Source organism: Thermomonas sp. (assembly GCF_023953935.1).
Taxonomy (GTDB): Bacteria; Pseudomonadota; Gammaproteobacteria; order Xanthomonadales; family Xanthomonadaceae; genus Thermomonas.
The window spans coordinates 1-57671 of sequence record NZ_JAMLIW010000009.1; the positions used below are offsets into that span (position 1 = coordinate 1).

The window sequence follows — 57671 nt, forward strand, 5'->3', positions numbered from 1 at the left end:
ACTGGCCGAATTGCGCACGGTGTTCGGCGAAGACCTGCATCTGGAGCTGACCCGTACCGGCCGCGATGGCGAGGAGGCCTTCAACCACTTCGCACTGCACGCGTCCGGCCGGCTCGCCCTGCCGCTGCTCGCCAGCAATGACGTGCGTTTCCTCGACGCCGCCGGCTTCGGTGCGCACGAGGCGCGGGTGTGCATCGCCAGCGGTCGGGTGCTGAACGATCCGCGCCGCCCGCGTGAATACAGCGCCCAGCAATTCCTGCGCTCGAGCGAGGACATGGTCGAGTTGTTCGCCGACGTGCCTGACGCGCTCGACAACACGGTCGCGCTGGCGCAGCGTTGCAACCTCGAGCTCCAATTCGGCACCTACCATCTGCCGGCCTATCCGGTGCCGTCCGATGAGACGCTGGAAAGCTGGATCCGCAGCCAGGCGCGCGCCGGGCTGTCCGCGCGGCTGGAGAAAAATCCGCTGGCCCCGGGCAAGACCCGCGAAGACTACGACGCGCGTCTGGAATTCGAGCTGGACACCATCATCAAGATGGGCTTCCCCGGCTACTTCCTGATCGTGGCCGACTTCATCCAGTGGGGCAAGAATCAAGGCATCCCGATCGGCCCCGGTCGCGGTTCCGGCGCCGGCTCGCTGGTGGCGTGGGCGCTGCAGATCACCGACCTCGACCCGCTGCCCTACAACCTGCTGTTCGAGCGCTTCCTGAATCCCGAACGCGTGTCGATGCCCGACTTCGACATTGATTTCTGCATGGACCGGCGCGACGAAGTCATCGACTACGTGGCGCGCAAGTACGGCCGCGATCGCGTCTCCCAGATCATCACCTACGGCACCATGGCCGCCAAGGCAGTGCTGCGCGATGTCGGCCGCATACAGAGCCTGGGCTATGGCTTCGTCAACGACCTGGCGAAACTGATCCCGCTGCAACCGGCAGACCCATTGACGCTGGACGACGTCATCGGCCGCAGCAAACGCGCGCAGGATGATGAAAAACGCTGCGTCAGCGAGATCAAGGAGCGCTACGAAACCGACGATGTGGTCCGCGACCTGATCGATCTTGCGCTGCAGCTGGAAGGCCTGGCCCGCAGCGCCGGCAAACACGCCGGCGGCGTGGTGATCGCGCCGACCCCGCTGTCGGATTTTTGCCCGCTGTACGCCGAGCACGACCACGACAACCTCGGCAAGAACCCCGTCACCCAGTTCGACAAGGACGACGTGGAAGCGGTGGGCCTGGTGAAATTCGACTTCCTCGGCCTGCGCACGCTGACGATCATCGACTGGGCGGTGAAGGCGGTGAACGGAAACCGTGATTCGTCATTGGTGATTGGTGATTCGAAAAAGCAAAGCTCCGGCACTTCCGAATCACCAATCACCAATCACCAATCACGCGCTCCCATCGACATCACCGCCATCCCGCTGGATGACGCCAGCGTCTATCGCGACATCTTCGCCAAGGGCAACACCGGCTCGGTATTCCAGTTCGAATCCTCCGGCATGCGCCGCTGGCTGAAGAAGGCCAAGCCAAGCCGGTTCGAGGATCTGATCGCGCTGAACGCACTCTATCGCCCGGGGCCGATGGACATGATTCCCTCGTTCGTGGAGCGCAAGCACCACCGGGAACGCTTCGACTATCCCGACCCGCGTACTGCGGCCATGCTTCGCGAGACCTACGGCATCATGGTCTACCAGGAGCAGGTGATGCAGATGGCGCAGATCGTCGGCGGCTATTCGCTGGGCGGCGCCGACCTGCTGCGGCGGGCGATGGGCAAGAAGGTGCCGGCCGAGATGGCCAAACATCGCGAGATTTTCCGCGAAGGCGCGGCCAAGGGCGGCGTGGAGGCTGCCAAGGCCGATGAAATCTTCGACCTGATGGAGAAGTTCGCCGGCTACGGCTTCAACAAATCGCATGCCGCCGCCTATTCGCTGGTCGCCTACCAGACCGCGTGGCTGAAGCAGTACTACCCGGCTGAGTTCATGGCGGCGACGCTGTCTTCGGACATGGACAAGACCGACAAGGTGGTCGGCTTCCTCGAAGAAGCGCAGGCCCTCGGCCTGACCATCCTGCCACCTGACGTGAACGTCTCCGGCTACATGTTCGAGGCCACCGCGCCCGACACGATCCGCTATGGCCTGGGCGCCGTGAAGGGCGTCGGCTACGGCGTCTGCGCGGCAATCGCCGATGCCCGCGCCGACGCCGGGCCGTTCAAGGACCTGCTGGATTTCTGCCAGCGGGTATCCGCCAGCGGGATGAATAAACGCACGCTCGAAGCCTTGATCCTCGCCGGCGCCATGGACGGTCTGGCGCAAAACCGCGCCACGCTGATGCTGCAGCTTCCGGAAGCGATGAAAGCCACCGAACAGATGACGAAGAATCGCGAGGCCGGCATGTTCGACATGTTCGGCGGTGGCGGGAACAGCGCCGAGATTCGGATCGAGCTTCCGGAGTCCGCGCCGTGGCCGCTCGCGCAGCGGCTGCAGGGAGAACGCGCCACGCTGGGGCTGTACCTCAGCGGCCACCCCATGGACCCCTGGCGAGAGGACGCCCGGGCCCTGGTCGGACATGACCTGTCGGCTGCGTCCGAATTGCTCGAACGCGCGGCGGCGGGCGGCTCGACGCAAGACGGGCGCAACTGGCGTCCAGTGGTCCAGGCGGTGTTCGCCGGCTGGGTCGTCGGCGTGCGCCCGAACGGGGATTCACAAATCGTCGTCCAGCTGGAAGATGGCGGCGGTCGGCTCGAATGCGGTTTTTTCGACGAACAGAAGACGACGTTCTCGCAGCTGCTCACCCGTGACCGCATCCTCGTGATCGAAGGGGCCCTGCGCGAGGATTTCAACGGCGAAAACATCACCCTCAGGGTGTCCCGTTGCTGGGATTTCGCCCAGCTGTGCAGCCAGCAGGTGCGCGGCGTGGCGATTCGCGTTGACCTGCGCGAACCAACCAACGCGGCGCAGCTGGAGCAGACGCTTTCCGAGCACGCCGGGGACACGCCGGTACTGATCGAGGCCATGACCGCCGCCGGCATCGGCCGCCTGCGCCTGAACGGCGGGCGCGGCCTGCGCATGGATGAACGCCTCGCCAGCTTGCTGCGCAGCCTGCCCGGCGTCAGCAAGGTCAATCTGCGGTTCGACCGACCCTGGGCACCATCCCATTGATCCGGGCCGGAAAGCGGCCCGCGACTGGTAAAATCCGCGGATGAACCCGAATTACCTCGACTTCGAGAAGCCCATCGCCGACCTGGAAGACAAGATCCAGGCACTGCGGCAGGCCGGCAACGGCACCGAGGTAAACGTCGATGCCGAAGTCCATGCCCTGCAGGAAAAGCTGCGCAAGCGTACCGCGGCGATCTTCCGCGACCTCACCCCGTGGCAGATTTCGCAGCTTTCGCGCCACCCGGCACGCCCCTACACGCTGGATTACTTGCGGGTGATCTGCGATGAGTTCCAGGAGCTGGCCGGGGATCGCGCCTTTGCCGACGACAATGCGATCGTCGGCGGCCTCGCCCGCATCGATGGCCGCCCGGTGATGGTGATCGGCCATGAAAAAGGCCGCGACACCAAGACCAAGGTCCGCCGCAACTTCGGCATGCCCAAGCCCGAGGGCTACCGCAAGGCGCTGCGGCTGATGCAGATGGCCGAACGCTTCGGCCTGCCGATCCTGACCTTCATCGATACTGCCGGCGCCTGGCCGGGCATCGACGCCGAGGAGCGCGGCCAGTCCGAGGCGATCGCGCGCAACCTGCTGGAGATGGCCGAACTGCGGGTGCCGATCCTGTGCACGGTGATCGGTGAGGGCGGCAGCGGCGGAGCGCTGGCGATCGGCGTCGGCGACCGCACGCTCATGTTGCAATACAGCACCTATTCGGTGATCACGCCGGAAGGCTGCGCCTCGATCCTCTGGCGCGACGCCGGCAAGGCCAAGGATGCAGCCGAACAGCTGGGCATGACCGCCCAGCGCTTGCTGGGCCTGGGCCTGATCGACAAGGTCGTGCGCGAGCCCACCGGCGGCGCCCACCGCAACCCCAGGCAGATGGCCCGGCGGCTGAAAGCCGTGCTGCTGAACGAACTGGACGCGCTCGAACACGTTCCGGTCGAGGTGCTGCTTGAACAGCGTTATCGCCGCCTGCGCGGCTACGGCGCTTACGACACCGCCTGAACCTGCGGCATTTCGGCCCGTTTCCGTCCGCATCAGGCGGCTGCGCGCTGGCCCCGTTCCCGCCCGGTGCGCGCGGCCCGATGGCATGGCATCGCTTTGGTTATGCTGGCGCCGCCGCGACAGGTCGGCATCGGGGAGGTCAACATGATCATCAAGCGCATCGGCGTCATTTCCGCCGCCAAGATCGGTGGCATCATTGGCGCCGCCTTTGGCCTGATCATCGGCGTGATCTTCTTTCTGGTCTACAGCGTCATCGGGGTCGCGGCATCCAGCTTCGGTCCCGATCACGGCAGCGGCGCAGGCGCATTGCTCGGCGGGCTCGGGGTGATCAGCATCATCGCGTTCCCGGTCATGTACGGCATCGCCGGCTTCATCGGCGGGCTGCTTCAGGCCTTCATCTACAACCTCGCCGCCGGCTTTGTCGGCGGCCTGCAAGTCGAGACGGAATGAGCCCACACGGCCGCATCCGGCTGCCAGCCATTCCGGCTCCACGGCGCGGACTGCTGGTCGGGTTCAGCGGCGGGCTGGATTCCACCGTGCTGCTGCATCTGCTCCGGCCTCAACACGACGACCTGCGCGCGATTCACGTCCACCACGGCCTGCACGCCGATGCCGACGCCTGGGCGGCGCATTGCGAACGCGAATGCGCGGCGCTGGGCGTGCCGCTGCGGGTCGTCCGCGTCACGGTGGAACGCGCTTCCGGGCTCGGCCTCGAAGGCGCGGCGCGCGCGGCGCGGCACGCCGCCTTCGCCGCCGCGCTGGGCGAAGGGGAACTCCTCGTGCTTGCCCACCACCTGGACGATCAGGCGGAAACCTTCCTGCTGCGCGCACTGCGCGGCTCGGGAACCGATGGCCTGGCGGCGATGCGGCCTTGGCGCCCTTTCCATCGCGGCCAGCTCTGGCGACCCTTGCTGGAATTCCCGCGCTCGGCGCTGCTGGCACACGCCAGCCGCCACGGGCTGCGCTGGATCGAGGACCCCAACAATGCGGAAGATCGCCACGATCGCAATCTTCTGCGCAATCGGGTGTTCCCGCTGCTGCGCGAACGCTGGCCGCACGCCGCCGCCGCGCTGGCGCAAAGCGCCCGCCACTGCGCACAGGCCAGCGACCTGCTGCGCGAACAGGATCGCCGCCTGCTGGCACAGGTGCGGCTGGACGCACCTTCGATCCTGGCCTGCGAAAAATTGCACGCGTTGGAGCCGGAGCAGCAGGCTCGCGTGCTGCGCCTGTGGGTACGCGAGCTCGGGCTGCCGCCGCTGCCGGAGTCCGGCATCCGCCACGTGCTCGCCGAGGTCGTTCTGGGCGCGCCGGACCGGCAGCCGCAATACGCCTGGCACGGTGCCCGCCTGATCCGCTGGCGCGATCAACTGCATGCGCAGGCCGGGTCCGCGGTCACCGCCGGCGCCTGGCAGCTCGACTGGGACGGCGCCGCCCCCCTGCCGCTGCCGGATGGCAGCCAGCTCCGCCTGGAAGGCATGGAGAAATTCGACGCTCCGGTTCGGGTCCGCCCGCGCACCGGCGGCGAACGGATCCGCCTGCCGGGCCGAGCCCATTCCAGCAGTCTCAAGCACCTGCTGCAGGAACGCCAAATTCCACCGTGGACGCGCAGCCGCCTGCCGCTGCTGGTCGCTGCCGATGGTGCCCTGCTGGCGGCCGGCGACGCCATTGTTTCCGACCGGCTCCAGCGCCGATTCAAGGAAACGTCCGGCCGGCTGGTCTGGCGGCAACGATGATCCTTCCGCCGGCGTATTAGAATCACGGTCATGGCCAAGCACCCCGATACCGAACCCTCCGCCGTCGCCGACTTCGAAGCGTCGATGCAGGCACTGGAAGAACTGGTCGCGAAGATGGAGGCGGGCGGCATGTCGCTCGAAGATTCGCTCGCCGCCTACGAGCGCGGCGTCGGGCTGTACCGGCGCTGCCAGTCGGCGCTGGAACAGGCGGAGCTGCGCGTGCGTGCGCTGGACGACCCGGAGGCACCCGACAGCGGCCGGGATTTCGACCCGGACCGCGATGGCTGAGCCAAGCTTCAACCGTTGGCGTGACCGCGTGGAAGCGACGCTCGAACGCCTCCTGCCCGACCCGACCCGGTCCCCCACCCGCCTGCACGCCGCGATGCGCCACGCCAGCCTCGGTGGCGGCAAGCGCATCCGGCCGCTGCTGGTCTATGCCACCGGCACCGCGCTGGGCGCCGTCGAGGCCGATCTCGACGCCAGCGCCGCCGCGGTGGAGCTGATCCACTGCTATTCGCTGGTGCACGACGACTTGCCGGCGATGGACGATGACGCCCTGCGTCGCGGCCGACCGACCGTGCATGTCGCCTTCGATGAAGCCACTGCGATCCTTGCCGGCGACGCCCTGCAATCCCTGGCCTTCGAAACCCTCGCCGCCGCGCCCCAGCCACCTGAACTGCGGCTGGCAATGCTCACGGAATTGGCGCAAGCCGCGGGCACCGCCGGCATGTGCGGCGGCCAGGCGCTGGATATCGACGCCACCGGTGCCACGGCCGGGCCCGGCGCACTCGCCGCCCTGGAGCACATGCACGCGCTGAAGACCGGTGCCCTGCTGCGCAGCGCCGTGCGCCTGGGCGCGCTCGCCGCGGGTGCGAACGCGGCCACGCGCGCAGCGCTGGATCGTTACGCCAACGCCCTGGGGCTGGCGTTCCAGATCCGCGATGACCTGCTGGACGTCGAGCAAACCTCGGTCGCGCTTGGCAAGACCGCCGGCAAGGATGCCATTCAGCACAAAGCCACCTTTCCCGCCCTGCTTGGCGTGGCCGCCAGCCATGACCGGTTGACGGCCCTTTTTGCGCTGATGCAGGAAGCTATCGCCCAGCCGGAGCTCCACGGCGATACCCTGTCCACGCTCGCCCGCAGGGTCGTCGAGCGCGACCACTGACCCATCCGACCATGGCCCGGAAGAAGTTCATTCGACGCCTGCTGGACCATTTCGACGCCGCCATGGCGTCGCTGGCGGTCTGGTTCATGGACACCTGGTCGCTGGTCGAGCGCGGCTACCGGCGCCCGTTGACGCGGCTCGCGCTGCGTTTGAAGTTCCTGTTTTATCCCCTGCTCGCCGTCGCCGCGCTCGGCTGGTTGGGCTGGGACTACAGCCACGGCAACAGCCTGAGCGCGGCCGAAGACAGCGTCTTCGACACCATCGTCCGCTGGCGGCCGGCCGAACCCAAACCCTCCGGCAAGACCGTGGTGGTGGAGATCGATGACTGCTCGCTGGAATGGACCCGGGCGCAGGGCGTCGGCGGCTGGCCCTGGCCACGTTCCATCCATGCCGACCTGCTCGACGCGCTGGATCGCGCCGGCGTGAAAGCGGTCGGCTACGACGTCCAGTTCATCGACCGCAACCCCAACGACCCCGACGGTGACGGCATGCTCGACGCCCTGGCCGGCGGCGGCCAGGGCCGGTTCCTGTTCGCTTCCGCGCGCCAAGCAGCGGGATACGACGCCGCTTCACCGCTGCACGCCGCCCAGGTGCCGGGCGCATTTCCGCTGGGCCCGCAGGCCGAGTCCCCGGGCCCGAAAATCGCCGTACTGCTGCCCTACGGCGACGCCATGGCCCGCTACTCCGCCCTGACCAACGTCAGCCGCGGTGAGGACGGGATCCTGCGCGACGTGCCGCTGCGCGAGGACAGCGGCGATTGGGGCCTGCCCACCCTGCCGCTGCGGATCGCCTCGCGGCTGCAACACCGCGCCCCGGCCTCCTACCCTGTCTCGGTGCGGGTGAACTGGCGCGAGCACACGCGCATGCCCTACATCAGCGCCGCCGACCTGCTTTCCGGCGAGCGCGTCTGCGGCGACAAAACGGCGACCCCGCCCGCCCTGCGCGGCGCCGTGGTGCTGGTGGGCTACACCGCCTCCGGGATCAGCGACAGCAAGCCGACGCCGCTGAATTCAGCCATGCCCGGGGTCGAGGTCTGGGCCGAAGCCACCGACGCCCTGCTTCACAACGGCGCGATCTGGATGCCACCGACGGAGTTCAAATACCTGCTGGCCGCACTGCTGGTCATGCTGACCGCCTACGCGTTCTGGCGCGGCGAACCGCACGAGGACATGGATGCGATCTTCGTCGCGGTGAACGGGCTGATCCTGCTGATCGCCTTCATCGGCCTGACCTATTTCGGCATCTTCCTCGACATCTTCGTCACCATCGGCTTCGTCAGCATGTGCTTCGGCCTGTGCCGCACCTATGCTGCGCTGCAACGCGGGCGCGCGATCGGCAACAACGACTACCGCGAGGAATACGATCCGGACAAATACCCGTGCATGGCCATGGCACGCCTGCGCTTTGTCGGCAATCCGGAGCTGGACGCTTTCGCGTCCGTGCGCGGTCGCCGCGAATATCGCAGGCTGCTGCGGCGCCAGCTCTACGGCGGCGGCGAGGCGGTGATGATCGAGGGCATCGTCGAGCGCAAGAGCTGGCTGCACGAGATCCTCGACGACCTGATGGTACTGGTCTGGACCGGCACCGACCACGCCAACGTGATGGCCACGGCCAAGCGCGAGCTGGACCTTCTCTACCGGAACCTGAATGAGGGTGACCTGCGGCTGGAAGATTATGGCCGGGTCATGGTATGCATTTCCGTTGCAGAAATAGATGACAACGATGACAGCACCAACCGCGGGGAGCGGCTGCGCCTGCGCGAACTGCTCGGGCAGGACCTGAACAACAACGACGAATCCCCCCTGGTCGCCAGCAACGCTTTCATCATTGCCTCGGCCCACACGCTGGATTTCAGCGACGAACCTTCCGACAACGAGGAAGAGCCATGAAACTCTCCATGCCACGCATCCTTCTCGCCACGCTCATTTTGACCTTTTCCGGTCTGGTGATGGCGGCCACCGGCGGCTCGCCGGCCACCGTCGCCAAGCCCAAGGTCGATGTCCATGCAGCGGCTTCGTTCGGCTCGCCTACCGTCACCACGCTCCGCAACAAGGCGGCCGTCAGCATCGTCGGCCAGGAGGGCTTGTGGTTCAAGATCGCCTTGGACGGCGGCCAGACCGGCTACGTCCGGGTCAACGAAGTGCGGGTCGCCTACGGCAAGAGCGACAGTGGCGGGATCGGCGCCGCGCTGTTCACCGGACGCGCCGGCCAGGGCCGGACCACCGAAACCGCGAGCGTGCGCGGCCTTGACGAAAGCACGCTGAAATCCGCCCATTTCGATGCGGCGCAGCTCGAACGCATGGAGTCCTACCGCGTCAGCGCGGCGGAAGCGCAGCGCGCCGCCGAGCGCAATCACTGGGTGGCGACGTCGGTGCCGTTCGCCAGTGAATTCAAGCCAAGCCAGGACTCGAACCAGAACGCCAGCAGCGGCAGCTCTTCACGCGCCAGCTCGCGCACCGGCCTGCGCGCGCTGGGCGGCGCACTCTCGTCCTTCCTGCCGGGCAGCAGCAGCGGTGTCGCCTCGGCGGCGGCCAATCACAGCGATGCCATCGTCGGCAAATCCGATGCGGAGGTGTTGCAGGAAGAACTTGAACTCGGGCCGATGCTCGCCGGGCGTATCCTCGGTGCGGCGCCGCTGGTCAATGACCCGGCCATCCAGCGCCGGGTCAACTTGATCGGCCGCTGGCTGGCCTCGCAAACCAGTCGGCCGGACCTGCCGTGGACCTTCGGCGTGATCGACGATGGTGAAGTCAACGCCTTCGCTGCCCCCGGTGGCTACATCCTGATCACCAAGGGCCTGTACGACCTGCTGACCAGCGACGCCGAGGTCGCCGCCGTGCTGGGCCACGAGCTCAGCCACGTGGTCCAGCGTGACCACTACGAGGTGATCCGCAAGCAGGAACTGCAGGCCGCCGGCCGCGAGGCGGTGATGAGCCAGGTCAATACCGGTGGCGGCTTGGCCGGCAGCTTGGCGCGCGAGTTCATCGAACGCAACGGCGCCGCCATCATGATGACCCAGCTCGACCGCAACGCCGAGTATCGCGCTGACCAGGCCGCCGGCATCTACCTCGCCCGCGGCGGCTTCAACCCGCTGGAGCTGTACGCCGTGCTGCAGAAGATGGCCTCACTGGGCTCGTCCTCGTCCCGCATGGCCAGCCTCTACAAGACCCACCCGCCGCTGGACAAGCGTCTGGACGCCCTGGACAAGCGCGGCTACGGCGACTTGCAGGCTTATCTGGATCGGTGAGGCTGCACGGCAAGGCAACGCTGGCGTGGCCAGCGTTGCCGCTTGACGCGAATCAACGGTTGTCCTCCGGAGTGTTGTCCGTGCCCTTTTGCATCTGGTCCGACAACTCTCGGCATGATGAACCAAGAAATTCGCCCAGTACGAGTCCTGAAAGCCCGCCCGCAATGAATCCGGAATCCCGTTCGTGGCGAACCAGAAGTCCCGCCCAAAATCCCGTTCGTGGTGAGCCTGTCGAACCATGAACGGGATTTGGCTGATTCCGTCCGTGGTGAGCCAGAAGTCCCGCACAAAAAATCCCGTTCGTGGTGAGCCTGTCGAACCATGAACGGGATTTGGCTGATTCCGTCCGTGGTTCGACAGGCTCACCACGAACGGAATGGCAATGGCAATGCCATCAACGCCGCTATCCCGAGGCCGGGAGCAGAAAAAAACTGCCGGCGATCTTGCGACCGCCGGCAGCCCTGTATTGCTGCGTCGGAATGCTTACTTGATCAAGCGCAGCGAGAACGGATAGCGATAGCTCTCGCCCTTGTTGACGGCAACGCCGGCGATGATGCAGAAGATCAGGTTGACCAGCCACACCACCGGCATCAGCAGTCCGCCGATGATGATGATCGCCAGGACCACACAGGCCACGTAGGCAATCGCGATCATGATCTGGAAGTTCAGCGCTTCCTTGGCCTGCTCGTTCAACCAGGCCTTGTCGGCCTTGTCCTTGTTCATCAGCCAGATGATCAGCGGCACGATGAAGCCCAGCAGGATGCCGGACAGGTGGGTCAGCATGGCGAGATTGCGGTCTTCGCTGGATGCGGTGACATCGTTCATGGTGTGGAATCCCCGAGTGAAGCGCAGGTGCGCGCCACAGCAGGATAACGCGAATTCCCGGAAAACACGGACATCAACCGCGAAGCAGCCCATTCATCGGCACCAGCGCAGCGCTGTCAGGGAACACGCGGCCTGACAGCGCTGCCAGATCCAGGCCCAGATGGTCGCGCAGCACGCCCTTGAACAGGGCGCGCATGTCGGTGGTGGCAAGCAGGTCGCGGCCTTCGTTGAGCTGGTTCTTCGCCAGGCCGGGCCAGTCACCGGCGATGCGCCCGCCCTTGACCGCACCGCCGGCCAGGAACGAGATCCCGCCGGTGCCGTGATCGGTGCCGCCGGTGCCGTTGATCGCCGCAGTGCGGCCGAACTCGGTGACGATCGCGATCACGGTATTGCCCCAAATGGGGGCCGCGCCGTCGTGGAAACCCTTGAGCCCGGCATCCAGTTCAGCCAGTTTGCGATCCAGCACGGCCAGTTCGCCGCCATGGGTATCCCAGCCGGTGTCTTCGACAAAACCAATCCGCGGCCCGGTCGACGCGGACATGAATTTCGCCGCCGCCGCCATCGCCTGCGGCAGGCGCATCCCGCCGCGCTCGGCTGTCCCCATCGACTCCATCCGCGTGTCAATGGCGGCAAACGTGGGTGCCAGCACGGCATCGGCGGCATACAGCTGCTGCAACTGCCGCCACAGGATCGGATCCACGCCATTGGTCAAGGGCGGTGACCAGGTCGAGACATCACCGCTGCCACGCATCGCCAGCGGCATCACCGCCGACAGCGCCAGGCCCTTGCTGCCCGGCAGCGCGGCCACGCAGCGATTGAGCCAGCCGGTGGTGCCACTGGTGCCGGTGGTACCATTTTCCACGCAGTCCTGCGCTTCGAAATGCGAGCGCTGCCGATACGGCGGCGCCACCGCCAGCACCGGCAGGAATTGCTTGCCGGCAAACAGCTCGGCGCAGAACTGCAATTTGCCGTGCAGGGCGAAATCGCTGTCCAGGCGCAGCGCCTGCGGCTGGCCCTGGGCTTGGGTGAAGGATCCGCGCAAACCGGCAAAGGCCGGATCGCCGATCGGCTGCAACGCGTGCAGGCCATCCAGCCCGCCGCGCAGCAGCACCAGCAGGAAGCGCGTATCCGCTGCCGAGGAAGCGGCCAGTGCGAATTTCGGCAAGGCAGCACAAACCAAAGCACCGGCACCGAAGCCGAGAAAACCGCGTCGATTCAGTTGCATGTCAGGTCCTCCATTGGAAGGCGGGGCTGCCCAGCAGCAGGGCGACGCCCTGCTGCACCGATTCGGCGCGCCGCAGCGCAGTGGCGGTCTGCATGTCCAGCGCCGGTCCCAGCGCCGCCTGCCCGAGCGCCAGTGGCGTCGCCTCCGGCCCGACCTGCATGCGATCCGCCAGACGCTGCGCCGCCTGCACGCGCTTGAACAGCGCATCCGGGCCACCCCAGTCGGCCGCCACGTCACCGAAGCCGGCGGGAGAGCGCGGCTGGAACACCGGCTGCCCCAACTGCCCCTGCATCTGCATGGCCATCGCCAGATCGGCCTTGTCATCCAGCCTGCAGGCACGCAGCGCGGACAGGCAGAAATCGTCCGGGTTCTTGAACTTGCGGCAGCCTTCGTCCCAAGCGAGCTCATCGCCGAGCATGGTGTTGCACACGCGCGCCAAGTCGCCGCCGGTATCGACCCAGGTGCGGGCCATCCGCTCGACCAGTGCCGGCGGTGGCTGGTCGGCGACGAAATGCCGGGCCAGCTTCAGCGAGACATGCTGCGCCGTGGCCGGATGCACCGCCAGCGCATGCAGAATGGCGATGCCTTGCTGTTCGCCCGCTTGCCGGTAGAAGTTGCCGAAGACGCGCCGATCCCCTGGCTCATGGGCCTGCGCGTGGAACACGAACCCGTTGCCGCCACCGGCCTCGTGCGGACGCGCCACGCTCCAACCGGTGATCGCTTTCGCGAACTCGATGACATCGGCCTGGGTGTAGCCGGCGTTCACGCCCAGCGTGTGCAGTTCCATGATCTCGCGGGCGAGGTTTTCATTCAGCCCGCGCCGGCGCGCATTCGGCCGGGCCTGCGTGCGCTGCGCCGCACGCTGCGCCTGCCGGGAACCGGCGCCCACCGACCGCGCATTGTCCAGGTACAGCAACATGCCCGGATGCCGCTCCACCGCCAGCAGCAGATCACCGAAACGCCCGGTCGCGTTGGGCCGGATCGCCTCGCGCTCCATCGGCGCGGCGAACAGCGAGGCGATGCGCTTATCCACCGAAATGGCGAAATGGTTCGACCAGAACCGCACCAGCCGCTCGCGGAAGCTGTCACTGCTGGCCACCGCCACGCCTTGCCGCAACACCAATTCGTTCAGCAGTGCCTTGCGCAGCTCGTTGCGCCCGCCGACCCGCTTCGGGCGGTCGTTGCTGGCGCCGGCGCCGCTCGCGCCACCTTCGGCCGCCATCCGTTCCCGCGCGGCGCGGCGCTGCTGCTGCACCTGGATGTACAGCGTCAGGTAGTCGCGACTGCCCGGCAGCCCGTCGAAGGCGGCGATGCGCGGCGGCGCGCCCAATTGCGCCTGCAGCCAGCCGCGTGGGTCTTGTCCAATCCTCGCCAGCTCACCCGCGCGTGCGCCCAAACCGAACCGATTGGCCGCCGCTGCCGCCTGCCCTGTCGCCATGGCCTTGACTCCGTGTGGGATATCCACGCAAACGCAACGGGCTGCCGGGTCGTTGACAGGAACAAGATGACAGTTCGGTCATCCACCGCCGGGGACGATGGCGGAACGGGCCGGTCGGCGGAAAGGCCTGCGCTTGCCCGGCACCGGATTGGCCGACTACAATGCGCGTCCCCCCGCCCGAATAGCTCAGCCGGTTAGAGCACTTGACTGTTAATCAGGGGGTCGTTGGTTCGAGTCCAACTTCGGGCGCCAGAATTACCAAGGGCTTTGCCGCAAGGCTAAGCCCTTCTCATGTCCGCGCTAGAATTCGGCTCTTGCGCCCAAGAAGCTGCGGACATGATCGAAGTTGATGCCCTGTGCAAGCGATATGGTGATTTCACCGCGGTGGAATCGCTTTCATTCAAGGTCGAGGCAGGCCAGATCATGGGGCTGGTCGGGCCCAATGGTGCCGGCAAGACCACCACCTTGCGCTGCCTCGCGGGGATCATTCCCGCCACCAGCGGGCAGGCGCGGATCGGCGGGGTCGACATCGCAGCCGATCCGGTGGCTGCCAAGCGCCAGTTGGCCTTCATCCCTGACGAGCCACGCCTGTTCGAGCATCTCACGGTGGAGCAGCACCTCAACTTCGTCGCCCGCCTCTACGGGGTCGCGGATTGGCAAGCGCGAGCGCAGCCGCTGCTTGACGATCTGGAGATGGGCGACAAGCGCAAGCTGTTGCCGTCGGAGCTGTCGCGCGGGATGAAGCAGAAGCTGGCGATCGCCTGCGGCCTGCTGCACGCACCGCGCGCGGTGATCCTGGACGAGCCGCTGACCGGGCTGGATCCTTACGGCATCCGCCGGATGAAGAACACGATGCGCAAGCTGGCGGCCGATGGCGTGGCGATCATCCTGAGCTCGCACTTGCTGGATCTGGTCGAGGAAGTCTGCACCCACCTGTTGATCCTGAAGGAAGGCCGCAAGCTGGCCGATGGTTCGGTGGCCGAGGTGCGCGAACGCTACATGGCCGATGGCGCGACCCGCCTCGAAGATGTGTTCTTCCGTGCCACCGGCGAGGCCGAGGACCTGCACGCTTGAGCGCACCGGCCAGCAATCGATTCACGGCGGTGGCGGGGGCCTTCGTCTATCTGCAGGTGACGTCGCTGGCCAACAACCTGCGCCGACGCCTGCAACGCCTGCGCCAGCCAAAATACCTGCTGGGCGCATTGGCGGGCGCGGCCTATCTGTACGCCTTCGTGATCCGGCACATGCTGCAGGGCGCGCAATCGCAATCGCAGGTGATGCAGCATGTGCCGGCGGTCTTGCTCTCCGATCTGCCGATCGTGGTGGCGCTGGTCTTGCTGCTGTTCCTGTGGCTGGAATGGCTGTTCGCCGGCGATGGCGTGGAATTGGGATTTTCCGAAACCGAGATCGCCTTCCTGTTCCCGGCGCCGCTGACCCGCACCGCGCTGATCCAGTACAACCTGCTGCGCTCGCAGTTGCTGATTTTCTTCTCCGCATTCCTGCTCGGCCTGGTGTTCCGGCGCGGGGGTTCCCTGAACGGCCATCCATTGCAATACGCGACAGGGCTGTGGCTGCTGCTGTCGATGGGTCGGCTGCACCTGATGGCCGCGTCCTTCACCCGCGAACGCCTGCTGCTGGCGGGTCTGGGCTTGTGGCCACGTCGCCTGCTGGTGTTGGCAGCCGGCCTGGCACTGGCGGTGGCCAGCCTGTGGCCGATCCGTGATGTGCTGGTTCCGCCGTCGCTGTCGGGATGGTCGGATATTGCCCGCCTGCATCCATGGATTCGGGGCATCGTCGGGCAGACTCCGCTGGCGTGGTTGCTGCTGCCGCTGCAATGGGCGGTGGCGCCGATCTTCGCGACTGATGCCGGCAGTTTCCTGCGGGCCTTGCCGGCGTCCCTCGGGCTGCTGGTGCTGCACTACCTGTGGGCCTTGCGAGCGCAAGTTTCGTTCGAGGAAGGCTCGATCGCACATGCCCGCAAACGGGCCTTGCGACACGCCGCACGACAGCAAGGGCAGTTGCGCGAACGCCCGCCAGGCAAACCGCGAAGCGCCCCCTTCACCTTGCATGCAACCGGCGCTCCGGTCATGGCTTTCCTGTGGAAAGGCCTGCTGGCGATGGGGCCGCTGTACCGCCTGCGCAACTGGCTTGCCGCCTGCTTGATTACCTATGCCGTCATCCAGTGGACAGCCTTGCAGGCGTGGGGACGGCCCGTACTGCTAGCCTTTGGCGGCGGCTTCCTGATGATCGCCGGTTGGGGCCTGCTGTTCGGGCCGATGTTCATGCAACGCAGCGTGCAGCGTTTGCTGCAAACGCTCGATATCCAGAAGGCCGCGCCACTGGGCGGGCGCCAGATCGCCCTGGGCGAGTTGGTGACACCAACCGTGGTCATGACCGCCGTCTTGCTGTGGCTGCTGTGGATCGCCACGCTGTGCTTCGTGCTGGCCGGCGGCAGCGCGGCCTTCCCGGCAACCCGAATGATCGTGGCCGCACTGGGCATGGCCTTGCTGATGCCGCCACTGTGCGCGCTGATGCTGTGCGTTCCGTTTGCCGGCAATCTGTATTTCCCGGCCTGGACCACGCCGAACAAGGGTGCAGGTCGTGGGGTCGAGGTGATGGGCCAGCGGATGATCTTCATGGCCGGCTACCTGCTGGCGCTGGTCGTGGCCCTGTTGCCGGCGGCACTGCTGGCGGGGCTGGTCTATTTGCTGGCCAACTGGATCGTCGGCCTGACCCCGGCACTGCTGCTGGCGGCACTTTGCGCCGCCGGCGTGCTGGTGGTGGAACTACGACTGGTGCTTGCGGTGCTGGGGCGCCGCATCGATGCGTTCGACCTGTCGCAGGAGCTGCGTTGAGCCGGCCTCTGCCGTTATCCCGGCAGACCGCGGCTGGCCTTCATTCGGCCAGCGGCTCCGCCCACACCGCGAATTCATTGCCACCGGGTTCGGTGAAGTGGAAGCGGCGGCCACCCGGGAAAGCAAAGATCGGCTTGATCACGCGCCCACCCGCCGCCTCGACCTTGGCCTGCGTGTCCTCCAGCCGCTCACTGAACAGCACGATCAGGGCACTGCCTTGCCTGGTGCTGGCCGCCAGGTCCGAACGAAAGAAACCACCATCCAGACCTTGGTCGGAGAAGGCCACGTAGTCCGGTCCATAGTCGACGAAGGCCCAACCGAATGCGTCGGTGAAGAAACGTTTGGTGGCCGCCAAGTCACGCGACGGGAATTCGACGTAATTGATTTTCTCGTGTGCCGGCATGAGGTTTTCCTCCAGCTTGCAAACCCTGGCGTGCGTGCGCACACCGGTTCTGAACAATACGCCGTTCAGAACAGTAGTCCCTTCAGAACAATCTGCCGCTCAGAACAACCCGCCGTGCGCCTGCCCCGCCGCCGCGCGGGCATCGGCCATGCGGGCGATGTGGGTGTGGTGTTCGATCAGGTCGGCGCATTCGACCACGAACACGCCCATCTGCCCGACCTTGAATTCCACCCAGGCCATCGGCAGCTCCGGCAGCAGCGCCACCAGTGCGCGTTCGGCCTCGCCCACTTCGCAGATCAGCAGGCCGTCTTCGCTCAGGTGCAGGGGCGCGTCGCGCAGGATCTTCAGCACGATGTCGAGGCCGTCGTCGCCGGCGCGCAGGCCAAGCTCCGGCTCATGCGCGTATTCGCGCGGCAGGGCGTCGGTTTCGGCATTGGTGACGTAGGGCGGGTTGCTGACGATCAGGTCATAGCGCTCGCCGGGCAGGTTGGAATACAGATCCGATTGCACGAAGCGGACGTTGCGCACCAGCAGGCGGGCTTCGTTCTCGTGGGCCAGCGCCAGCGCATCCTCACTGATGTCGGCGCCATCGACATGCCAATCCGGGTTGTAGTGGGCCATCGCAATCGCAATACAGCCGGAGCCGGTGCACAGGTCGAGCGCACGGCGCACCTCGCGATCGCCGAGCCAAGGCTGGAAGCCGGCTTCGATCATTTCCGCGATCGGCGAGCGCGGCACCAACGCGCGCGGGTCGGACTTGAAGCTGAGGCCGGCGAACCAGGCCTCGCCGGTCAGGTAGGCGGCCGGCACGCGCTCTTCGATGCGGCGCAAAAACAGGCCAAGCACGTCTTCCTTTTCCGCCTCGGTGATGCGCGCATTGCCGTACACCGGCGACAGGTCGTGCGGCAGGTGCAGGGCGTGCAGGGTGAGCTGGGTGGCCTCGTCCAGCGCGTTGTCGTAGCCGTGGCCGAAGGTCAGCCCGGCCGCGTTGAAGCGGCTGGCGCCGTAGCGGATCAGATCGATGATGGTCTGCAATTCCAGCGACATGGCGCATGCATCCGCGGTGGATTGCACAGTATAACGGCGGTTGCCGGGTATCATCGCAGGCCCGGTTTCCGCAGCTTCACATGACCAGACGCACTGCCATCATCTTGTTGATCGTGATTTGCGCCGGCGCGCTGGGTCTGGTTGCCGGCCGCTTCCTGCTGCGTGCACCCGCAGTGCCAACGCTGCCGGCGCCGCAGGCCATCACCCTGCTGCCTTCACCGCGCGCCCTGCCCGCATTCCAGCTGCAGCAGGCCGGCGGCGCGGTGCTCACGCCCGCAACGCTGCAGGGCCACTGGACCGTGGTCTTCCTCGGTTTCACCCACTGCCCCGATGTCTGTCCGACCACGCTGGCGCAGCTGTCCGCCGCGCAGAAGCAATGGGCGGCGCTGCCGGCGGCCACGCGGCCGCGGGTGCTGTTCGTGTCGGCCGATCCCGAACGCGATACGCCCGAGTTGGTCGCGCAGTACGCCCGCAGCTTCCACCCCGATTCGCTGGCCGCCACCGCGCCGGTGCCGGTGCTGGAAAAATTCGCGCGCGCGCTGTCTTTGGTGTTCATGAAAGTCCCCGGGCCCAGCGGCGCGGCCGACGATTACAGCATCGACCACTCGGCCGCGCTGGTGTTGCTGGACCCGCAGGCACGGATGGCCGGCGTGGTGACGCCGCCGTTCGACATCAAGGGTCTTGCCGACGATCTCACGACGTTGACCCCGGCCAGCCCATGAACGCATTGACCGCCCTCACCTACGTTCTTCCGCATCGCCTGCTGTCCTCGCTGGCGCGGCGATTGGCGTATTCACAAAACCGCGTGCTCAAGCAGTGGCTGATCGACACTGTAGCCCGCAAGTTCGGCGTCGATCTGTCGGAAGCCGCGCAGCCGGATCGCACGGCTTACCCGACCTTCAACGCCTTCTTCACCCGCGCACTGCGGCCCGACGCACGCACGCCCGACGCCGATCCGAATGCCCTGCTGATGCCGGCCGATGGCCGGATCAGCCAATGCGGGGCGATTGAGCATGGCCGCATTTTCCAGGCCAAGGGGCAGAGTTTTACCGCCGCCGAATTGCTGGGCAGTGTGGCCGATGCCGAACCGTTCCAGGAGGGCGTGTTTGCCACCGTCTACCTGTCGCCGCGTGATTACCACCGCGTGCACATGCCCTGGACCGGCACCCTGCGTGAAACCGTGCATGTGCCGGGGCGCTTGTTCTCGGTCGGCACCGATGCGGTGGCCAGCGTGCCGCGCCTGTTCGCCCGCAACGAACGGCTGGTCTGCCATTTCGATACCGATTTCGGGCCGATGGTGCAGGTGATGGTCGGCGCGCTGCTGGTCTCGGGCGTGGAAACCGTGTGGAGCGGGGTGGAAATCCCGGCCTATGGCGATGCCGTCAGCCGCAAGGACTGGCGCGACAAGGGCATCACTCTGGAGCGCTTCGCCGAAATGGCGCGCTTCAACTACGGCAGTACCGTCATCACCCTGCTGCCCAGGGGCGTGGCGGCACTCGACCCGGGCTTGGCGGCGGAAACCCCGGTGCGGCTGGGCCAGCGGCTGGCACTGCGGGGCTGAACCTCAGCCCTCGGGGTGGGCGAACGACTCCAGCCGGCCGCAGTCGCGGCAGCGCCAAGTGGTGACCGGCAGGGTGTCGGTGACGATGTTCTGGGCGGCGCCCCGATTCCACAGCCCGCTGGCGAAGGAATCGTCCGGCGCTCCGCTGACCCAGCGCGCCTGCCGGGTGCGGTTGCTGCCGTCGCGGTCGAGCAGGAAGCCCGTCTCCAGTTCACCGCCGCAGCGCAGGCAGCGCCCCGGCGTGGTTGCATCACTCATCCTTCGCAACCCTTCAGTAGCAGGGTCTGCCCGGGCCGAATCGTGTATCTGGGCGCCTTCAGCCGGTTGGCCCGCGCCAGGGCGGCGAGATTGCAGCGGAACTTGTTGGCGATGGCGTGCACGCTGTCACCGCGTTTGACTCTGTAGGTCTTCGGACGGGCGGGCGCGGCAGGGGCCGCCGCAGGCGAAGATGCCGCATCCGTGGCCTGACCGGAGACCGGCACCGGCGCCCCGACCTGCACGATGGCGGCATTGACGTCGCTGGCGACCAGCTCGCGCGCCAGTTCGACCCGGCGCCCGCTGCGGCAATGCAGTGCATACAGCCAATTGATGCGGGTGGTGGCGTTGAGCGTGGTCCCGGCGGGAAGCGTGGTCGCCGGCGCCCAGCGCGGGTTGAGATTGCGCAAGGCGCGCAGATAGCCATCGCGCGAACCGTAATTGCCCAGACAGATCGTCAATTCGTACAGCGAAGCCGGCCGCGAAAGTTGCACCGTCGCCGGACGCACGCTCACCCGCGGCCAGCGGATGCCGTAGTCCTTGGGGTGCAGGAACAGCCAGGCCGCGGCGATCACCATCGGCACGTAATCCTTGGTTTCGGCCGGGAACTGGTTGTAGACATCCGCATCCCAGAAGCTGCGTCCGCCGCTGGCCTGGAACACCCGCAGCGCGCGGCCCTCGCCGCCGTTGTAGCCCGCCAGCGACAGCTCGATGCTGTTGTTGAGCTGGGCCATGCGCTCGGATAGGTATTCGGCCGCGGCATCCGCCGACGCGCGCGGGTCGTAGCGCGTGTCGAACCCGGTGCCGTCATCACCCAACCCGAAGCGGCGGCCCGTGGCCGGCATGAACTGCAGCGGCCCGACCGCGCCAGCGCGCGAGCCGACGTGGACCTTGCCATTGGACTCCTTGGCCATGATCCCGAACAGCAGCGCCTCGGGCAGCCCGCGGCGCTTGAACGATGGCGACATCAGGTGCTGCATGTAGCGATAGTTCTCGTAGCTGTCCATCAGTGATGGCCGCATGTCGGTCAACCAGCGGCGGATGCCCGCCTGCACCGCCGGGTTGAACTGGACCATGCGCACGAACCGGCGCCCTTCCTCGCTGAGCAGCACGTTGGCGCTGGCTTGGTCGGGGACATCGGTGCCGGCCAGCTCGGAAGCATCGATCGGATCATCCTCGAATTCACCCTCGCCGGTGGCCTCTGCGTCGGCTTCGGCGTTGGCCTTGAGCAGGCGCTCGTAGGCTTCCAGCATCGCCGCCACATTGCAGGCTTTCAGCTTGGCGCAATCGGCCACCACGCCCTGCATCTCGGCCAACGCCTGCTGCGCGGCCTTGGCCCCAGCATCTTCGTCCTCCATCATCTTCGCATCGCGGTAGTGCTTTTCCGCCGCATCCATGCGTTGCTGCAATGCAGCGACCGCGACTTCGTCGCGACGCGAAAGCGCATGAGCCGTGGAGGGAACCAGCGCCGCCAGCAGCGGCAGTGAAAGCAACAGGGAAGCGCAGAAAATGCGTGGCGTCATCATCCTGAATCTGTTCGACGGGAAATGGCAGGGTATCTGCCCGCCGCGCGTCGGGGCAACCCGCCGCCGGCACGAGTCCCCATTCATCGATTGCGCACATCCAACTCGTGGCCGCCACCAGACCTTGGCCGGGGCACATCAGGGCAAGGCCGACCAAGTCAGCATAGAATCCGGAATCCCGCGCACGGAACACTCACTGGACATGGATCCCATCCTTGTTGGAAAAGCCGTCACCACCGACACCAGCGGCAGCGTCGTGCTGCTGCCCGCCTATGGCAACCGCCACGGCCTGGTCGCAGGCGCAACCGGCACCGGCAAGACCGTCACCCTGATGACGCTGGCGGAAGGGTTTTCCCGGATCGGCGTGCCGGTGTTCATGGCCGACGTCAAGGGCGACGTCGCCGGCCTCGCCATGCCCGGCACCAGCAGCGACAAGCTCAAGCAGCGGCTCGAACGCATCGGCGTCAGCGATTACAGGAACGAGGCCGCGCCGGTGGTGTTCTGGGACCTGTGGGGCAAGGCCGGGCATCCGGTGCGGACCACGGTCAGCGAAATCGGCCCGACCCTGCTGGCGCGCATCCTCGAACTGAACGACACCCAGTCCGGCGTGCTCGACATCCTGTTCAAGCTGGCCGACGATCGCGGCCTGCTGCTGCTCGACCTCGAGGACTTCCGCGCCCTGCTCGGCCTGATCGCCGACGAACGCAAGGATATTTCCACCTCCTACGGACTGGTCAGCGCGCAATCGATCGGCGCCATCCAGCGCGCCTTGCTGCAGCTGGAACAGCAGGGCGCCGACCAGTTCTTCGGCGAGCCCGCACTGGAACTGGCCGAACTGATGCGGACCACCTACGACGGTCGCGGCGTGGTCAACATCCTCGCCGCCGATCAGCTGATCCTGAAGCCGCGCCTGTATTCCAGCTTCCTGCTGTGGCTGCTGTCGGAGTTGTTCGAGACCCTGCCGGAAGTGGGCGATCTGGACAAACCCAAGCTCGTCTTCGTGTTCGACGAGGCGCACCTGCTGTTCGACGATGCGCCGGCGGCGCTGCAGCAGCGCATCGAACAAGTGGTGCGACTGATCCGATCCAAGGGCGTCGGCGTGTATTTCTGCTCACAGTTTCCAGACGACGTGCCCGACGCGATCCTCGGCCAGCTCGGCAACCGCGTCCAGCACGCCCTGCGCGCCTTCACGCCGCGCGACCAGAAGGCTGTCAAGACCGCCGCGGAAACCTTCGTCGCCAATCCGGCGCTGGACGTGGCCGCCACCATCAGCCAGCTCGGGGTCGGTGAAGCACTGGTCTCGACCTTGCAGGACAAGGGCATCCCGATGCCGGTGGAAAGGACCCTGATCGCCCCGCCGCGTTGCCGGATGGGCGCGATCACCGAGGCCGAACGCGCGCAGGTGCGCGCCGGCAGCCCGGTCGGCGCGAAATACGACACCCGCGTCGACCGCGATTCGGCGGCGGAAATGCTGGCGAAGAAGGCCGCCGACAAGGCCGAGCAGGCGCAGGCGCCGCCGGCCAAGACCCGCGCCGATGAGGCTGCCGGCTCGGAACACGGCTTCGGCGATGCGGTCAAGGACGCCATGTTCGGCACCAAGCGCCGCCAGGGCATGGTCGAGACCATGGCCAAGCAGACCGCACGCACGGTCGGCAGCCAGGTCGGCCGCCGGATCGTCCGCGGTATCCTTGGCAGCCTGTTCGGCGGCAGGCGCTGAACACCGAACCCGATTCTCAGGAGGAACACCCATGATGCGCAGGCTTTCCTTCATCGCAGCGCTTGGATTGACGGCACTGGCACTTGCGGGCTGCAAAAAACCGGCGAATTCGCAGGACACCCTGCTGCAGGAAGCGCGTGAGGCCGGCGACGATCTGAGCGCCCTCCAGGCACCGCCGACATCACAGCTGCGCGTCGATCCGAACGATGCCCCGACCAAGGAACCGCCGCCCTCCACCTTCGCCGGTCAATACCATGGTTCGATCCCCTGCGCCGGCTGCGACGGCGGCAATTCCACCCTGACGCTCTCCGCCGACGGCAACTACACCATCGAACGCCCGGCACCCAATCCCGGCAGCAACGGGCACTGGGTCTCCGAAGAAGGTGGCACCCGGCTCCGCCTCGACCCGGTGCGTCGCGACGACGGCAGCCTGGTCTGGGCTGTCGCCGCGAACAACACGCTCCAGCGTCTGGACGAAGACGGCACCCCGCTGGCCCGCGACGTCCAGCCGGACGTGCTGACCCGCGCACGCTGACCCCCCCCGGCGTCCACGCGGCCTGCGGCCAGGATCACCGAATCGGCTCGCCCGCCATGCCACGCGCGCCGCTTTCGATGCATTCGCCGCCGGTGCCTTTCTGGCAACGCTCCGGCGCGATCGCCAAGTATCCACTGCACCCCGCCGCACTGGCGACGCTGCTGCTGTTGACCATTCTGGGCATGCTGGGATGGCTGCCGAATTCCGGCTGGATCTTCTCCATCATCATCTACTTCGCTGGCTACAAATACGCTTTCGAGATCCTGCTGCGCACGGCCAACGGCGATCTCCAACCGCCCGAGGTATCGATCGAAGCGCAAAACGGTTCGGTCTGGCGCCTGCTGGGCGTCCTGCTGGCGCTGGCGCTTGCCGTCAAGCTGACTTTCGTTGCCGGCTACGTTGCCGTCGGCGTGCTGATGCTGGTGCTGTTCACCTGTATCCAGCCCGCGCTGTTGGCGCTGCTGGCCACCGGTGACGGGCTGCTCACCGCCCTCAATCCGGCCAACGCCCTGCGCATGGTCGGCCGCATCGGTGTGGTTTATTTCGTCGTCGCGGCTGCGCTGCTGCTGATCCAGATCGCCGTGCTGCTGGCCAGCCGTTCGCTGGCGGCCACCCTGCCCGGCTTCCTGGCATCGCTGGTGATCGACGCGGTGTTCTTCTGGGGCCTGTTCGTCAGCTTCCACCTGCTGGGACTGGCGATGTACCAGTACCACGATGCGTTGGGCTACACGCCGTCCCGGCACGCGGACGCGCTGCCCACTCCGCACGACCGCGATCAGGCGCTGCTGGATCGAGTGGAAGTCCGCATCGAAGAGGATGACCTGCCCGGCGCGATTGCCTTGCTGCGCGACGAACTGGGCGAACGCCCGGTCGCACCGGTCGTGCATGAACGCTATCGGCAACTGCTGCGCGAGGCCGGCGAGGCCGAGGCATTGGACGCGCACGCCGGCCGCTATATCGCGATGCTGGCGCAGAACGGGCAGGACCGATTGGCCTTGGGAGCGCTGCGGGATGCGCTGGACACCAATCCGCAGTTTTCCCGCCTCGATCCCGAGCATGGCACGGGCCTGGTACGCCGCGCGCTTGAACTCGGCCAGTTCCGGCTGGTGGTCGATGCCTTGCGCGCCCTCCTGCGCGCCGACCCGCGCCATCCGCAGGCTCCGAAGTGGGCCCTGCACGCCGCGCAGCTGTTGCAAGTCCGCTTCGGTGACACCACCGAGGCCCGCGCCGTGCTGCAGGCCACCCGCGAGACCTGCCGGAACGAAGCCGGCATCGTCGACCTCGATGCCGCGCTTCGGACGCTGCCCTCCGATGGTTCAAGCACGTGAGCCGCTGGCGGCCACCCGGCGAAACAAGCACGGCGCTGATCACCCGCGCCGGTCATGACCGACTGAAGGCCGAACTGGACGAGCTTTGGCGCCGACGCCGGCCCGAGGTGGTGAAGGCGCTGGCGGCGGCCGCCGCCGAAGGCGATCGATCCGAAAATGCCGAATACACCTACCGCAAGAAACAGCTGGGCGAGATCGACCGCCGCGTGCGCTATCTCGGCAAGCGGCTGGAAGTATTGAAAGTGGTGGACACCGCACCGTCCGATCCGCAAGCGGTGTACTTCGGCGCCGATGTCGAATTGGAAAATGCCGAGACCGGCGAATGCGTGCGTTACCGCATCGTCGGCCCGGACGAAACCGATGCGAAGCGGGGTTGGATCAGCATCGATGCACCCTTGGCGCGGGCGATGCTGAAAAAACGCATCGATGACGAGTTCGAAACGACGCTACCGAGCGGCAAGGCCAGCTTCGTGATCGTGGCAGTGCACTACCACGACTGACCGTCTCCCGTCTCCCGTCTCCCGTCTCCCGTCTCCCGTCTCCCGTCTCCCGTCTCCCGTCAGTCGTTGTACTCGACCTCGCCGTACAGGTCGTGCTCATCGCTGCCCATGATCCGCACCTGCACGAACTCGCCGGGGCGCAAACCGGCGTCGCGGCCGTCCTGGATCTGCACCAGCCCGTCGATCTCCGGCGCATCCGCCATCGAACGCGCAATCGCCAGCTCGCCGTCGATCGCATCCACCAGACAGGTCTGCACGCTGCCGACCTTGGCTTCCAGCTTGGCTGCTGAAATCTCCGCCTGCCGCTCCATGAAGCGTGCAAGCCGCTCTTGCTTCACCTCTTCAGGAACCGGATCAGGCAAGTCATTGGCTTTGGCGCCCGTCACCGGCGAATAGGCGAACGCGCCGACGCGATCGAGCTGGGCCTCGTCGAGGAAATCCAGCAGCTGCTCGAACTCGTCCTCGGTCTCGCCGGGGAAGCCGACGATGAAGGTGGAACGAATCGTCAGCTCAGGGCAGATGGCGCGCCAGCGGTGGATGCGCTCCAGAGTCTTGTCCACCGCACCCGGGCGCTTCATCAATTTCAGGATACGCGGGCTGGCGTGCTGGAACGGGATATCGAGGTAAGGAAGAATCTTCCCGTCCGCCATCAGCGGAATCACGTCATCGACGTGCGGATACGGATAGACGTAATGCAGCCGTGTCCATACGCCCAGTTCCGACAAACCTTCACACAGCGCTTTCATCCGGGTTTCGTACATCCCGGTGCGCCACAGCTTGGGCGCGTACTTCACGTCCACGCCATAGGCGCTGGTGTCCTGTGAGACCACCAGCAATTCCTTGACCCCGCCGCGCACCAGCTTCTCGGCTTCGCGCAGCACCTCATCCACCGGGCGCGACACCAGATCGCCGCGCATCGACGGGATGATGCAGAACGTGCAGCGGTGGTTGCAGCCTTCGGAAATCTTCAGATAGGCGTAGTGCTTCGGGGTCAGCTTCAGGCCGTAGTCGGGCAGCAGGTCGACGAACGGATCGTGCCGCGGCGGCAGCGCCTTGTGCACCGCGTCCATCACGCTCTGGTAGTCCTGCGGGCCGCTGATCGACAGCACATCCGGGTGCGCCTCGCGGATCAACTCGGCGCGCTTGCCGAGGCAGCCGGTAACGATGACCTTGCCGTTTTCCGCCAGCGCCTCGCCGATGGTGTCCAGTGATTCGGCCACCGCCGAGTCGATGAAACCGCAGGTGTTGACTACCACCACGTCGGCATCGTCGTAGGTCTGCACCAGGTCGTAGCCTTCAACCTTGAGCTGGGTGAGGATACGCTCGGAATCGACCAGCGCCTTGGGGCAGCCCAGACTCACGAATCCGACCTTGGGTTGCTGCAGGGACATGGCGCCGCATCCGGAAAAGGTGCGAAATTATAAGGCGCGGGGCCGGCAACGCTGCCACGCCCGCGACGACTCCACAGCGAGGTACCGCGATGGGCGACTGGCACACACTGTTCACTCCCTGCGGCGCCGTGCAGGCCTGGTTGGCCAAGCCCGAAGGCGAAGCGCGCGGTGCGGTGGTGGTGGCGCACGAAATCTACGGCCTGCTGCCGCATTACCAGCACCTGTGCGAGCGGTTGGCGCAGGTCGGCTTCATCGCCTTGGCTCCGGCTTATTTCGACCTGATCGAACCCGGCCTGGTCTTGGGCACCGATCGGGTTGGTTCCAACCGCGGCCGCGCCACGGTGGACCGGCTCGGGCTGGACTGCGCTGTGGACGTCACTGAAACCGCGGCCGAATTTCTGGCGGATCTCGGGCACAAGGTCGGCGTGGTCGGTTTCAGCTGGGGCGGCACCGTGGCCCTGCTGGCCAACACCCGGCTCGGCCTGCCCGCCGTCAGCTATTACGCCACCCGCAACCTGCCTTTTCTCAACGAACCCGCCGGTGCACCGCTGATGTTCCACTTCGGCGCACTCGATGTGGCCATTCCGCCCGAAGCGATCGAACAGCACCGACAAAAACAACCGCAGGCGCAGGTGTTCGTGTATCCCGGCGCCGATCACGCCTTCAATCGCGATCCCGATCCCCCCTGGCAACCCGAGGCGGCGGCGCTGGCCTGGCAGCGCAGCCTCGAATTTTTCACGGAGCACCTGTCATGAATACATGGCTACTCGATCTTCGGCTTGCCGACGACACGGTTCCCGTCGCCGACCTGCCACTGTGCGAAGTGCGCTTGATGGACGATGCCAACCATCCCTGGCTGGTGCTGGTGCCGAAAGTGATCGACGCGGTTGAGATCATCGACCTGACGCCCGCGCAGCGCACCCTGCTGGGTGCGGAAATCGCGATCGCCTCGCGCGCACTGAGGGCGCTGTTCAAACCGGACAAACTCAACGTCGCCGCACTCGGCAACCTGGTGCCGCAGCTGCACGTCCACGTCATCGCCCGCTTCCATGACGACATCGCCTGGCCGCGTCCGGTCTGGGGCGTCGCGGACGCGCGCCCGTACGAACCCGAGGCGCTGGTCGAGCGGGTCAACGCGCTGGCGCGCCAAATCCAGAGCTGATCCGCGCCGGTCGATCAAGCCAGCGCCAGGCCCACCACTGCCAGAAACGCCAGCGTCGACAACCCCATCACGCTGACGACCAACTGCCGTGCGTTCCGGCCGCGCGCCCACATCCAGATGCCAGACAGGCCGAGCAGGAGCATGCCCACCGCGAAACTGTCGGCCAGCAGTGTCCAGAACGCGCCACCGCCCACGGCCTTGTGCAGGCGGTTGAAAGCAGCAAGCGGTGAATGTTCGCGGCGTTTGAGGGTCGCCTGCGCGCTGCCCACCGCATATTCGACCGACCAGGAATTGCCGGCCGTTCCGCCGCTGAAGGTCCACTTCATCGGGCCCTCGCCGCCGCGATCGCCTTTGCGGATGAGCTGCGCGTCCAATTGCTGCGTTTCGCGCAGCCAGGTGGAAAGTTCCTCTGGCGTCGTCCGGGCCTGAAATAGTCTTCAACACGGCACCAGCCAACGACCTGCCGCAACCCGGATCGAACAGGATCTGCTCGACATCGGCGCCGGGATCAAGCGCTGACATCCCCGCAGCCATTCGCGGCATCATGTACCGATGCCAGTGGCGCCCAGACACTCCATCCTTGCCGTGATCGGTGGCGGCCCGGCCGGCCTGATGGCGGCGGAAACCGCGCGTGCGGCCGGGATTGACGTTCACCTGTTCGAAGCCAAGGGCTCGGTCGGACGCAAGTTCCTGATCGCCGGCAAGGGTGGGCTCAATCTCACCCATTCCGAGCCGCGGCCCGGCTTCGATGCGCGCTATCGGGAGCGAGCGCGCGAGGTTGGCGCATGGCTGGATGATTTCGATGCCGACGCATTGCGGCAATGGGCGCGCGGGTTTGGCATCGAATCTTATATTGGCAGTTCCGGGCGCGTGTTCCCGAACGATCGCAAGGCGGCGCCGCTGTTGCGCGGCTGGGTGCGGCGGCTGAAGGAATCCGGCGTGCAGATGCATGTCCAGCACCGCTGGCAAGGCTGGACGAATGATGGCGCGCTGTCTTTCGACACGCCCGATGGCCCGATGCCATTCAAGGCCGATGCGGTGGTGCTGGCGCTGGGTGGCGGCAGTTGGCCGCAGTTGGGTTCCGATGGCGCATGGATGCCGCTGCTGGCCGCACGCGGCATCGACCTCGCCCCGCTGGCGCCATCCAACTGCGGTTTCGATATCGGTTGGAGCCTGTACCTTGCCGAGAAATTCGCAGGTGCGCCGCTGAAGCCGGTGCTGGCGCATTGGCACGATTTCGAAGGTGTTGCGCACACCCTGCAAGGCGAATGCGTGTTGACCGAACACGGCATCGAGGGCAGTTTGATCTACGCGATCAGCGCCGACCTGCGCGAGGTGCTGGCACGCGATGGCCTTGCAACATTGCACCTGGATCTTGTCCCGGGCCGCGCGCTTGAACGGCTCTCCCGTGACCTCGCCAAACCGCGCAACGGCCGCAGCCTCGGCGAACACCTGCGCCGGCAGGCCGGGATCGAGGGCGCGAAGGCGGCGCTGTTGTTCGAAGTGCTGGACAAGGCCGCCTTGCAGGACATGCCACGCGTCGCCGCCACGATCAAGCACTTGCCATTGACCCTGCGCAGCGCCAGGCCCATCGCCGAAGCCATCTCGACCGCCGGTGGCGTGCGGCTGGACGCATTGGATGCACGCTTGATGCTGCGCGCCCTGCCCGGCGTGTTCTGTGCCGGCGAAATGCTGGATTGGGAAGCGCCCACCGGCGGCTACCTGCTGACCGCCTGCTTCGCCAGCGGACTGCGTGCCGGGCGTGGCGCGGCCGATTGGCTTGTCTGCAATCACGGCCGCATCGATTGATTGCTCCGCGCAGCGCCAACCGCCGCCAGGGTCCGGCCAGCGTCCCGAGCACCGAATCCATCAGCCGCACGAGACGCTGCCCACGACATGGCTCCAGCCCGCGCCGCCATGGGAACAGAAGCCCGGTCAGGTCTTCGGCAGCGTGACCCCGGTCTGGCCCTGGTATTTGCCGCCGCGATCCTTGTACGAGGTCGCGCAGACATCATCGGCATCGGCCTGGAAGAACAGCATCTGCGCCACGCCTTCACCGGCGTAGATGCGCGCCGGCAGCGGGGTGGTATTGGAAAACTCCAGGGTCACGTGGCCTTCCCACTCCGGTTCCAGCGGGGTGACGTTGACGATGATCCCGCAGCGCGCATAGGTGCTCTTGCCCAGGCACACCACCAGGGTGTCGCGCGGGATACGGAAGTATTCGACCGTGCGCGCCAGCGCGAACGAGTTGGGCGGGATGATGCATTCATCGCCGACCACGTCGACGAAACTCTTCGGATCGAAATGCTTGGGATCGACGATGGTGGAATTGATGTTGGTGAACACCTTGAACTCGCGCGCGCAGCGCACGTCATAGCCGTAGCTGGAGGTGCCGTAGCTGACGATGCGCTGGCCGTCGGCCTGCTTCACCTGCCCGGCTTCATACGGCTCGATCATGCCGTGCTGCTCGGCCATACGGCGGATCCAGCGGTCGCTCTTGATGCTCATGAGCCATTTCCAATGGGACAAGCCGCAATTGTAGCCGCCAAGCCACACGCGCCGACCGACATCGCCAAGGCCAGCTAGCGCCAACCGGCGTCGCCACGATGCGTGGACGGCCACAACGTCCTGATGGATGGACACGCAAAGCCGTGTGGATGGACCGCGTGGGGACAATCGGCGCCAAGGATGGCGCCGATTAGCCTACAGGGACGTACTTGCGGCGTGTCCCCACGCGGTCCATCCACACGGCGATCAAGCAGCCTTGCTGGCTCGCAGCTGGCGCTGCTCGAAAGCCCCGCTCACTTCAACAGCGAGGCCATGATTCCGGTGCGGACCTTGGGGCGCGCCTTGAGGCGTTCCAGCAGCGCTTTGGCGGTGGCACGGTAGGCTTGGGCCGCAGCCGACTGCGGCTCGGCGACGACAATCGGCGTGCCGGCATCGCCATGTTCGCGGATGCCGACTTCCAGCGGAAGCGAGCCCAGCACCGGCACGCCATATTGGCCCGACATCCACTCGGCGCCGCCCTTGCCGAAGATATGTTCGACATGGCCGCAGTTGGAACACACATGCGCGGCCATGTTCTCGACCAGCCCGAGCACGGAGATTTCGACCTTCTCGAACATCTTCAGCGCCTTGCGCGCATCCATCGTCGCCACCTCCTGCGGGGTGGTGACGACCACCGCTCCGGCAACCGGAATGCGCTGGGCCATGGTCAGCTGGATGTCGCCGGTGCCCGGCGGCAGATCGACCACGAGGATGTCCAGATCGCCCCAGCGGGTGTCACGCAGCAGCTGGGTCAGGGCCTGCGTCACCATCGGCCCGCGCCAGATCATCGGAGTGTCATCGCCGACCAGAAACCCGATCGACATGGCCTCGATCCCGTAGGCGCGCATCGGTTCGATGGTCTTGTTGTCAGGGCTGTCGGGACGCCCGGACAGGCCCAGCATGGTCGGTACGCTGGGGCCGTAGATGTCGGCATCGAGCACGCCGATCTTCAGACCTTCCGCCGCCAGCGCCAGCGCCAGGTTCACCGCGATCGTGGATTTGCCCACCCCGCCCTTGCCGGAGCCGATCGCGATGACGTTGTGGGCATTGGGCAGCGGCTTGAGCTCACCCTGGACGGCATGGGAAGGCAGGCGCGACATGGCGGAGATGAAAATCCATTCGGGCCTGCCAGTTTAGCGCCAGCACCTGTGGCATCCGGCGACATGGGTCAAGCCGCAATCAATTCGACCTCTTGCTGAACAGTGATCCCGGACATCTTCCATACGGTTCCGAATGGGGTATAAAGCGGGAGTCGGGGCGCGCCGCGTCCCGCACCATCCGTGGAGGGAGAAGGCAAATGCGCAACTTGATCTTGGCAGCGGTGCTCACTTCGTTTGCGTTCGGCGCAAGCGCCCAGAACCATGCTTCGCCGATCGGCCATTGGCGGACGCTGGATGATGAATCCGGCAAGCCGATGACGGTCACGGAAATCTACGAGGCCCAGAACGGCACGCTGGCGGCGCGGATCACGGAGAACCTCGGCCTGCCGGCCACCTGCACCGGCTGCAGCGGCAAGTACAAGGACAAGCCCTTCGTCGGCATCGTCACGCTGTGGAACCTCAAATCCACCGGCAACGGCACCTGGGGCAACGGCAACGGCTACAAGCCTTCCGATGACCGCAACTTCAAGGTCAAGTCGGTGCGGCTGGTCGAAGGCGGCCGCAAGCTCGAGGTCAAGGGCTGCGTGGCCTTCTTCTGCAAGACCGCCACCTGGGTGCGCGTCGACTGATCCGGGCAGTGACGCGGGCGGCGGATGACCGCCCGCGTCTGCCGGCTCTCCACGGCGCTGGTGCGCAGCAGAACGTGCGGACAACAAGCCGCTGCGGATCGCCGCGACCGGGCGTGTCAATGCCGAGGCGCGGCCCGCGCTCGGTTCACCGTGTCACGCAATCCAGGATTTTCCGCCATCCATGCGTCAAGCTTGCGCTTGAATTCCGCCTGCTTCGGGTCTTCCGGATTCATCCTGTCCAGGAACTCCTTGATCCACTCGGCCCGAATCCTCCCGCCTTCGTGCAGCCCGCTGACGATGCGGTACATGAGCGCGCGGCCGCTGTCGGGGAATTCCCGGAGCATCCGGTCGAGGTCGGGCTTCACCTTCGCCGCCGCCTGCGGCCTCGACAGCCCGGCCCGGAACAGCCACATCGAAATCAGGGCGTCCAGCCCATCCTCCACGTAATCCGGATCCCGGATCGCAATCCGGAGATGCCGATCCGCCACCTCGATCCGGCCGAGGTTGAAATTGGCGCCCGCGAAATAGAAATTGGCGGCGGAATCATCCGGCTTCCACGCCAGCACGCGCTGCGCGTAGCGCCAGGCCAAGGCAGGCTCCTCACGCAGCAGCATCCGCGAAATGTTCACGTCTTCCCAGCGACCGCCATCCTTGAAACGCGATCCCTGCAGCAGGTACGCCAGGGCCTTCCACGGATCCCGGCTGTCGTCATGGGCATTGAGCAGCGCATTGGCGGCATCCGACAACGCATCTTCCCGGGAGCCCTTGCGCACGGCGATCTCCAGCAGCTCCACCGCTTCCCGACCAAAATCGTCCTCGCGCATGAGCGCGAGCCCGCGTTCGGCATACGGCTGGCCGACGTAAATCGCCAGTTGCGGGCGCTCCGCCACATACCGTTGTACCTCGGCTGCCAGCGTCAGCATGGCTTCCAAGGAACCTCCCCACTGCGGCCGCAGCGCGTCCATGCGCCGCATGAACAGCGTCTGGCACGCGGGGTCCTGCCGGCCCGCCGCCGTCACGGCTGCCTGAGCATCCGCAACGCTGCTGTCGTACATCGCGGCCAGGACCAGTTCCGCATATGCCGGCATCAGCCTGGGCTGCAGGCGGGTCGCCGCCTCCAGCTCGGGCACAGCCTGTGCCAGCAGCCGCTCCATCTCGCGGATCCTGTTGGCAGGGGTGTTCTGGATGAAGGCGGAACCGCGCGCGTCCGCGCCTGCGGCCAGCAAATACATTCCGCGCGCCAGATGCGCATGGGGGCTGTTCGGCCGCTGCTGCAGCCAGGCCAGCGTGCGCGCATCGGTCTGCGGACTTGTCCGCTTGAACCCGTCGAATGCGTAATCGATCTCCTCGCTGAAATCGGAGGTCGAAAAATGCCGCTGCAGGAGCGCATCGAGGCGCCGCTCCACGTCATCATACTGCCCGGCATCCAGCAGTGCGTTCAGCGCATCGGCCGACAGAAACGTCTGCGTGTGCGACTTGCAGTGCGCCTCGGCATGGCCCGCCGGCCACTGATTGCCGGGAAGATCCGGGTAGGCGAGACAACGCTGCAGCGCATCATCGATAGCCTCGGCCCTGCGCGCCGCCAGCAGGTACTCGCGCCAGGGCGCGGGGGCGTCCCGGAACAGTTCCGATTCGGGACGGCTCAAGAGAATCGGTGGCGGGTCGTCCGCCGCCACCGCCATCGCGGGAACCCACAGGGCCAACCCGAGCACCAGCCAACAACCGCGCAGCATCCTTCGCACCAGCACTCATCTCACGGCCCTGCCATGGTGACATCGTCGCGCCGTCAGCGCCAGGCTGCAACCGCGCTCGACTCCAGCCCGATTTCACGGCATGCTTCGAAGTGGCGCATGAACCAACGCGGGGGTCTGCGGTGCACTGGATTTCGGGACTGTGGTCGAGGTTGCTGCAGTCGTTGTTGCTCGCTGCTCTCGTGTTGCCTGCAACTGCGCTCGCGCAAGCCCAGAATTCCCCCATCGGTCGCTGGAAGACGATTGATGATGCCACCGGCAAGCCCAAGTCGCTGGTCGAAATTTACCAGGCCAACGACGGCACGCTGGCGGGCCGGGTGGTCGAGATTCTCGATCTGAAGAACGGCCCGAATCCGCTGTGCACTGAATGTGACGGCCCCAACCAGGACAAGCCGATCCGCGGCATGGTCATCCTGTGGGGCCTGCAGCCGGACGGCCAGCTGCGCTGGGCACGCGGTCGCGTGCTCGATCCGGAAAACGGCAAGGACTACAAGGCCAAGCTGGAGTTGCAGGGCGGCGGGCAGCGATTGGCCATGTCCGGCTGCATCTATTTCCTGTGCCGGCAGCAGATCTGGATTCGGGAATAGCCTCAACTCCGGTCGAACGGACACGCATCACGCGTCGCCGCCTTGGCGCATGCGACAATCGGCGCTTTCGCCCGAACCAGCACCGCCCATGTCCCGCTCCGCACTCGTCACCAACGCCCTGCCCTATGCCAACGGCCCCCTGCATCTGGGCCATCTGGTCGGCTACATCCAGGCCGATATCTGGGTGCGGGCGCGGCGGATGCGCGGCGCTACGGTGCACTACGTCTGCGCCGACGACACCCACGGCACGCCGATCATGCTGGCAGCGGAAAAGGCCGGCACCACGCCGGAGGCCTTCATCGCCGCCATCCAGCAAGGGCACGAACGCGACTTCGCCGCCTTCGGCGTGGCCTTCGACCACTACGACTCCACCAACTCGCCCACCAATCGCACCCTCACCGAGCAGATCTTCGCGCGCCTCGATGCCGGCGGCCACATCGCGCGCCGTAGCGTGGCCCAGCTGTACGACCCGGTCAAAGGCATGTTCCTGCCAGACCGCTACGTCAAGGGCACCTGCCCGAACTGCGGCGCGCCCGACCAGTACGGCGACAACTGCGAAGTTTGCGGCGCGGCCTATGCGCCGACCGAGCTGAAGGATCCGCGTTCGGCGGTTTCCGGCGCGACGCCCGAATTGCGCGACTCGGAACACTACTTTTTCGAAGTCGGCCGTTTCGACGCCTTCCTGCGCACGTGGCTGGCGGGTGACAGCGCCATCCCCGGCGTCAAGGCCAAGCTCAAGGAGTGGCTGGACGCCGAGGGCGGTTTGCGCGCCTGGGACATCTCCCGCGACGCACCGTATTTCGGTTTCGAGATTCCGGGCGCGCCAGGCAAGTATTTCTACGTGTGGCTGGATGCGCCGATCGGCTACCTGTCGGCCTTCCGCAACCTGTGCGACCGGCAGGGGCTCGACTACGACGCCTTCCTGAAGCCCGACAGCGCCGCCGAGCTGCACCACTTCATCGGCAAGGACATCGTCAATTTCCACGGCCTGTTCTGGCCGGCAGTCCTTCAGGGCAGCGGCCATCGCCCGCCCACGCGCCTGCACGTCAACGGCTACCTGACCGTGGACGGCGCCAAGATGAGCAAGTCGCGCGGCACCTTCATCATGGCCCGCACCTATCTCGACAGCGGCCTCGATCCGGAAGCGCTGCGCTACTACTTCGCCGCCAAGTCCTCCGGCGGCGTGGATGACCTCGATCTGAACCTGGCCGATTTCGTGGCCCGGGTGAACAGCGATCTGGTCGGCAAGTTCGTCAACATCGCCAGCCGCTGCGCCGGTTTCATCGAAAAGCGCTTCGCCGGCCAACTGGCGGCGGCGCTGCCCGACGCCGCGCAGTACGCGCGCTTCGTGGCGGCGCTGGCCGAGGTGAGGACCGCCTATGAGGGCAACGATCCTGCCACCGCGATTCGCCAGATCATGGCGTTGGCAGACGAGGCCAACCGCTACATCGACGAACACAAGCCGTGGGTGATCGCCAGGCAAGATGGCATGGAGACGCAACTGCAGGCGGTGTGCAGCCAGGGCTTGAACCTGTTCCGCGTGCTCGCCGCCGGGCTGGCCCCGATCCTGCCGCGCACCAGCGCCCAGGCTGCCGAGTTCCTCGCCGCGCCGGTCACCCACTGGAGCGATCTCGATGCGCCACTGCTCGGACACGCCATCAATCCCTACCATCCACTGTTCACCCGCATCGACCAGAAGCAGATCGAGGCCATGGTGGAAGCCAGCAAGGACACCCTGCAGGCGGATGGCTCTCAGAGTGGCGCAAAGCAATCCTCGACCGTTCATGGTTCGACAAGCTCACCACGAACGGGCGAGAGTGCCTCCACGGGCGGAAGCACCGGCGCCACACGCTCAACCGTTCGTGGTGAGCCTGTCGAACCACGGACGGCCGCGACAGGCCTCACGCATGCTTCGTCGAACTCCACCCCGACCGACAGCCGAAAGGCAGTCCAATCTCCAATTCCGAGTCCCGACCTCGTCACCATCGACGATTTCGCCAAGCTCGACCTGCGCATCGGTCGGGTGCTTGAATGCGACTTCGTCGAAGGCAGCGACAAGCTGTTGCGCTTCCTGCTCGACGCCGGCGAACTCGGCCAGCGGCAGATCTTCTCGGGCATCCGCGCCAGCTACGGCGAACCGGAAAAACTGGTCGGCCGCAGCGTGGTGTTCATCGCCAACCTCGCCCCGCGCAAGATGCGCTTCGGCGTGAGCGAAGGCATGATCCTGTCGGCCGGCTTCGACGCCATCGCGCTGGCACTGCTCGACGCCGACCCCGCCGCCACACCGGGCATGCCTGTACGCTGACGGCAGGCGTTCCCGCGCAGCACATCCTCCCGTCGCCCCCGCGCAGGCGGGGACCCAAGCATCATCGAACCTTACCTGAGCTTCATCGGACCGTCGTCCCCGCGCAGGCGGGGATCCATGGACGTTGCTCTTTTACGCATGGCACACAAACGTCCATGGATGCCCGCCTGCGCGGGCATGACGCTTCGAACTGGGTGGCGCCCAGAGCGCACAGTACCCACGAAACCGAACCACATCCACAGTCGTCAACTCGCTGCGCTGCGGCGCCTGCTGTAGCGAAGTCAAGGAGGAGCTGCCGCCCTTCGGGCGGCAGCGGGGGACATGAGCGAAAGCGGGCGCCGCAGCGCAGCGGGCGTGCAACGATCTCGCCGGAATTGGCAACGCCAACCCCAGACCTGCCACCCGAAGGACGGTAGCAGAGAACGTGAGCGAACGCAGCGCAGCGGGCGCTGCGCCCCACAAAAGCACACACACAACGCGCCCGCATTTTTGCGCTACCGTGAACCCATGCAAAAGCCGCCAGCCCCCGGCGCCGCCCGACAACCACCCGACGAAGACGAGCGGCACGCGCTGACCGAACGCCTCGACCGCCTCCTGCCGCAGACCCAGTGCGGGCAATGCGGCTATGCCGGCTGCCGCCCGTATGCCGAGGCCATGGCGCGCGGCGAAGCCGGGCCGAATCGCTGCCCGCCCGGCGGCGACGCCGGCGCCCACGCACTGGCCAAAACGCTGGGCATGCCCGCCCGGCCCTACGACCGCAACCGCGGCGAATACAAACCGCATCAAGTCGCCTTCATCATCGAAGACGAATGCATTGGCTGCACCAAATGCATCCAAGCCTGCCCGGTCGATGCCATCGTCGGCGGACCCAAGCACATGCACACCGTGCTCGACGACCTGTGCACCGGCTGCGAACTGTGCGTGCCGGCCTGCCCGGTGGACTGCATCGTGATGGAACCGGTCGCAGCCGCTGCGCCAGCCGCAGGCGCGGATCCGAAGATCTGAAACCTCAGTGCGCCGCCTCGGTCACCGCGCAGCCGTCACAGACCCGCTCGACCTTGTAGCCCTTCGCCCGCAGCTGCTCGACCAGACCGTCGGGGCCAAGCAGATGCAAGGCACCGACCACCACCAGCGTGTTGTCCTTGTGCTCGTCGATCAGGCGTCGTTCCACCTGCGGCAGCCAGATGCGGTTGCGCTGCACCACCACCAGCCGGTAGGTGTCCGGTGACTTGTCCACCATTTCCGTCTGCATCAATCGCTCCAGCGCGACGGCATCGCCCGCGCGCCAATCGTCGTGCATCACCCGGATCCGGTTCACCACCTTCTGTGGATCATCCAGAAATTCATCCAGATCGCGCACCTGCTCCGGATACGGGATCGCATCCAGCGCCGCGAACCCGTCCGCTGCGGTTTCCAGCCCGCGCGCGGGTTTGCCCGCCTCGGTGGCGCGTTCGGCCAGCCAGCGATCCACGCCCAGGTCCTGGCGGAACCCGAGCGCCTGCATCAAGCCGATCGAGAGCATGGTGCTGACCGCCCACGGCTCGTATCGCTCCACCGCCTGCAGCGAATTGCCGCCGGCCGCCAGCAGGGTGCCGAGGCGTTCGGAGGTTTCCTTCGGGATCACCGAACTGAGCGTCACCTTGTCATCGTCGTAGCCCATGTAGCGCTGCGCCATCGCCGCCGTTTCCGGTGAGGTCAGCGCCGCCGGATCGACTTCGAACAGCAGCGAACCGGCATCTTCAAACGCGCGATCCACATCCGCCGACAGCGGCAGGTCGGCCGGCTTGAGCATGTGGAACGAGCCCAGCAGGTATACCGAATTGTCGGCATCCGACACTCTCCACAGCAGCGGATGGCGCACCTCGACGGGCTTCACGGGCACTGCCGACTTGGCGGCCTGCTGCGCCAGTGACGGCCCTTGCGGCACCAGCAGCGCGCACAGCAGCAGCGCAAGCATGCGTGGCTTCATTCGGCGTTTCCTTGCGTTGGAGCGGGTTTGACATAGGCCTTCTCGCCGGCTTCAACGCGCAGGTCCAGTCGATTCTCCGGTGGCGGCAGCGGGCAGGTCGCGAACAGGGTGAACGCGCAGGGCGGGTTGTAGGCTCGGTTGAAGTCGATCACGAGGTTGCCCTGCGCATCCGGCATTGGCGCATCGATGAAGCGCCCGGCGCCGTAGCTGCCGTGGCCGCTGGTGCGATCGGCAAAGACCAGGAACAGCGTTCCCTCGCCTTCATCAAGCGCTTCGATCCGGTAGGTCTTGCCGTCGCGAGTGAATTCGACGACCCCGGGGTTGGCAATCCGGTCGGTGCTGCCGATGATGTTGCCGATCTCCCGCGTGGTGTCCTTGGGATGGGCGATGAATCGCGCCTTCACCTGCCAGGCGCGCCCGCCCGGCCAATAGGTCAATCCGGTGAAATGGCGGCGGGTCGCGGCATCGGCATGCTTGACCCGCAGCCACAGCCGTTCGCCGCGTTCGATCACGGTCACCAGCCCACGGCCTTCGTCAAACCCGATCACGCTCGCGCCATTCGGATCGGCATCGCTGCGCAGCTCGCCGCCCTTGCTGGGCTGGCCGTCCAGGGTGAGCTCGGCGTCGGCGCGAAAACCGACTTTGCCCTTGCGCAGGGTGAACAGGCCCAGGTGCGCCGGCCCCATCAACAGGCGAATGCCATTGTCCGCACCGCTGCCCACCCGGTGCACGCCGTCATCGAGCAAGTGCAATCCGATCAAGCTGGTCCAGCCGTCGGGTTTGGTCAGTTCGGCCAGGCGCTGCGCGCGCCAGGTGCGCTGCGCCGTCTGATAGGTGGCCTCGGCCCGCGCCCGCGCTGCCAGCTCCGACGCGCTCGGGTCTGAGTGGTGGTTGCAGCCGGCCAGCAGCACGCACCCCGTCGCGAGGAGTGCCGCCTTCATCAACGTCCGCGCAGGAACCATTTGTCGATCTCCGCGAGCGAAAAACGCGTCCACGTGGGACGGCCATGATTGCATTGCCCGGAGCGCTCGGTGGCTTCCATCTCGCGCAGCAGGGCATTCATTTCCGGAAGGCTGAGCCGGCGATGCGCGCGCACCGCGCCATGGCAGGCCATCGTCGCCAGCAATTCATCGCGGGTTTCGGCGATTCGACGCGTGCTGCCGTGTTCACGCAGGTCGCCGAGCACGTCGCGCAGCAAGGCTTCCACGTCGCCATGCGCGAGCAGGGCCGGCACGCTGCGCAGCAACAGTGACTGCGGGCCGCTGCGCTGCACGTCGAAGCCGAGCTGGGCAAGGGTCGCTGCCTCGCGTTCGGCCAGGTCGGCCTCGCGCTCGGACACGGCCATGCCCGCCGGCACCAGCAGTGGCTGAGTGCGCAGGCCACTGCCGTCGTACGCCGCCTTCAATTTCTCGTAGCCGATGCGCTCGTGCGCGGCGTGCATGTCGACCACGATCAGCCCATCGGCGTTCTCCGCGAGTATGTAGATGCCGTGCAATTGCGCGATGGCGAAGCCCAGCGGCGGCAGGCCGTCCGGCGTTGCATCGGCAAGCGCGGGTGGCGGCGGTTCTGCGGCCAGCGTGTCACCGCGCGAGGCGTACAGCGCCGCGTATGCGGCAGGCGCATCCGCCACGCGCAGGCCGATGGCCTGCTGCTGTGGCAGCGAAGGCGACCAGCGCGGCGCGTCCGATGGCAGTGCGGCCTGCGCAGGCAGCGGCGTCGCCACGTTGCCGGCGCGCGTTTCCGCCAGCGCCGCATGCAGGCTGCGATACACGAAATCATGCACCAGCCGCGATTCGCGGAACCGCACTTCGTGCTTGGCCGGATGCACGTTGACATCGACCCCGCGCGGATCGAGCTCGAGGAACAGCACGAAGGCCGGATGGCGGCCGTGGAACAGCACGTCGCTGTAGGCCTGACGCACGGCGTGGGCGACGTTGCGGTCGCGCACGCTGCGGCCGTTGACGTACAGGTATTGCTGGTCGGCACTGGCGCGGTTGTAGGCGGGCTGGGCGATCCAGCCGTGCAGGCGCAGGCCGGCGCCGGCATGGTCGATGCGCAGCGCATTGCGCGCGAACTCCTCGCCCAGCGCCTCGTGCAGCCGCAGCTCGGAGCGCATCGCATCATCACCGAGGCCGCCATCGCCCTTCCAGCGCCGGGTCGGCTTGCCGTTGTGGCTGACCCGCAGCTCCACGTCCGGCCGCGCCAATGCCAGCGTGCGCAGCCATTCCTCGATGTGGGAAAGCTCGGTGCGCTCGGCGCGCAGGAACTTTCGCCGCGCCGGCACGTTGAAGAACAGGTCGCGCACTTCCACGGTGGTGCCGGGCGGATGCGGATGCGGCGTCACCGCGCCGGCCTTGCCGCCATCGATGCGCAGCTCCGCGCCATGTTCGCCGTCGTGCCGGCGCGACGCGAGACGGAAGCGGCTGACCGAGGCCACCGATGGCAGCGCCTCGCCGCGGAAACCCAGCGTGGCCACCGCTTCGAGATCATCGATGGACGCAATCTTGCTGGTGGCATGGCGGCTGACCGCCAGCGGCAATTCCTCGGCCGCGATGCCGCCGCCGTCGTCACGGATGCGGATCAGGCGCACGCCGCCTTCTTCAAGGTCGATGTCGATGCGGGTCGCGCCGGCGTCCAGAGCATTTTCGACCAGTTCCTTGACCACCGAAGCAGGGCGTTCGACGACTTCGCCGGCGGCGATCTGGTTGATCAGGGTGTCGGGAAGCGCACGGATGCTCACCCGGCGATTCTACGGCGTACCGAGCCCGCGCGGTCCCGGCTCCGCCACGACCGATCAGGTCGGCATTGCCTGCCGTCCAGGAATGGCCGGCCACGGATCATTCACGCAAGTGATTGATCCGTGTGAGCCCTAAGGACTTCCACCGCCGCGGGTCGGCGTTTCAGCGCGGGCCGACTGCGCCGCCTGCGCGCGCGCCGCATACAGCGTGCCCGGTGGCGGCTGGCGGGTGAAATAGGCATCGATACCCGTCAGGATCGCGCGCGCCAAGGTTCGCTGGAACGCCGGATCCGCAAGCTGCTGTTCTTCGTCGGGATTGGAAATGAAGGCGGTCTCCACCAGCATCGCCGGCATCTTGTCGGAGGTGCGCAGGACGGCGAAATTGGCGCGCTCGATATCGGGTTTGTGGTTGTTGCCCACCTGCTTGAGACCGTCGAGGACGTGGCTTGCGGCGTCCTCGGAGGCTTTCAGGTTGCCGCTTTGGGTCAAATCGAGCAGGACCGAAGTCAGGGTGTCTCCGGCGGTGCGCACGCGGGCACCGCCGATGATGTCGGCGGCATTTTCGCTGTCGGCCAGCCAGCGCGCGCGCTGTGAGGACGCGCCGCGGGTCGAGAGGATATAGACCGAAGAGCCGCGGGCGCTGCGGTTTTCGGCCGCGTCGGCATGCACCGAGATGAAGATGTCGGCCTGATGTTGGGAGGCCCGGCGCGCGCGCAGGTTGAGCGGAATGAACACATCGGAATCACGGGTCAGGAAGGCCCGCAGCCCGGGGGTGGCGTTGACCTGGCGCGCCAGCTCGCGCGCGATCGCCAGCGTGACGTCCTTTTCCCGGGTCCCGTGCAGACCATGCGCGCCCGGGTCCTGGCCGCCGTGGCCGGCATCGATGGCGACCACCAGCGGTCGCATGCCCGCGCGCGGCAGCAGCGGCGGCCGCGGGTCGGAGAGATCGGGCGGGGCATCGGCCACCGGCGCGGACACCGCAGGTGCAGGCACGGCGTCAGGCGGAGCGACGACCGGCGCCGGCGCTGGTGCGGAAGCTGTCACCGGCGCAGACGATGACGCAGCCGCTGCGGAGGCCGGCATCGCTGCCGGCGCAGGCGCTGGCACCGGTGGCGCGGGACTGCGGGTGTCCGCCACCCGCGGCGGCGCGCCATCGCCAGGCCATTCCAACACCAGCCGGAACCCGGATGCTCCGGCATCCTGCCTGACCGGGATCGCCACCACCGCCCGACTCAAATCGAACACGATCCGCACGGTGCCCGGCACTGGCTGACCGCTGCGCACGCCGGTCACTACACCGGCACCGGCAGGCAGCGTCAACCCACGCGCCAGGCGCCCGTCGGGAAAGTCCACGACCAGCCGCTCGGGGTTGGACAACCGAATCAGCTTGTACGGGCCGCTGCTGTCCAGCAGCACCTCGGCGCGGGTGCCGGTCGCCCCGGCATCAACACGCAATTCCTTGATTTCTGAAGCATTTACCGTGGAGAACGGCAACGCGAGCCACAGCAAAGCGGCTGCAACGACCCACCCATGGCGGCTCCCCGTGGTACGCATGGCCCGAGTAAACCACCGCATTCGCCGTTTCGCAAGTCTTTTTCCTTGTTAATCCGTAGCCTGCGTGAATTTTCTCGACATGCAGACAACTCATTCACGCAAGTCGGGGGAATTGATCCCGGCACCCAGACCCTCCAGCCAGCGCTGGCCGCAGTCTGTCTGCGGCCGCAGCTGGCAGCGCCTGCCCTCACCTTCGACCGCCAGTTCAACGTCCAAATCCGCCGGCGGCAGGGCGCCCTGACCGCGTTCCGGCCATTCCACCAGCCACAGCCGCGCCTCCTGCGGATCGAGACCGAGGAATTCGAGCTCACCGGGATGGCCAATCCGGTACAGGTCCAGATGCAGGGCCAATTCGCCGGAGGCCAGCGCGTAGGGTTCGACCAGGGTGTAGGTCGGGCTGCGGATCGCGCCGGTGACACCCAGCGCCTGCAGCAGCGCCCGCGCCAGCGTCGATTTCCCGGCACCCAGATCGCCGTGCAGGTAGACCACGGCGCGTGCGGGCAAGCCGCGGGCAAGGCGGACACCCAGCGCTTCAGTGGCTTCGGCGCTGTCGAGGAAGCATTGAGTCATCCGCCTATCGTCGCACCGGATTGGCCAATCGGCGCAACCAGGGCAGCAAATCGGTGGGCAGCAGGCCGCGCTCGCCGTCGTCGAGGGCGGCTGCATCACCGGCCGCGGCGTGCAGCAAGGCGCCGGCGGTGGCGGCATCGCGCACGGAAAATCCTTGCGCCACCAGCGCCGCGACGCAGCCGGTCAACAGATCGCCCATGCCGCCAACGCCCATGCCGGGATTGCCGGCGCAGATCACGGCCGGCAGCACATCCGCGGCCTGCACGATGCTGCCGGCACCCTTCAGCACCACGGCGCAGCCAAATCGCTCGCGCAGGGCTGCCGCCGCGGCGAAGCGATCACGCTGGATCTCGGCCACATGGCATCCCAGCAGGCGCGCGGCTTCGCCCGGATGCGGGGTCAGGATGCTGCCCGGCGGCAAGGGAATCGCGTGGTCCGCCAACAGGTTCAGTGCATCGGCATCCACCACGCAGGGCTTGCCCGCCGCGAGTGCCGCGGCCAGCACCGCACGCCCCCACTCGCCCTGCCCAAGTCCGGGTCCGATGGCGATGACGCTGGCGCGATCGAGCAGGCCGGCCAGGTCGGCGCTGTCTTCGGCCGCATGCGTCATCGCTTCCGGGCAGCGGGCCAGCAAGGCCGACACGTGCGCGGCGCGGGTGGCCACGCTGACCAGGCCGGCACCGCAGCGCAAGGCCGCCTGCGCCGCCAGCAGGATCGCACCCCCGCTGCCGTGATCGCCACCGACGCACAAGACATGCCCATTGCGGCCCTTGTGGCCATCGCGTGGGCGCAGCGGGAAAAACGCCGCCAGCGCATCCGCACGAAACGCGGTGGCCGATGGCGCGATGCCATCAAATACACCCGCTGGCAAATCCAGCGCCGCCAGCTCCAGGCCACCGCAATGATCGAGCGCAGCGCCCGTGCGCAAGCCGCGGTGGCAGGCGAGGAACTGCAAGCTGCGATCGGCCTGCACCGCCACGCCGGGCGCGCTGCCACGGACGGCATCAATCCCACTGGGCACATCCAGCGCCAGCACCGGCGCCGGGTGTTCATTGATCGCAGCGATCGCCACGCGCATCTGCGCTTCCGGCGCACGCGACAATCCGATCCCGAACAGGGCATCCACCAGCAGGTCCGCCGCGTCGATGTCGTGTTCGAATGTGGCCACCTCGCCGCCGGCCGCTTGATACTCGGCGCAGGCCCGTTGCGCCAATGCACTGGCGGGCAGCGCCGCCTGCACCACGGTGACGCTGCGCCCCGCTTCCCGCGCATGTCGTGCCAGCACGTAGCCATCGCCACCGTTGTTGCCCGGGCCGCACACCACCACGATTCGCATCGCCCGCGGCCAGTGCTTCAGCACGCAGCGCCAGCCTGCCTGCCCGGCCCGCGCCATCAGCGCGAAGGCATCGCCATCGAAGTGTGCGGTGCCGCGCGCTTCCAAGGCGCGGAGCGCGGAGGGATCGAACAATGGAAATGGACTGTGCATCGCGATCACTCCATGCCCGCCAGATGGCCGCCAGCGAGGATTGTGCACCGCACTTGCCTGAGGACGCGGCGTGCGGGCGCATGAAGCAGACCGTCATGGACACGCGTGATTCAATGTTGTAATATTCGTTATAACTTGCTGAAGAGGCTGGCCATGAAACTGAAAATCACCGCCATCGGCAATTCCGCTGGCGTCATCCTGCCCAAGGAGCTGCTGGCGCGCCTGCATCTGGAAAAGGGCGATGAACTGTTCGCGTTGGAAACGCCGGACGGGGTGCGCCTGACCGCTTACGACCCGGTACTGGCCGCGCAGATGGAAGTGGCCGAGCAGGTCATGCGGGATCGTCGCACCCTGCTCAACAAGCTTGCGCAATAGGTGCGGAATGATCATCTGGATCAGCCGCGAACTCGCGCTGGCCATCCACGACCGCCAACTGGCCGAACATGGCGGTGGCAGTGGCGTGCGCGACGCCGGCCTGCTGGACTCGGCGTTGGCGCGCCCGCAGCAGTGGTATGCCTACGGCGATCCTCCGCCTGACCTGGCGGATCTGGCCGCCGCTCTGGCATTCGGGCTGGCGCGCAACCACCCGTTCGTGGACGGCAACAAGCGGACCGCTGCGGTGGCCTGCGAAGTATTCCTGGTGCTCAACGATGCCAGCCTTGACGCCACCGACGTGGAACTGTATCCGGTGTATTTGGGCTTGGCCGAAGGCCACCTCGACGAAGCTGCCTTCGCCGACTGGCTGCGCCCGCACCTGCGCAGCCGCCACACCAGCACCGTGCAGGAACCTCGCGCTGGCAAGCGGCGCTGAAGCGCATTGCCCGTAAAATGCGGGGATGACCGACGATCTCTTCCGCGCCACCTTCCACGGCTTCGAACAAATCCCGCTGCGCGAGTACGCCGAGCGCGCCTACCTCGATTATTCGATGTACGTGGTGCTCGACCGCGCCCTGCCTTTCATCGGTGACGGCCTCAAGCCGGTGCAGCGCCGGATCATCTACGCGATGAGCGAACTGGGCCTGGCCGCCACCGCCAAGCCCAAGAAATCCGCGCGCACCGTCGGAGACGTGATCGGCAAGTACCACCCGCACGGCGATTCGGCCTGCTACGAAGCGATGGTGCTGATGGCGCAGCCATTCTCCTACCGCTATCCGCTGATCGACGGCCAGGGCAATTTCGGCAGCAGCGACGACCCCAAATCGTTCGCGGCGATGCGCTACACCGAATCCAAGCTGGCGCCGATCGCCGACGTGCTGCTGGGCGAATTGACCCAAGGCACCGTGGACTGGACGGCGAATTTCGATGGCACCCTGGAAGAACCCGCGTGGATGCCGGCACGGCTGCCGCACCTGCTTCTGAACGGCACCACCGGCATTGCCGTCGGCATGGCGACCGACGTGCCGCCGCACAACCTCAATGAAATCGTCAGCGCCTGCGTGCGCCTGCTCGACGACCCCGACGCGAGCGTGCGCGACCTGTGCGAGCACGTGCGCGGCCCGGATTACCCGACCGGCGCCGAAATCATCACACCTGCCGCCGACCTGCAGGCACTGTACGAAACCGGGCTGGGCAACCTGCGCACGCGCGCCGTGTACGTGCGCGAGAACGGCAACATCGTGATCACCGAACTGCCGCACCAGGCCTCGCCGGGCAAGGTGATCGAACAGATCGCCAACCAGATGCGGGCGAAGAAGCTGCCGTGGCTGGAAGACCTGCGCGACGAATCCGACCACGCCAACCCGACCCGCATCGTGCTGGTGCCGCGCAGCAACCGGGTCGACGTCGAGCAACTGATGGGGCATCTGTTCGCCACCACCGATCTGGAAAAAAGCTTCCGGGTCAACATGAACGTGATCGGTCTGGACGGCCGTCCGCAGGTGAAGAACCTGCGCCAGCTGCTGTCCGAATGGCTGGGCTTTCGTCAGACCACCGTCACGCGCCGCCTCCAGCATCGTCTGGAAAAAGTCGAACGCCGGCTGCACCTGCTGGAAGGCCTGCTGATTGTCTTCCTCAACCTCGACGAGGTGATCCGCATCATCCGCAGCGAGGACGAGCCCAAGCCGGCACTGATCGCGCGGTTCCAGCTGAGCGAAGAGCAGGCCGACTACATCCTCGACACCAAGCTCAAGCAATTGGCGCGGCTGGAGGAAATGAAGCTGCGTGGCGAACAGGACGAACTCGACCTTGAGCGCGACCGCCTGATTGCCACGCTGGGCAGCAAGGCCAAGTTGAAGAAGCTGATCAAGGATGAACTGCTGGCCGATGCGAAGAAATACGGCGATGCCCGCCGCAGCCCGCTGGTGGCGCGCCAAGCCGCACAGGCGCTGGATGAAACCGAACTGGTCGCCAGCGAGCCGATGACCGTGGTGCTCAGCGTCAAGGGCTGGGTGCGCGCCGCCAAGGGCCACGACATCGACGCCACCGCCGTGTCCTACCGCGAAGGCGACGGGCTGCTGGCGGCCGTGCGCACCCGCAGCAACCAGCAGGTGGCCTTCATCGATTCCACCGGACGCAGCTACTCCACGACCGTTCACACCCTGCCTTCGGCGCGCGGCAACGGCGAGCCGCTGACCGGGCGCTTCGCACCGCCAGCGGGCGCGGCGTTCGAAGCCATCGCCAGCGGCGAGGCCGACACCCGGCTGGTGATCGCCTCCAGCCACGGTTACGGCTTCGTCACCCGCTTCGACAACCTGACCGGCCGCAACAAGGCCGGCAAGGCGCTGCTGTCGCTGTCCGACGGCGGCCACGCGCTGCAACCGGCGACGGTGGCCGATGCGGCCTCCGACCGCATCGTGGCCGTCACCAGCGCCGGCCACATCCTCGCCTTCGCGCTGGCTGACCTGCCCGAACTGGACAAGGGCAAGGGCAACAAGATCATCGAGATCCCGAAGGCCAAGCGCGGCACTGAAAAGGTCGTGGCGGTGGCGGCGGTGCCCGAGGGCGGCAAGCTGCTGGTGCGCTCGGGCGCGCGCACGATGACGCTGGCCTTCCGCGATCTGGAACCCTATCTGGGCAGCCGTGGCAGCCGCGGCGGGCTGCTGCCGCGCGGCTGGCAGAAGGTGGATGGACTCAGCGTCGAGTGACTCCGGCGGCTGTCCCGCCTGCGTCCTTCAGGTCCTTCGTCCCGCATGCGGGACGAAAGATTGACCGCGCAATGGCCGGGATGCAGTAGGCTCGACCCTTCACCCCCGCATCAGCATCATGCAATGGGCAGTAAAATCACCCGCCGGAGTCTCTTTCTTTTGCTCTTCCTCCTGGCGAGCCCGGTGTACTTCGGAATCCCGGCCTATTTCGTATGGCACGACGCTATGTTCATCCGTTCCGGGCAATCCGCCCAAGGCGTGGTGGTGGGCTACGAGGCACAAGACATCCTGCGCGGCGGGCAACGGTACTGCGCCATCATCGAATTCACGCACCAAGAAGCCACGGTCCGGTTTACCGATGACTGGTGCCATCGAAGCCAAACCGATTTTCGTCAAGGGACGCGCGTGCCGGTGCTGTTCAACCCCGACGATCCATCCGATGCGCAGATCGATGATTCCAAACCGCTGTTTCGGAGCAGTCTCATCGTCGGCATCCTCACGGTCCCCTGGCTGCTGGTGGGCATCTTCGGCCTGATCACCCTCAAGCGCTGAACCAGCCCCGCTGCCCGGCAGAGGCATTCACACCCAAGGACTGCCATGCACCCCGAATTCTGGCAACAACGCTGGGCCGCCGGCCAGATCGGCTTTCACCAAAGCGAACCCACCGCACTGCTGCAAAAGCATTGGCCGGCATTGGGCATCCCCGCGCAGGCGAAGGTGCTGGTGCCGCTGGCCGGCAAGTCGCTGGACATGCTGTGGCTGGCGGCGCAGGGCCATCAGGTGTTGGGCGTGGAACTCACCCAGCGGGCGGTGGACCAGTTCTTCGCCGAGCACGCGCTCAGCCCGCAGGTCCATAGCAGCCGCTACGGCCGCCACCACGTCGCCGGCAACATCGAATTGATTTGTGGCGACGTGTTCGCGCTCGACGCCGCGCTCTTGGCTGATTGTTCCGCCGTGTTCGACCGCGCCGCAATCATTGCCCTGCCGCCCGATCTGCGGGCGCGCTATGCGGCTACGCCCTACGGCCTGCTGCCCGCGGGCTGCCAAGGACTGATGATTACGCTGGAATACGCGCAGGCGGAGCGTGACGGCCCACCGTTTTCGGTCCAGGAAGAGGAAGTCCGCAGGCTCTTGCAGCCGCGCTGGGAGGTCGAATTGCAGGAGCGGCGTCCAATCCCCCGCGATCACCCCGGCCACGTTGCCGGCACCTCGCTGCTCGATACGGTGGTGTATGGCCTGCGGGCGCGTCTTCCCGAAGATTGATTCGGATCAATTCGCGTTCGTGATCGTGCGCCTAAGCTGCCGTGATGCCTCAGCAGCAAATCGCCTTTGACGCCGAGCTTTTGCGCCGCTACAACCGGCCAGGGCCGCGCTATACCTCGTATCCAACCGCCCCGCAGTTCAATGCCGACTTCGGGGAAATGCAATTGCGCGACGCCATCCAGGCCAGCAACGAGGAGCCCATCCCGCGCCGGCTGTCGTTGTACGTGCACGTGCCGTTCTGCTTCAGCCCCTGCTTCTACTGCGGCTGCAACCGCATCATCACCCGCGACAAGGCGCGCGGCGAAGCCTATCTGGCCCGCCTGCACCGCGAAATTGCGCTGTACGCACCGCTGTTCGACCGCGACCGCGAGGTGATCCAGCTGCACTTCGGCGGCGGCACCCCGAATTTTCTCGCCCCCGACCAGCTCGGCGATCTGGTCGATGCGCTGCGCCGGCAATTCCACTTCGCCGACAGCGGCGATCGCGACATCTCGATCGAGATCGACCCGCGCTTCTGCGATCCGGAATGGATGGCCGCGCTGGCCCGGATCGGCTTCAACCGCGCCAGCCTCGGCGTGCAGGATTTCGATCCGGTCGTGCAGCAGGCCGTCAACCGGATCCAGAGCGTCGAGGACACCCGCGCGGTGATCGACGCCGCGCGCAACGCCGGCTTGCGTTCGATCAACGTGGATTTGATCTACGGCCTGCCCAAGCAGAACCTGGAAGGATTTTCGCGCACCCTGGACGTGGTGACCGGGATCCGCCCGGACCGGCTGGCGGTGTACAGCTACGCCCACCTGCCGCATCTGTTCAAGGCGCAAAAGCAGATCAAGGACGATGACCTGCTCGACGGCGAAGCCAAGCTCGCGCTGCTGCAGCTGGCGGTCGAGAAACTGACCGCCGCAGGCTATCTCTACATCGGCATGGACCACTTCGCCCTGCCCGGCGATGACCTTGCGAAAGCGCAGGCGCGCGGCGGGTTGCACCGCAATTTCATGGGCTACACCACCCACGCCAACAGCGACCTGCTCGGTCTGGGCGTTTCGGCAATCAGCCACATCGGCAACACCTTCAGCCAGAACCCGCGCGACCTGCCGTCCTGGGAAGGTGCGGTGGACGCGGGCAACCTGCCGGTGTTCCGCGGCATGCGGATGAGCGAGGACGACGAACTGCGCGCCGACCTGATCCAGGCCTTGATGTGCCAGGGCGAAATCCCGGTGACGGCGCTGGAACGGCGCTACGGCATCCGCTTCGACGAGTATTTCGCTGCCAGCCTCGAGCAGCTGCAGCCTCTGGTCGAAGACCAGCTTGTCGAAATTGAGCCCGGGCAAATCACCGCGACCTCGCGCGGTCGCCTGCTATTGCGTAATATTGCAATGTGCTTCGACCGCTATCTGGACCCGCCCGCCGCCGACACGAGGCCGCGCTACTCACGCGCGATCTGAGCCGTCGACGGTGGCGTTCGGACGGCCCGCATCCGGATCCTTCCTTGCGATGAGCAACCTGCCGTTCCCGCGGCTCAGCCCGCAGGTCATGGCGGACGACGGCGACGCGCTGACGTTCTGCAGCACCTGCGCTTTTTCGCACGCCTGTCTGTCGCGCGGGATGGACAAGTCCGCGCTGCGTGAACTGCATGTGCTGGTCGAACACGTCGGCCCGTTCCACGCCGGCGACCCCATCTTCCGCGAGGGCGAGCCGTTCGAGGCGATCGCGGCGGTGCGTGCCGGCTCGGTCAAGACCCGGGTGATCGACCGTGACGGCCACGAACACGTGCTCGGTTTCTATTTCCCCGGCGAAGTCATCGGCCTGAGTGCGATCGACGGTCACCGCTACCCCTGCGACGCCATCGCGCTGGACACGGTGATGCTGTGCCGGTTCTCGTTCCCGAAGATTTCGGTGCTGGCGGCGCGGGTCCCGGGCATCCAGAGCGAACTGTTCCGCCTGCTCAGCCGCGACATCGGCCGCGCCACCCTGCTCGCCGGCGACTGGTCGGCCGACCAGCGGGTGGCCGCCTTCCTGGTGGGAATGTCGCGGCGGTTGGCGGCACGCGGGTTTTCCGCAACGCGTTTTGCCCTGACCATGGCCCGCACCGACATCGCCAACTACCTGCGGCTGGCGCCGGAGACGGTCAGCCGGGTGCTGCGGCGGATGCAGAACGACGGTCTGCTGGCGGTGGACCGGCGCGACGTCGAATTGGTCGACCTGCCCCGCCTCGACGCGCTCGCAGCACCGATCCTGCGCGAGTGAGCGGGCCCGGTGCGGCGGCGGAAGTGACTTGAATCAATGCTGGAACGGCGCGCGCGCGCGACACTGGACGCCTCATGAATACGCCTGCTCAGCCCCAGCCGGGGGCCGGATTTTCGTTCGCACTGCTGGCGGTCAAACCGCACCGCATCCTGTTCTTCGTCGGCGCGCTCAACGTGCTGCTGGCGATGAGCTGGTGGCTGCTGTGGCTGATTGACACCCGCTGGCACGTCCTGCACCTGCCCGGCGGCACGCCCTACGGCGGCTGGATCCACGCCTTCGTCATGCAGTACCAGCTGTTCCCGCCGTTCATGTTCGGCTTCCTGCTGACCACCTTCCCGCGCTGGATGGGCTTCCCCGATCTCAAGCGCGCGCACTACCTGCCGGTGGGGCTGGGGCTGCTGGGTGGGCAGGTGCTGGTGGTCGCCGGTATGCTGACCGGTTTCAACCATTTCGTGCATCTGGGCGTGGTGTTGTCGATCCTCGGCTGGGGCTATGGCCTGATCCAGCTGCTGCGGGTGCTGCTGGCCGAGCGCCGCGCCGGCAAGGGGCCCACCTGGCACGCGTGGTCGTGCTTTGCCGCACTCAGCTTCGGTCTGATCGGCCTGCTGCTGATGGCCGCATCGCTGCACGGCGCCGGGCCGTGGACGGTGTTCGTTTCGATCAAATTGGGCACTTTCGCGGTGCTGCTGCCCGTCTACACCACGGTCGCCCACCGCATGTTCCCGTTTTTCGCCAGCAATGTGGTCCCCGGCTATCGACCCTGGCGCCCGTTGCCCCTGCTGGTGGCGCTGTGGACGCTGCTGCTGGCGCATCTGGCGCTGGAATTGACCCACGAAAACGCCTGGCTGTGGCCAATCGACGCCACGCTGGCGCTGGGCAGCGCGTATGTGCTGTACCGCTGGTGGCCGCGTGGCAAGTCGCCGGGCATCCTGTGGGTGCTGTTCGCGGGCTTTGTCTGGCTGCCGGTCGCCTTCACCCTGTTCGCGCTGCAAAGCGCGGTCTACGCCTTCGGCGGTGAGTTCCTCCTCGGGCGCGGGCCGCAGCACGCCGTCTACATCGGTTTCTTCGGCAGCCTGCTGGTGGCGATGGTGACCCGCGTCACCCAGGGCCATTCCGGGCGCCCGATCGAGATGCCGGCGGCAGGGTGGTTCGCCTTCGCCCTGCTGCAACTGGTCGCCGTCACCCGCATTGCCGCCGAAGCCGCACCCGACACCTACGTCTGGCAGACCATCGCCGCCGCCGGCTGGCTGATCGCCTTCCTGCCCTGGGCGCTGCGCTCGCTGTCGATCTACCTGCACCCGCGCGCCGACGGCAAGCCGGGCTGAGATCGGACCCGATGGCGCTGCTGGAGTTCTATCCGCAGATCAAGTGGCTGCATGTGCACGCCGTGCAGTGCAGCGGGCTGATCTTCGCGCTGCGCTGCGGCGCCGCGCTGCTGGGCGCAAAATGGCCACAGCACCGGCTGCCGAAATACGGCAGCTATCTGGTCGATACCACCCTGCTGGCCACCGGCCTCACCCTGATCGCGATCCTGCCCTGGGGCGTGTTCGCCAACGGCTGGCTGGCGGTCAAACTGCCGCTGGTGGTGGTCTACGTCGCGCTCGGCGTGTTCGCAATGCGGCCCAAGCGCACCCGGCCGGTGCGGTTCGGCTTCTATCTCGCGGCGCTGGCCACCTTCGGCTTCATCTACGGCATCGCCAGGATGCACAATCCACTGGGCTGGCTGCTGCTTCTGTAATTCTTCATTTCGAGGACACCGTCATGGCCGCGACACCCGCACCGTCCGACCACAGCGGCAGCTTCGACCCGTTCGATGCCGCGCACCCGCACATGCTGGATGCCTGCTTCCTCGGCCCCTATGCGCAGAACGACACCCTGCTGGAAAAGCTCGTGGTCGAATTCCTGCGCGACCACGTCTATTGGCGGCGCAACTTCCATCCCGAAGATCCGCTGGCGATCTCCACCACCGCCGCACTGCACCCGGACTACCTCGCCTTCGAGGCGAAGATGCGGCGCGAGCTGCACCTGCTGTCGGCGGCGCTGAAAAAATCCGTGCCTTTCCACAGCCCGCGCTACATCGGCCACATGGCCTCCGACCTGCTGCTGCCGGGGCTGGCCGCGCAAATCCTCACCCTGCCCTACAACCCCAACAACGTCACCGAGGACACCGCGCCGGTGACGGTGGAGCTGGAGGTCAAGGTCGGGCTGCAGCTGGCGCGGATGCTGGGCTACGTCAACGATCCGGCGCAGCCTGACTGCGCTTTCGGGCATCTCACCTCCGGCGGCACCGTCGCCAACTATCAGGCGCTGCGGCTGGCGCTGGCGCAGAAAGCCTTCCCGGTGGCACTGCGCGCTGCCGGCATCGGCGAACTCGACCTTCCGGATGATGACTGGGCCGCGTTCAACCTGCATCCGCACGCGGCCACCGCGCTGGTCGACCGCTGGGGCCGCTGGCTGGCCCAGGCTGCGCCGGCCGAGCGCAAGCGCTGGCAAGCGAAGGTGGCGGCGGCGCGGATCGAGCAGCTTGGACTGGTCGATTTCTTCGCCACGCATCCGGAGCTCAAGACGCCCAAGGTGCTCGCGCCCGTCACCGCGCATTATTCCTGGAGCAAGGGCTGCAAATTGCTCGGGCTGGGCCGCAGCCAGCTCGAACGCCTGCCCGAGCGCGGCATGAGGATCGACGTCGACGCACTGGAGGCGACCCTGGAGCGCTGTCTGCGTCAGCGCCAGCCGGTGTTGATGGCGGTGGCGGTGCTGGGCACCACCGAATACGGCACGGTCGATCCGATCGACGCCGTGGTGGACGCCCGCGAGCGCTACGCCGCGCGCGGTCTGGGCTTCGCCGTCCACGTCGATGCGGCCTGGGGCGGGTATCTGGCCAGCCTGCTGCGCAACGAGGATGGCAGCCTGCGCCCGCGTGCAGAGGTCGCGCTGGAGTTCGAATCGTTCCCGACCCCGGGCGTCCATGCCGCGATCGCCGCGGTCGGGCGCACCGATTCGGTGACGGTCGATCCGCACAAGCTCGGCTACCTGCCCTACGGGGCCGGCGCCTTCGTCTGCCGCGACCACCGCGCCACCGCGCTGCTGACCGAGGCGGCCGACTACGTGTTCCACGGCGAGGCCGCGCCGGATTACATGACCCGCTACCGCCGCCTTGGCCAGATCATCCCGGAAGGTTCCAAATCCGGCGCCGCCGCCGCCGCGGTCTACGTGACCCATCAGGCGCTGCCGCTCGACCACGCCCATTTCGGCCTGCTGTCGGCGCAGACCATCCGCGCCGCCGAGCACTTCCGCGCGCGCGCGCAGCGCTTCGCCCGCGAGAACGAAGACGTGGTCCACGCGCTGATGCCGTTCGACCCCGACAGCAACCTGGTTTGCCTCGCCCTCAATCCCGCCGGCAACCGCTCGGTGCCCATCGCCAACGCCTTCGTTCGCCGCCTGCACGACGAGCTGCGCATCGATCCCCGCCATCCGGTCCAGGACAAGCAATTCTTCGCCTCGGCCACCACCCTCAAGCCGGAGGCGCTGGGCGTGGAAGGCGTGGACCGCATCTTCGACGCACTCGGGCTGGACCCGGCAACGCTGGACGACGAGAACGACGACAAGCTGGTCCTCCTGCGCCACACCCTGATGAACCCGTATCTGATCGACCACGAAAACCGGATCAGCTACATCGACCTGTACTTCGACCATCTTGCCCTGCGCGTGCGCGCGCTGTTGGCAAGTGCCCCTTGAGCACGACCCCGGTTGCGGCAATCATGGACACCATGAGCAACGATTCCCCGATCCGTACCGATCCCGGCAAACGCGGCTGGGTGCACGCCGCGCTGGCGCGGCTCGAACAGGAAAGTGCACGCTCGGCCGACACCCACCTGCTGCGGCTGGACTTCCCCGGTTTTCCGGGCATCGCCTTCTACTTCAAGGACGAGGCCAGCCATCCCACCGGCAGCCTCAAGCATCGGCTGGCGCGTTCACTGTATCTGTACGCGCTTTGCAACGGCCGGCTGGACGAAGGCCAGACCGTGGTCGACGCATCCTCGGGCAGCACCGCCATCTCCGAGGCCTGGTTTGCGCGCCTGCTCGGCCTGCCCTTCATCGCGGTGATGCCGGCCTGCACGGCGCCGCAGAAAATCCACGCGGTGCAGGCGCTGGGCGGCCAGTGCGACCTGGTCGAAGATCCCGCGCAGGTCCACGCCCGCGCCGCCCGCCACGCCGCCGAAGGCGCCTGCCATCTCGATCAGTTCGGGCTGGCCGAACGCGCCACCGACTGGCGCGGCAACAACAACATCGCCGAGTCGATCATCGGCCAGATGTGCCGCGAGGCGCAGCACGAGCCCACCTGGATCGTCTGCGGCGCCGGCACTGGCGGCACTTCGGCCACCATCGGCCGCTACCTGCGCTACCGCCGCCTCGACACCCGCCTGTGCGTGGCCGAGCCGACCGGCAGCGGCTACGTCCACGGTTGGCGCAGCCGCAGCCGCGAGGCGGTGGCCAGCCAGCCCACCGTGATCGAAGGCATCGGCCGTCCGCGGGTGGAGCCGGGCTTCCTGTTCGCCGTGGTCGATGCCGTGGTCGAGGTCGACGATGCCGCCTCGATCGCGGCCGCAACCCAGCTGGAAACCCTGCTCGATTCACGCTACGGCGGTTCCTCCGGCACCAACTTCGCCGCCTGCCTCACGCTGGCCACGCGGATGCGCGCCGCCGGTGAGCGCGGCAGCATCGTCAGCCTGCTGTGCGACCGCGGCAAGCGCTACAGCGACACCCTGTTTGATGCCACCTGGCGCCGCGACCACGGCCTCGACATCGCACCTTGGCAGACCGCAATTGCCACGGCGCTGGAGCGCGGGGAACTGGTCGCGCCGGATTGATCTCCGAGATTGATCTCCGGGCCCGCGTGGACACCGGCGCGGCGCCGCAATGTCGGCGCCCGCGCAATGCGCCAGGACGCCCGCCTGCGTGAACCGCTGGCAACGCGTCCAACCTGTGCAGCGGCGACGGTTTCAGGCCCGGTGATAGGGGTGGTTGGCCAGCAGCGCGCAGGCGCGGTAGAGCTGCTCGGCCAGGACCAGCCGCACCAGCATGTGCGGCAAGGTCAGCGGCCCCAGCGACCACAGTTCGTCCGCCCGTGCCAGCACTTCGGGCGCGTGGCCCTCGGGGCCGCCGATCAGGAAGGCCAGATCGCGGCCCTGGCCGCGCCAGTGCTCCAGCCGCAGCGCAAGCTGTTCGGAAGAATGCGGCTTGCCGCGGCCGTCCAACGCAATCACGTGGGCATTTTTTGGCAGTGCGGCCAGCACACGCGCGCCCTCATCGCCCATTGCCCGTGCGGTATCGCGGCCCTTGCCGCGCACGCCAGGTTCGACTTCCACCAGTTCCAGCGGCAGCCAGTTCGACAGGCGCTTGCGGTACTCGGCAAAGCCTTCGGCCACCCATCCGGGCGGATGCGCGCCGACGGCGATCAGGCGGGTCTTCATCGCACTCCAACCCGGCCGGCCCGGGCCACGCTCGCGCGGCTCAGGCGTCCGCGCCGTCGGGATGCTGGTCGCCCACCGTCCACAGCCGCTCCAAGGCGTAGAACTCGCGCACCCGCGGCAGCATGACGTGCACCACGACATCCCCCAGATCCACGAGCACCCATTCGGCCTCGCGCTCGCCCTCGACGCCCAGCGGCTGCACGCCCAGCGTCTTGGCAAAGCGCACCACTTCATCGGCGACCGCTTTCACGTGCCGGGTCGAGGTGCCCGACGCCACGACCATGAAATCACAGACGCTGCTCCGG

The 57671-nt window shown here is 66.8% G+C and carries 53 protein-coding genes, 1 tRNA gene and 1 pseudogene (1 of these 55 running past the window's edge); 35 read left to right on the forward strand and 20 right to left on the reverse strand.

All coding sequences use genetic code 11. The features are described 5' to 3' along the window. The 8 genes from dnaE to M9902_RS10230 form a co-directional block, all read left to right on the forward strand. A partial coding sequence (gene dnaE / locus M9902_RS10195; RefSeq protein ID WP_297222770.1) for a DNA polymerase III subunit alpha occupies positions 1-3157 on the forward strand: 3157 nt, incomplete at its 5' end. Positions 3158-3197: 40 nt separating this feature from the next. Next, a complete protein-coding gene (locus M9902_RS10200) occupies positions 3198-4157 on the forward strand; it encodes an acetyl-CoA carboxylase carboxyltransferase subunit alpha (RefSeq protein WP_297222772.1) in 960 nt (319 codons plus the stop codon). 66 nt (positions 4158-4223) lie between these two features. Continuing rightward, a complete protein-coding gene (locus tag M9902_RS10205) occupies positions 4224-4607 on the forward strand; it encodes a hypothetical protein (RefSeq protein ID WP_297222774.1) in 384 nt (127 codons plus the stop codon). After that, positions 4604-5890 (forward strand): tRNA lysidine(34) synthetase TilS, encoded by a 1287-nt coding sequence (tilS, locus tag M9902_RS10210; protein WP_297222776.1) that lies wholly within the window; start codon positions 4604-4606, stop codon positions 5888-5890. Before M9902_RS10205 ends, tilS begins: the two co-directional genes overlap by 4 nt. Positions 5891-5920: 30 nt before the next feature. Beyond that, entirely contained in the window at positions 5921-6178 is a 258-nt protein-coding gene (locus M9902_RS10215) for an exodeoxyribonuclease VII small subunit (protein WP_297175697.1), read from the forward strand. Continuing rightward, complete coding sequence (locus M9902_RS10220) at positions 6171-7055, forward strand: farnesyl diphosphate synthase (protein ID WP_297222779.1); 885 nt, start codon at positions 6171-6173, stop codon at positions 7053-7055. The genes M9902_RS10215 and M9902_RS10220 overlap by 8 nt, the downstream gene beginning before the upstream one ends. Before the next feature lie 11 nt (positions 7056-7066). Further along, a complete protein-coding gene (locus tag M9902_RS10225) occupies positions 7067-8944 on the forward strand; it encodes a CHASE2 domain-containing protein (RefSeq protein WP_297222781.1) in 1878 nt (625 codons plus the stop codon). After that, complete coding sequence (locus M9902_RS10230) at positions 8941-10302, forward strand: M48 family metalloprotease (RefSeq protein WP_297222783.1); 1362 nt, start codon at positions 8941-8943, stop codon at positions 10300-10302. Before M9902_RS10225 ends, M9902_RS10230 begins: the two co-directional genes overlap by 4 nt. 483 nt (positions 10303-10785) lie before the next feature. Here the strand turns inward: M9902_RS10230 and M9902_RS10235 are convergent, their stop codons facing one another. From M9902_RS10235 to M9902_RS10245, 3 genes are all read right to left on the reverse strand, one after another. Then, entirely contained in the window at positions 10786-11127 is a 342-nt protein-coding gene (locus tag M9902_RS10235; RefSeq protein ID WP_297173831.1) for a DUF4870 domain-containing protein, read from the reverse strand. 73 nt (positions 11128-11200) lie between these two features. Further along, the gene (locus M9902_RS10240; RefSeq protein ID WP_297222786.1) at positions 11201-12352 is read right to left on the reverse strand and encodes a DUF1501 domain-containing protein; all 1152 of its coding nucleotides are present in this window, start codon (positions 12350-12352) and stop codon (positions 11201-11203) included. A gap of 1 nt (position 12353) precedes the next feature. Continuing rightward, positions 12354-13790, reverse strand: a complete 1437-nt coding sequence (locus tag M9902_RS10245; RefSeq protein WP_297222788.1) for a DUF1800 domain-containing protein — start codon at positions 13788-13790, stop codon at positions 12354-12356. Between the two features lie 175 nt (positions 13791-13965). On the opposite strand from M9902_RS10245, the gene M9902_RS10250 reads away from it, so the two are divergent. The 3 genes from M9902_RS10250 (at position 13966) to M9902_RS10260 (ending at position 16645) form a co-directional block, all read left to right on the forward strand. Beyond that, a tRNA-Asn gene (locus M9902_RS10250) sits at positions 13966-14042 on the forward strand. Positions 14043-14126: 84 nt separating this feature from the next. Beyond that, the gene (locus M9902_RS10255) at positions 14127-14864 is read left to right on the forward strand and encodes an ABC transporter ATP-binding protein (protein ID WP_297173839.1); all 738 of its coding nucleotides are present in this window, start codon (positions 14127-14129) and stop codon (positions 14862-14864) included. Then, entirely contained in the window at positions 14861-16645 is a 1785-nt protein-coding gene (locus tag M9902_RS10260; RefSeq protein WP_297173842.1) for a putative ABC exporter domain-containing protein, read from the forward strand. Before M9902_RS10255 ends, M9902_RS10260 begins: the two co-directional genes overlap by 4 nt. Before the next feature lie 40 nt (positions 16646-16685). Here the strand turns inward: M9902_RS10260 and M9902_RS10265 are convergent, their stop codons facing one another. After that, positions 16686-17048 (reverse strand): VOC family protein, encoded by a 363-nt coding sequence (locus tag M9902_RS10265; RefSeq protein ID WP_297173844.1) that lies wholly within the window; start codon positions 17046-17048, stop codon positions 16686-16688. 99 nt (positions 17049-17147) lie between these two features. Further along, the gene (prmB, locus tag M9902_RS10270) at positions 17148-18095 is read right to left on the reverse strand and encodes a 50S ribosomal protein L3 N(5)-glutamine methyltransferase (RefSeq protein WP_297173847.1); all 948 of its coding nucleotides are present in this window, start codon (positions 18093-18095) and stop codon (positions 17148-17150) included. Positions 18096-18175: 80 nt separating this feature from the next. Here prmB and M9902_RS10275 point away from each other — a divergent pair, with 80 nt between their 5' ends. Then, positions 18176-18817 (forward strand): SCO family protein, encoded by a 642-nt coding sequence (locus M9902_RS10275; protein ID WP_297173849.1) that lies wholly within the window; start codon positions 18176-18178, stop codon positions 18815-18817. Next, complete coding sequence (gene asd, locus M9902_RS10280) at positions 18814-19656, forward strand: archaetidylserine decarboxylase (protein ID WP_297222791.1); 843 nt, start codon at positions 18814-18816, stop codon at positions 19654-19656. The genes M9902_RS10275 and asd overlap by 4 nt, the downstream gene beginning before the upstream one ends. 3 nt (positions 19657-19659) lie before the next feature. On the opposite strand, the gene M9902_RS10285 is transcribed toward asd, so the two are convergent. Continuing rightward, the gene (locus tag M9902_RS10285; RefSeq protein ID WP_297173857.1) at positions 19660-19914 is read right to left on the reverse strand and encodes a PF20097 family protein; all 255 of its coding nucleotides are present in this window, start codon (positions 19912-19914) and stop codon (positions 19660-19662) included. After that, positions 19911-21434: a transglycosylase SLT domain-containing protein gene (locus tag M9902_RS10290; protein WP_297222793.1), complete on the reverse strand. Its 1524-nt coding sequence runs from the start codon at positions 21432-21434 to the stop codon at positions 19911-19913. Before M9902_RS10290 ends, M9902_RS10285 begins: the two co-directional genes overlap by 4 nt. Positions 21435-21636: 202 nt before the next feature. Here M9902_RS10290 and M9902_RS10295 point away from each other — a divergent pair, with 202 nt between their 5' ends. From M9902_RS10295 to greB, 4 genes are all read left to right on the forward strand, one after another. Next, on the forward strand, positions 21637-23151 hold the full coding sequence (locus M9902_RS10295) for a helicase HerA-like domain-containing protein (protein ID WP_297222795.1): 1515 nt from the start codon (positions 21637-21639) through the stop codon (positions 23149-23151). Positions 23152-23182: 31 nt separating this feature from the next. Continuing rightward, on the forward strand, positions 23183-23686 hold the full coding sequence (locus M9902_RS10300) for a copper resistance protein NlpE N-terminal domain-containing protein (RefSeq protein ID WP_297173867.1): 504 nt from the start codon (positions 23183-23185) through the stop codon (positions 23684-23686). Between the two features lie 92 nt (positions 23687-23778). Further along, positions 23779-25014, forward strand: a complete 1236-nt coding sequence (locus M9902_RS10305) for a hypothetical protein (protein ID WP_297173870.1) — start codon at positions 23779-23781, stop codon at positions 25012-25014. After that, positions 25011-25514 (forward strand): transcription elongation factor GreB, encoded by a 504-nt coding sequence (gene greB, locus M9902_RS10310; protein ID WP_297173873.1) that lies wholly within the window; start codon positions 25011-25013, stop codon positions 25512-25514. The genes M9902_RS10305 and greB overlap by 4 nt, the downstream gene beginning before the upstream one ends. Positions 25515-25573: 59 nt before the next feature. Here greB and rimO read toward each other — a convergent pair whose 3' ends face one another. Continuing rightward, on the reverse strand, positions 25574-26905 hold the full coding sequence (gene rimO, locus M9902_RS10315) for a 30S ribosomal protein S12 methylthiotransferase RimO (RefSeq protein WP_297173876.1): 1332 nt from the start codon (positions 26903-26905) through the stop codon (positions 25574-25576). 89 nt (positions 26906-26994) lie between these two features. Here rimO and M9902_RS10320 point away from each other — a divergent pair, with 89 nt between their 5' ends. Both M9902_RS10320 and M9902_RS10325 read left to right on the forward strand, forming a co-directional pair. Next, a complete protein-coding gene (locus M9902_RS10320; protein WP_297222798.1) occupies positions 26995-27660 on the forward strand; it encodes a dienelactone hydrolase family protein in 666 nt (221 codons plus the stop codon). Next, positions 27657-28067: an HIT family protein gene (locus M9902_RS10325; protein WP_297222800.1), complete on the forward strand. Its 411-nt coding sequence runs from the start codon at positions 27657-27659 to the stop codon at positions 28065-28067. Before M9902_RS10320 ends, M9902_RS10325 begins: the two co-directional genes overlap by 4 nt. A gap of 14 nt (positions 28068-28081) precedes the next feature. Here the strand turns inward: M9902_RS10325 and M9902_RS10330 are convergent. Next, positions 28082-28471: pseudogene (locus M9902_RS10330) on the reverse strand (PepSY-associated TM helix domain-containing protein); the annotation flags it as partial. A gap of 148 nt (positions 28472-28619) precedes the next feature. Between M9902_RS10330 and M9902_RS10335 the strand changes: the two are divergent. After that, positions 28620-29876 (forward strand): TIGR03862 family flavoprotein, encoded by a 1257-nt coding sequence (locus tag M9902_RS10335; protein WP_297173884.1) that lies wholly within the window; start codon positions 28620-28622, stop codon positions 29874-29876. A gap of 126 nt (positions 29877-30002) precedes the next feature. Here the strand turns inward: M9902_RS10335 and dcd are convergent, their stop codons facing one another. Together dcd and apbC are read right to left on the reverse strand one after the other, a co-directional pair. Next, entirely contained in the window at positions 30003-30575 is a 573-nt protein-coding gene (gene dcd / locus M9902_RS10340; protein WP_297173886.1) for a dCTP deaminase, read from the reverse strand. 293 nt (positions 30576-30868) lie between these two features. Beyond that, positions 30869-31723, reverse strand: coding sequence for an iron-sulfur cluster carrier protein ApbC (gene apbC, locus M9902_RS10345; protein ID WP_297173977.1), 855 nt, complete (start codon positions 31721-31723; stop codon positions 30869-30871). A 188-nt stretch (positions 31724-31911) separates the two neighbouring features. Here apbC and M9902_RS10350 point away from each other — a divergent pair, with 188 nt between their 5' ends. Beyond that, positions 31912-32343 carry a DUF2147 domain-containing protein gene (locus tag M9902_RS10350; RefSeq protein WP_297173889.1) on the forward strand — a complete coding sequence of 144 codons (432 nt, stop codon included), beginning with the start codon at positions 31912-31914 and terminating at the stop codon, positions 32341-32343. A gap of 116 nt (positions 32344-32459) precedes the next feature. Here the strand turns inward: M9902_RS10350 and M9902_RS10355 are convergent, their stop codons facing one another. Continuing rightward, positions 32460-34019, reverse strand: a complete 1560-nt coding sequence (locus M9902_RS10355; protein WP_297222803.1) for a DUF4034 domain-containing protein — start codon at positions 34017-34019, stop codon at positions 32460-32462. Between the two features lie 227 nt (positions 34020-34246). On the opposite strand from M9902_RS10355, the gene M9902_RS10360 reads away from it, so the two are divergent. The 3 genes from M9902_RS10360 to rnfB all read left to right on the forward strand — a co-directional run bounded on the left by M9902_RS10360 (position 34247) and on the right by rnfB (position 37991). Further along, complete coding sequence (locus M9902_RS10360) at positions 34247-34681, forward strand: DUF2147 domain-containing protein (protein WP_297222805.1); 435 nt, start codon at positions 34247-34249, stop codon at positions 34679-34681. An 88-nt stretch (positions 34682-34769) separates the two neighbouring features. After that, positions 34770-36986 carry a methionine--tRNA ligase gene (gene metG, locus M9902_RS10365; protein ID WP_297222807.1) on the forward strand — a complete coding sequence of 739 codons (2217 nt, stop codon included), beginning with the start codon at positions 34770-34772 and terminating at the stop codon, positions 36984-36986. Positions 36987-37493: 507 nt separating this feature from the next. After that, complete coding sequence (gene rnfB / locus M9902_RS10370; protein WP_297222809.1) at positions 37494-37991, forward strand: Rnf electron transport complex subunit RnfB; 498 nt, start codon at positions 37494-37496, stop codon at positions 37989-37991. A gap of 4 nt (positions 37992-37995) precedes the next feature. Here rnfB and M9902_RS10375 read toward each other — a convergent pair whose 3' ends face one another. From M9902_RS10375 to M9902_RS10400, 6 genes are all read right to left on the reverse strand, one after another. Beyond that, on the reverse strand, positions 37996-38955 hold the full coding sequence (locus tag M9902_RS10375; protein WP_297222811.1) for a TraB/GumN family protein: 960 nt from the start codon (positions 38953-38955) through the stop codon (positions 37996-37998). Then, positions 38952-39917 carry a DUF1684 domain-containing protein gene (locus M9902_RS10380; RefSeq protein WP_297222813.1) on the reverse strand — a complete coding sequence of 322 codons (966 nt, stop codon included), beginning with the start codon at positions 39915-39917 and terminating at the stop codon, positions 38952-38954. The genes M9902_RS10375 and M9902_RS10380 overlap by 4 nt, the downstream gene beginning before the upstream one ends. Continuing rightward, entirely contained in the window at positions 39896-41695 is a 1800-nt protein-coding gene (gene mutL, locus M9902_RS10385; protein WP_297222815.1) for a DNA mismatch repair endonuclease MutL, read from the reverse strand. The genes M9902_RS10380 and mutL overlap by 22 nt, the downstream gene beginning before the upstream one ends. Positions 41696-41824: 129 nt before the next feature. Continuing rightward, complete coding sequence (locus M9902_RS10390; protein WP_297222817.1) at positions 41825-43246, reverse strand: N-acetylmuramoyl-L-alanine amidase; 1422 nt, start codon at positions 43244-43246, stop codon at positions 41825-41827. A gap of 90 nt (positions 43247-43336) precedes the next feature. Further along, positions 43337-43816: a tRNA (adenosine(37)-N6)-threonylcarbamoyltransferase complex ATPase subunit type 1 TsaE gene (gene tsaE / locus M9902_RS10395; protein ID WP_297222819.1), complete on the reverse strand. Its 480-nt coding sequence runs from the start codon at positions 43814-43816 to the stop codon at positions 43337-43339. A gap of 4 nt (positions 43817-43820) precedes the next feature. Next, on the reverse strand, positions 43821-45302 hold the full coding sequence (locus M9902_RS10400) for an NAD(P)H-hydrate dehydratase (RefSeq protein WP_297222821.1): 1482 nt from the start codon (positions 45300-45302) through the stop codon (positions 43821-43823). A 153-nt stretch (positions 45303-45455) separates the two neighbouring features. Here M9902_RS10400 and M9902_RS10405 point away from each other — a divergent pair, with 153 nt between their 5' ends. From M9902_RS10405 to M9902_RS10455, 11 genes are all read left to right on the forward strand, one after another. Then, entirely contained in the window at positions 45456-45677 is a 222-nt protein-coding gene (locus M9902_RS10405; protein ID WP_297173922.1) for an AbrB/MazE/SpoVT family DNA-binding domain-containing protein, read from the forward strand. Positions 45678-45684: 7 nt separating this feature from the next. Beyond that, positions 45685-46113: a type II toxin-antitoxin system death-on-curing family toxin gene (locus M9902_RS10410; RefSeq protein WP_297173925.1), complete on the forward strand. Its 429-nt coding sequence runs from the start codon at positions 45685-45687 to the stop codon at positions 46111-46113. Positions 46114-46138: 25 nt separating this feature from the next. Then, the gene (gene parC / locus M9902_RS10415) at positions 46139-48385 is read left to right on the forward strand and encodes a DNA topoisomerase IV subunit A (protein WP_297222822.1); all 2247 of its coding nucleotides are present in this window, start codon (positions 46139-46141) and stop codon (positions 48383-48385) included. 123 nt (positions 48386-48508) lie between these two features. Continuing rightward, positions 48509-48937 carry a DUF3592 domain-containing protein gene (locus M9902_RS10420; protein ID WP_297222824.1) on the forward strand — a complete coding sequence of 143 codons (429 nt, stop codon included), beginning with the start codon at positions 48509-48511 and terminating at the stop codon, positions 48935-48937. 45 nt (positions 48938-48982) lie between these two features. Next, entirely contained in the window at positions 48983-49648 is a 666-nt protein-coding gene (locus M9902_RS10425; RefSeq protein WP_297173935.1) for a thiopurine S-methyltransferase, read from the forward strand. 44 nt (positions 49649-49692) lie between these two features. Further along, positions 49693-51093, forward strand: coding sequence for an oxygen-independent coproporphyrinogen III oxidase (hemN, locus tag M9902_RS10430; protein WP_297222827.1), 1401 nt, complete (start codon positions 49693-49695; stop codon positions 51091-51093). A 49-nt stretch (positions 51094-51142) separates the two neighbouring features. Next, complete coding sequence (locus tag M9902_RS10435) at positions 51143-51895, forward strand: helix-turn-helix domain-containing protein (RefSeq protein WP_297173940.1); 753 nt, start codon at positions 51143-51145, stop codon at positions 51893-51895. Positions 51896-51969: 74 nt separating this feature from the next. After that, positions 51970-53220, forward strand: coding sequence for an NnrS family protein (locus M9902_RS10440; protein ID WP_297173944.1), 1251 nt, complete (start codon positions 51970-51972; stop codon positions 53218-53220). 11 nt (positions 53221-53231) lie between these two features. Further along, the gene (locus tag M9902_RS10445) at positions 53232-53633 is read left to right on the forward strand and encodes a SirB2 family protein (protein WP_297173947.1); all 402 of its coding nucleotides are present in this window, start codon (positions 53232-53234) and stop codon (positions 53631-53633) included. 23 nt (positions 53634-53656) lie between these two features. After that, on the forward strand, positions 53657-55630 hold the full coding sequence (locus M9902_RS10450; protein ID WP_297222829.1) for a pyridoxal-dependent decarboxylase: 1974 nt from the start codon (positions 53657-53659) through the stop codon (positions 55628-55630). Between the two features lie 23 nt (positions 55631-55653). Beyond that, a complete protein-coding gene (locus M9902_RS10455; RefSeq protein WP_297222921.1) occupies positions 55654-56763 on the forward strand; it encodes a pyridoxal-phosphate dependent enzyme in 1110 nt (369 codons plus the stop codon). A gap of 132 nt (positions 56764-56895) precedes the next feature. Here M9902_RS10455 and rlmH read toward each other — a convergent pair whose 3' ends face one another. Beyond that, positions 56896-57366 carry a 23S rRNA (pseudouridine(1915)-N(3))-methyltransferase RlmH gene (gene rlmH / locus M9902_RS10460; RefSeq protein WP_297173951.1) on the reverse strand — a complete coding sequence of 157 codons (471 nt, stop codon included), beginning with the start codon at positions 57364-57366 and terminating at the stop codon, positions 56896-56898. Positions 57367-57406: 40 nt separating this feature from the next. After that, on the reverse strand, positions 57407-57671 hold the 3' portion of the coding sequence (gene rsfS, locus M9902_RS10465) for a ribosome silencing factor (protein ID WP_297173954.1). Its footprint extends 134 nt past the window's final position; the window shows 265 of its 399 coding nt (coding positions 135-399); its start codon lies beyond the right edge, outside the window — the gene reads right to left on this strand; the stop codon is at positions 57407-57409.

Coding starts and splice junctions, on each gene's coding strand:
- M9902_RS10285 (WP_297173857.1), bottom strand. CDS start 19,914: ATGAGTGATGCAACCACGCCGGGGCGCTGCCTGCGCTGCGGCGGTGAA.
- M9902_RS10450 (WP_297222829.1), top strand. CDS start 53,657: ATGGCCGCGACACCCGCACCGTCCGACCACAGCGGCAGCTTCGACCCG.
- M9902_RS10335 (WP_297173884.1), top strand. CDS start 28,620: ATGCCAGTGGCGCCCAGACACTCCATCCTTGCCGTGATCGGTGGCGGC.
- M9902_RS10445 (WP_297173947.1), top strand. CDS start 53,232: ATGGCGCTGCTGGAGTTCTATCCGCAGATCAAGTGGCTGCATGTGCAC.
- M9902_RS10350 (WP_297173889.1), top strand. CDS start 31,912: ATGCGCAACTTGATCTTGGCAGCGGTGCTCACTTCGTTTGCGTTCGGC.
- M9902_RS10375 (WP_297222811.1), bottom strand. CDS start 38,955: ATGAAGCCACGCATGCTTGCGCTGCTGCTGTGCGCGCTGCTGGTGCCG.
- M9902_RS10275 (WP_297173849.1), top strand. CDS start 18,176: ATGACCAGACGCACTGCCATCATCTTGTTGATCGTGATTTGCGCCGGC.
- M9902_RS10215 (WP_297175697.1), top strand. CDS start 5,921: ATGGCCAAGCACCCCGATACCGAACCCTCCGCCGTCGCCGACTTCGAA.
- metG (WP_297222807.1), top strand. CDS start 34,770: ATGTCCCGCTCCGCACTCGTCACCAACGCCCTGCCCTATGCCAACGGC.
- asd (WP_297222791.1), top strand. CDS start 18,814: ATGAACGCATTGACCGCCCTCACCTACGTTCTTCCGCATCGCCTGCTG.
- M9902_RS10235 (WP_297173831.1), bottom strand. CDS start 11,127: ATGAACGATGTCACCGCATCCAGCGAAGACCGCAATCTCGCCATGCTG.
- M9902_RS10410 (WP_297173925.1), top strand. CDS start 45,685: ATGATCATCTGGATCAGCCGCGAACTCGCGCTGGCCATCCACGACCGC.
- M9902_RS10255 (WP_297173839.1), top strand. CDS start 14,127: ATGATCGAAGTTGATGCCCTGTGCAAGCGATATGGTGATTTCACCGCG.
- rlmH (WP_297173951.1), bottom strand. CDS start 57,366: ATGAAGACCCGCCTGATCGCCGTCGGCGCGCATCCGCCCGGATGGGTG.
- dcd (WP_297173886.1), bottom strand. CDS start 30,575: ATGAGCATCAAGAGCGACCGCTGGATCCGCCGTATGGCCGAGCAGCAC.
- hemN (WP_297222827.1), top strand. CDS start 49,693: ATGCCTCAGCAGCAAATCGCCTTTGACGCCGAGCTTTTGCGCCGCTAC.
- M9902_RS10295 (WP_297222795.1), top strand. CDS start 21,637: ATGGATCCCATCCTTGTTGGAAAAGCCGTCACCACCGACACCAGCGGC.
- M9902_RS10380 (WP_297222813.1), bottom strand. CDS start 39,917: ATGGTTCCTGCGCGGACGTTGATGAAGGCGGCACTCCTCGCGACGGGG.
- tsaE (WP_297222819.1), bottom strand. CDS start 43,816: ATGACTCAATGCTTCCTCGACAGCGCCGAAGCCACTGAAGCGCTGGGT.
- M9902_RS10390 (WP_297222817.1), bottom strand. CDS start 43,246: ATGCGTACCACGGGGAGCCGCCATGGGTGGGTCGTTGCAGCCGCTTTG.
- M9902_RS10405 (WP_297173922.1), top strand. CDS start 45,456: ATGAAACTGAAAATCACCGCCATCGGCAATTCCGCTGGCGTCATCCTG.
- M9902_RS10265 (WP_297173844.1), bottom strand. CDS start 17,048: ATGCCGGCACACGAGAAAATCAATTACGTCGAATTCCCGTCGCGTGAC.
- tilS (WP_297222776.1), top strand. CDS start 4,604: ATGAGCCCACACGGCCGCATCCGGCTGCCAGCCATTCCGGCTCCACGG.
- M9902_RS10325 (WP_297222800.1), top strand. CDS start 27,657: ATGAATACATGGCTACTCGATCTTCGGCTTGCCGACGACACGGTTCCC.
- M9902_RS10230 (WP_297222783.1), top strand. CDS start 8,941: ATGAAACTCTCCATGCCACGCATCCTTCTCGCCACGCTCATTTTGACC.
- M9902_RS10245 (WP_297222788.1), bottom strand. CDS start 13,790: ATGGCGACAGGGCAGGCGGCAGCGGCGGCCAATCGGTTCGGTTTGGGC.
- rnfB (WP_297222809.1), top strand. CDS start 37,494: ATGCAAAAGCCGCCAGCCCCCGGCGCCGCCCGACAACCACCCGACGAA.
- M9902_RS10400 (WP_297222821.1), bottom strand. CDS start 45,302: ATGCACAGTCCATTTCCATTGTTCGATCCCTCCGCGCTCCGCGCCTTG.
- M9902_RS10225 (WP_297222781.1), top strand. CDS start 7,067: ATGGCCCGGAAGAAGTTCATTCGACGCCTGCTGGACCATTTCGACGCC.
- M9902_RS10220 (WP_297222779.1), top strand. CDS start 6,171: ATGGCTGAGCCAAGCTTCAACCGTTGGCGTGACCGCGTGGAAGCGACG.
- M9902_RS10240 (WP_297222786.1), bottom strand. CDS start 12,352: ATGCAACTGAATCGACGCGGTTTTCTCGGCTTCGGTGCCGGTGCTTTG.
- M9902_RS10290 (WP_297222793.1), bottom strand. CDS start 21,434: ATGACGCCACGCATTTTCTGCGCTTCCCTGTTGCTTTCACTGCCGCTG.
- M9902_RS10420 (WP_297222824.1), top strand. CDS start 48,509: ATGGGCAGTAAAATCACCCGCCGGAGTCTCTTTCTTTTGCTCTTCCTC.
- M9902_RS10200 (WP_297222772.1), top strand. CDS start 3,198: ATGAACCCGAATTACCTCGACTTCGAGAAGCCCATCGCCGACCTGGAA.
- prmB (WP_297173847.1), bottom strand. CDS start 18,095: ATGTCGCTGGAATTGCAGACCATCATCGATCTGATCCGCTACGGCGCC.
- M9902_RS10440 (WP_297173944.1), top strand. CDS start 51,970: ATGAATACGCCTGCTCAGCCCCAGCCGGGGGCCGGATTTTCGTTCGCA.
- M9902_RS10455 (WP_297222921.1), top strand. CDS start 55,654: ATGGACACCATGAGCAACGATTCCCCGATCCGTACCGATCCCGGCAAA.
- M9902_RS10320 (WP_297222798.1), top strand. CDS start 26,995: ATGGGCGACTGGCACACACTGTTCACTCCCTGCGGCGCCGTGCAGGCC.
- M9902_RS10435 (WP_297173940.1), top strand. CDS start 51,143: ATGAGCAACCTGCCGTTCCCGCGGCTCAGCCCGCAGGTCATGGCGGAC.
- rimO (WP_297173876.1), bottom strand. CDS start 26,905: ATGTCCCTGCAGCAACCCAAGGTCGGATTCGTGAGTCTGGGCTGCCCC.
- M9902_RS10300 (WP_297173867.1), top strand. CDS start 23,183: ATGATGCGCAGGCTTTCCTTCATCGCAGCGCTTGGATTGACGGCACTG.
- parC (WP_297222822.1), top strand. CDS start 46,139: ATGACCGACGATCTCTTCCGCGCCACCTTCCACGGCTTCGAACAAATC.
- M9902_RS10425 (WP_297173935.1), top strand. CDS start 48,983: ATGCACCCCGAATTCTGGCAACAACGCTGGGCCGCCGGCCAGATCGGC.